This window comes from Anaerocolumna xylanovorans DSM 12503 (assembly GCF_900143645.1).
In the GTDB taxonomy this organism is placed as follows: Bacteria; Bacillota; Clostridia; order Lachnospirales; family Lachnospiraceae; genus Anaerocolumna; species Anaerocolumna xylanovorans.
This window is the reverse complement of sequence record NZ_FRFD01000011.1, coordinates 1-57671: the sequence shown is the minus strand read 5'-3', so window position 1 is coordinate 57671 and position 57671 is coordinate 1. Positions and strand designations below refer to the sequence as shown.

Sequence of the window (57671 nt, the reverse complement as noted above, 5' to 3'; positions counted from 1 at the left end):
GAGAAAAAATCGGCAAGATATAGAAACAGCCGCGAATATTGGTTATCTCGAATAGAGGATATAGCAGATGCACCACATGTTATAGAAGGAAATAATTTGAATGTAAAAAATGTCCGCTTTGAACGCTTTGAACACTTTATTGATGCCGATAACTGGAACAGAATAAAAAGTAAATTAAATCAACAAAAAATAACGCCAACAATTGGCACCTTGTCTGCCTATTGCGCAGTAATGGGATACTGGTCGAATCAGAAAAAGTTTACAATTAATACACCGGTATCAAGTATGTTCAGACGTAAGAAAGAAGCCAGTTTGATTATAGGCGACTTTACAGAAGCAATGCTTATCCAGGCAGAGAAGTATGAGCTTAATAAGAATTTTTCGGATTATATGAAAGAGGTGGAACATTCTTTTCGTGCATCCTACAAACATAATACATTTGATGGGATAGAGGTCATGAATGCCATTAGGAACCGAAAGGCAGAAAAAGTTATTATGCCCGTGGTTTTCACCAGTATGCTTTTTAAGGAAGACAGTTTTTCTAATATGGAGAGGGTTGGAGATATTACCTATGGTATCAGCCAGACCCCACAGGTCTATTTGGACTGCCAGCTCATGGAAAGAAGAGGCAGTTTAAGCATAACATGGGATTATGTTGAGGCGTTGTTTGATAAAGAAAAATTGAATTATATGTTTAAGCAGTTTGTTGACATAATTTTAAAGCTGCAAGAGGATGAAATAGATTTAGAAGATATTTTAACGATTCCTAAGAAGCAGAAGATAGAGCTCGAAAAGTACAATAGTACGGAAGTAGAAAGACCGGCAATGAATCTTGGCTGTTTATTTGAAAGAAGTTTCCATAAATATAGTAATCTTATGGCTGTCAAGGATGATGAAAAAGAGCTTACCTATGCTCAATTGGATCAGTGGTCCGGTGCAATAGCTGCATTTCTTAATGAAAAAGGTATTCATACCAACGACAGGGTCGGTATCCTATGCCATAGATGCGTTGAAACAGTTGTGAATATGCTGGGAGTTATGAAAAGCGGTGCGGCATATGTTCCCATTGATCCTAATTATCCGGAAGATAGGAGGAACTTTATTTATAGTAACAGTTCGTGTATTTTATTATTGGATAGGGAGATGGCCATATCATGTAAAAATGGTAGAACTGCAAAAGCCAGTTTTGCAGCGCCGGAAGATGTTGCTTATGTGATATATACATCAGGAAGTACCGGAACACCGAAAGGAGTTATCATTTCCAATGATGCAGTATGCAATACGGTATTAAATATTAATTCACGTTTTTCGATAGACAGTGAGGATAGATTGCTTGGTTTGGCATCTTTTGGATTTGATTTATCAGTTTATGATGTTTTGGGAGCGTTGTCCTCCGGAGCTAAGCTGATAATCTCGGAAAATCCCCAAAATATCAAAGTAATAAGGCGTAATCTGGCAGAAAATAATATTACATTTTGGAATTCAGTACCTGCAATCATGGAATTATTTGTTGATTCCGTTGAGGAAGATTATGTTAACAGGAACTTGAGATTGGCTCTCTTAAGCGGAGATTGGATTCCAATAAACCTGATTGATAAAGTACGAAAGCATTTTCCGTCTGCGAGAATAGTCAGCCTTGGTGGTGCTACGGAAGGATCTATCTGGTCCATCTATTATGACATTGATTGCTGTGTTGACGGGATGAGAAGCATACCTTATGGTTACCCGATGGAAAATCAGAAGATGTATATCTTAGATGAAGCTATGAAACAATTACCATATGAAGTTGAAGGTGAAATATACATTGGAGGACGTGGTGTTGCGTGTGGGTATGAAAATGATAAGGAAAGAACAGACGATACCTTTATCAAACATCCTGAATTTGGCTGCTTGTATAAAACCGGGGATTATGGCAGGATGATTTCGAAGGGGTATATGGAATTTTGCGGACGAAAGGATAATCAGGTAAAGATCAGGGGATACCGGATTGAACTGGCGGAAATAGATAAGGCTATATCAGATATTGACGGAATAAAATGTGCGGTAACAGATGTCTATAATAATGGAACAGGCGGGAAGTCGTTGGTTACTTATCTGGTTACAGAGGATGAGCGGGAAGGTGGCAGCCGGATAACCGGAGAAATAGATAGGATTGCCAGGGAGGAATGCAGCCGCCTGGATTCAGTCTATGATTTTAGATACATTGAAGAAATAAATGCCAGCCTTGAAGAAGCCTGTACGGCCAGCATGATAAAAACATTATCAGACTTACATGCGTGGGATGATGTGAGCGGCAGCACGAATGTCAGGAAAATCATGAAAGATAATAATATCCCGGAAAAGTTTGAAAAGCTTTTAACAGAGTGGATGAATGAGTTGACAGAGGATGGTTATTTCGAAAAAGCGGCAGACCAATACCAGTTGATAAAGGAAATAGCAGATAATGCGGAACAGCTGTGGAATGCAGAGGTTTTCCAAGGGGCGGCCGGTGCGGTGGATATTTTAAATAAGTTCATAAAGGAAAGCTGTGACAATCATTTGAAACTGCTGTCAGGAGAGGTTAATGCATTATCCCTGTTTTTCCCAAAAGGAGAAACCTACATTGCTGAAAGCATGTACCAGAACAATCCTGTATCGAAGTATATCAACACGGTTACCCAGAGGACTTTACTTCATTATGTCAGCGGATTTGACCAGAAAAGGAAAATAAAAATACTTGAGATAGGAGCAGGAATAGGAGGAACAACCGCGGAGATATTCGAAGAACTAGGAAACTATAACGTTGAATATACGTTTACGGACGTTACAGATTTGTTTCTTACAAATGCACGGAAATTATATGGCGGATTTGACTATATAAAGTATTCCATGCTTGATATTAATTCAGATTTTCAAATCCAGGGTTATGAATACGGATATTACGATATTGTCATAGCTGCAAATGTGTTACATGATGCGGTGAATCTGGATAAGACCATTGGTTACATCAGTAATATTCTGGATAAAGAGGGACTTTTATTTTTGGTTGAAGCAACCAGGAATTTAAGATCACAAATGTCCAGTGTCGGATTTATTGAAGGATTTTCAAGCTATGAAGATGAAAGGAAGAAAACGAACAAGCCTTTGCTGGATAAAGAGGGCTGGAATAGAGTTTTAAGTGCGAATGGCATGAAAAATGTGAGGGCCTATCCTGTATCCGAAAAAATAGAGGATTCCATATGGCAGAGCCTGATTATTTCACAGAATGGATATGGCAGGATCAATGTAAGACCGGACTTCATCCGGAATACAATTGCCGGAAAACTGCCCGAGCATATGATTCCTGTAAGATATTTAAGAATTAATGAGATTCCGCTTTCCAACAATGGTAAAGTTAACAAAAAGCTGTTGTTAAAAATAGATGACAACAAGATTTATCATATTCATGAACAGCCTAAAAATGATATGGAAAAGATGCTGGTGGAAATATGGAGAGAGGTTCTTAATAAAAATGAAATAGGCGTTAAGGATGATTTCTTTGAATTGGGGGGAGATTCATTAAAAGCGATTAGTATTATAGCAAAAACAGAAAACCAGGGATATGAGTTGAAAATAGCAGATTTGTATAATAACAGGACTATTGAAAAAATAGAAAATGTTATAATAAAAGTAAGTAACAGTGACAGATATGAGACAGAAGATTTCGAAAATGAGATTTTGTTGGAATCTGATGAAATGGAAATGATCTTGCAGGCCCAAAACAAATAATGAAATAGTGAAGCTTATTCTGTAATTTGACATAAAAAATTAAAGTGTTATAATAAACTGATAATCAGTGAAGAGAGGATGGGAATAGATGGACAGGCATTTATATGCTGATTGCTGCGATGAAACACTTGTGCATGAAGGGGTTATTGAAGAGGTAAAAAGTAAATATCCCAACGAAGAAAAATTATACGATTTAGCTGAATTATTTAAAGCATTTGGGGACACAACAAGAATAAGGATTCTATATGCTCTTTTTGAAGCTAATATGTGCGTATGCGATATTTCCGAAGTGCTGGATATGAAACAGTCCGCTATATCACATCAACTGCGTGTTTTAAAACAAGCCAATTTGGTAAAAAGCCAAAGGGATGGAAAAAGTATTATATATTCACTAGCGGATGAACATGTAAAAACTATGGTGGAACAGGGTATGTCACATATATCAGAAGGAAAATATATATAATAATTGGTGAAGCATGACATCGGTGGATGCAAACTTGCTTTGAAAGATATGCATGATAAAATCAATGAAGAGGTGTGTTATACTAATAGATATTCTACACTACAATTAATAAAAAATAGTATTTAATTAAGAAACGGTATATCCTGAAAGTTTGAATAATCAGACTTTAGGATATGCCGTTTTTTAGAAGGATAAAGTGATTACATGAGATGATTTGTAAAGGGGACATGTGCTATTTCAATTGTAATCAGGTCAAACAAGACCATAACAGAATCTTTGTTTTCGAATAATGGCGAATAATTCAGGCTTATAACGAAAATAATACAATTAAAACATCAAAAGGCAGAAATAAATTGAAAAATTAACAATCAAATTTGTAAATATGCAGATATATAATACAGATATTGAAATATAAGCTAGTTTAATAATTATTATGCAGGAGCAATATAAGCCAAATGAAACTAAAAGACATATATAAGAGAATAAAAGTAACGATATTGAATTCTTATTATTCATATTATTATTATAATATAGAATTAAATAAGAAATTAATATTAGTGGAGTCTAAAAGTGGCGGCGATCTGGCAGGAAATATGTTCCATATATTATTGGAATTATCAAAACCGGAATACGAAGATTATAATGTGTATCTATCTGTATTAGAAAGCAAATTTGTATCAATACAAAATCAATTAGATAAATATAGTATTAAGAATGTAAAAATGATTCGTACCAATTCATATAATTATTATAAGTATTTAGCAATGGCTAAATACTTATTTACTGATACTGCTTTTAACAGATCTTATGTGAAAAAAGAAGGACAAATTATTACCAATACATGGCATGGAACACCTCTTAAGAAAATGGGACGTGATGTTGATGATAGAGCCTATGCAATAGGTAACGTTCAAAGAAATCTTTTATTTGCAGATTATTTGATCTATCCAAACGACTATATGAAAGAAAAGATGATAGATGCGTACATGCTAAAAAATCTATATGATGGCACTATCTTAAATGAGGGCTATCCTAGGAATTCAGTATTTTTTCATAAAGAAATCGGAGAAGACATTAAGAGAGAACTTGGGTTAGAAGATAAACAAGTGTTCATCTATATGCCAACATGGCGTGGAACGCTGGTAAAAAAGAATACAGAACATTTATTAGCAGTAACTGAATATCAGTTAAGGCCACTTGATAAGGAATTAAAGGACAATCAGGTATTGTATGTGAAATTACATCCATTTGTAAGTAAAGATGTAGATTATTCAAAATATGAACATATTAAACCTTATCCGGACCAATATGATACCTATGAATTTATGAATATGTGTGATTGTTTAATTACGGATTATTCAAGTGTATTTTATGATTTTGCTAACACCAGGAAAAAAATCATATTGTTTGCTTATGATGAAACAGAGTATCTTAGGGAACGCGGGCTTTATGTTCCTCTAAATAGTCTGCCATTTCCTGTGGTTAAATCTGTGAAAGATTTAGTATATGAATTAAATTCACCAAAGAACTACGATGACACACAATTCTTAAATGAATGTTGTACCTATGATAGTCCGGGAGCTGCAGGGCGAATTTGTAAACATGTAATCAAAGGAGAAAAAGAATGCAGGGAAGAGAAGCTTCCTAAGAATGGCAAAGATATTGTTATTATCTTTGATTCCGCATTAGCAAAGAATGGCTTAACAACTTCCCTTTTAAATCTTTTTAATAATATTGATTTAAAGAAAAGAAATTACATTGTTACCTTTAATGAACAGGCACTTAGAAAAGCACCATTACGAGTTGCACAGATTCCGGAAGAAGTTGATATCTATCCAATGAGTAGTGGTGAAAGCTTTACGTTATTAGAAGCAATAGCATATATTCTTTATTTTAAACTGAATAAAGAAAATGGATTTACAGAGAAATATTTAGAGCGGCTTTATAAAAGAGAATGGAAGAAACAGTTTGGAGTTGTACATTTTGATTATGCGATACAGTTTGCAGGATATGAGAAGAAGGTAATCAATTTATTCCAGAGATTTGAGGGACACAAATCTATCTATGTTCATAGTGATATGGTTGCTGAGATGAAAACAAGAGACAACCAGCATTATTTGACCTTAAAAAATGCGTACCAAAAATATGATAAAGTAGCAGTTATTACAAGGGATATTGTACCTCCAACCTTAGAAATAAGCGGGAGAGAAGATAATATTGTAGTAGTAAGCAACTGTCATGCACATAAGGAAGTTATCTGTAAGTCAAAGGAACCATTAGCTTTTGATGCTGATACTAAATGTAATATCACAGAACAGGAATTGAAAGAAATATTAGCAACTGATAAAAAGAAATTCATTACCATTGGACGATTCTCTCCGGAAAAAGGCCATATGATGCTTATGAAAGCTTTTGAAAAATTTAGTGCAAAATACAGGGATGTATATTTGATCATTATTGGCGGCCATGGTGTTCTTTACAACCAGACTTTGGAATATGCGAATAATTCAGAAGAAAATATTATAATAATTAAATCTATAAAGAATCCAATGCCAGTTTTAAAGCAATGTAATTTTTTTATCCTATCTTCTTATTATGAAGGCTTAGGATTGACTTTATTAGAAGCAGACGCACTTGGTATTCCAACGATGTCAACCGATATTCCGGGACCACAAGGTTTTGTGAGGGATCATGGCGGATATCTGGTAGAAGCCAGTGAAGATGGTTTGGAGAAAGGGATGATTGCTTTCATGAAGGGTGTAGTGAAGGCAATGAATGTGGATTATGATAAGTATAATAGAAAAGCAGTTGAACAATTTGACTCACTATTCAAATAGATTGAAAAGCATAATTCACACGTCATATCGGCAGAATGGAGTTTACTATGAAAATTGGAATTATTACGTTTAACAGTGCTCATAATTATGGTGCTGTTTTACAAGCATGGGCTCTTCAGGAATATTTAAAAAGTGAAGGTCATCAAGTAAAAATAATTAATTATAGATTGCCGGCAACAGATAATTTGTACAAATTATACCAGCCAAGAAACCCATTTAAACATGAAAAATTAAACGAAGCAGTTCATGCCTTACAATATTTAAAGAAGATGAAGACAGAACCCAATAGGACCAGAAAATACCGTGAATTTGAGAGATTTATTAATCGTACTTTAAATACAACGAAACCTATTTCTAAATTAGCTGAATTAAAAAAAATCAATTTTGACTACGATATTATGATTGCCGGAAGTGACCAGATTTGGAATGGAGGGTTAACGAGAGGGATTAATCCTGCATATTTATTAGCATTTGGTAAAGATGAAACAAAACGCATTTCCTATGCTGCAAGTATAGGCAGAGACGAAATACCAGAAGTAGAGCATACTTTATTCGCAAGATATTTACGTGATTTTGATTATATCTCTGTGAGAGAAGAAAAGGCTAAAGAAGCAATATCGAAATTAACGGATAAGGAAGTTACTGTAGTACTGGATCCTACCTTACTTTTAGAGAGGGAAATGTACGATAAATTAAAGAAAGACCCGAAAGTAAAGCAGGATTATATCTATGTTCATAATGTACACATTAAGAAAGTAGACAAAAGATTGAATGCAATGGCGGAAGAAATGTCTAAAAGAACGGGACTTCCTATCGTGCATAATCGTGAAGACTATGACTTTACCAATGAATTGAAGAAATTTACAAATGGCAGCCCGGAAGAGTTCGTTGGATATATCGCTAATGCAAAATATGTTATTGCCAATTCATTCCATGGAACAGTATTTTCAATTATTTATCAAAGAGATTTTATTACCGTACCTCATTTCCAGAATCCCGAGAGGATGAGACATCTTCTTGGTTCTCTGGGTATAGTAAATCATATGATTGCAACCCCGGATGAATTACCGGAAGATTTGGCTGAATTAAATATTGATTATGATGCAGTGGAAAAAGCAAGACTTACACTTAGAGGAGAGTCGGTTGGTTTCCTTAAAAACGCAATTGAAGGGCCAAAAACATCGAATAGGCCAATAACTGAGAATGATAAATATTTTGATACAAAGGATATATATTCCTGCTTTGGTTGTAATACATGCAGGGATATCTGTCCTACTTCTGCCATAACTATGATAGAAGATAAAGAAGGTTTCAAATATCCGGTCATAGATGAAGAGAAGTGTATTCATTGTAACATGTGCAGAAAAGTATGTCCTTATGGTAAATACAAGCATAAAGAAGAAACAGTTAATATATTCCCTAAAGTGTATGCAGCAATGCATAAAAGTGATGAGGTACTTGAGCAAAGTGCCAGTGGCGGCATGTTCACAGCAATGTATAAAAATATTATTGCTCGTGGCGGTAAAGCAGTTGGTGTGAAATATACGGATAACATGGAAGTCATTTATGATATCGCTGAAACTGAGGAAGAATGTCAAGCATTTCGTGGTTCTAAATATGTTTTTGCGGATAGCAGTGAGGTAAAACCACGGGTAAAAGAATTACTCAGAGAGGGAGTCCCTGTTTTATACTCCGGGAATCCCTGTCAGATAGCAGGGCTTAAAAACTATCTTCGTAAAGATTATGACAATTTATATACTGTTGAAATTATATGCCATGCAGCTGCATCTCCTAAAGTTTTTCGATTGTATAATGAATATTTGGAAAATCTATATCATTCAAAAATTATCGATTTTGAATTTAGGAATAAAATTCGCGGATGGAGTAAACCGTATCTATGTGTAAAATTTGAATCTGGAGAAGTGCTTTTAGAACAATCTTCAAGAAATAATTTCAGAAGAGCATTTTCTGATGATAATATCCAAAGACCTTGCTGTTATACTTGCGAATTTGCCAGTCCAAAGTTGGGAGTGGGAGATATCACCATAGGAGATTACTGGGGGATTGCGAAACAACATCCGGAGATGGCTGATGAGAAAGGTGTTTCAATCATTAAAATTAATAATGAACACGGATTAATGTTCTTTGAAGAGTTCAGGGATCAGTTTAATCTCACCGAATCAACTTATGAGAAAGCATATGCAGCTAATCATAATAAGCCTATCCCTTTAACTATAAAACGTAACCAATTAATGTCGCAGATAGATGATGTTGAAATTAATAAATTATTACAAAATTTCAATCGTCTAAAGAAAAACCTAAAATAATTTATAGAGTTAAGATATGGAAAAAGCGGCCTGACCAGGGCCGCTTTTTCTGAAAATCCATAAAACCCCTGTAATATGTTGGCAGTATATAATCTGTTGTGTTATAATATAGCAAATCCTACGGAAAAACTGACGATTCCTGGAAAGCTGTAGTTTAACTGCTTTAGGAGGAGTGAGTCAGCGGATGGAACAACCATAGAGGTATTCAAGGCTATAGAGGTAATGATGGAGAAGCAGGTTGGTATGCTAAAGGAAAATACAGTTTAAGGGAGAGATAATATGGATGTAAGAAATCTTAACTTAGTTAATAGAGATACGAGAGTAATTCCTAATTATAGTGTAAGCAAAAAAGAGGCTTCGATACGTCTTTATTTTAACAGAGAAGGTAAGGTACTTATTATCGGGCGGATAGATAATAACTATATCCATTGGGCCTCCTTTACCAATACGGATGACAAGGAGCTAAATGCAGCAATTTTTAAATATATTGCAGACGAATCCATTGGATTTGAGATGGTGTCCAGTGAAAGAGCAATTCTGGAGTTTATTAAGGTTCCTTATGATGCATTGGATATCTGGTACCGGACAGAGCTTTATCGGAAGCGAGAGGAGGGTGCGGGGTGGGAGACACCTTTCGGCCATAATTACGGAAAGAACGCGATTGAGCTTACCGCCAGTTCTTTTGCCTATGATGTCTCCAAACATTTAGATGTTTTGCTTAGGAGATGCCGCTTCAGAGAAGCTAACGGGTTATATGAATCAGTTTTAGATTACTGTTTGTGCGAATTGTCAAAGGATGGAGGGAATGTCTTCTACTATGAATGCGTTGTGGATTTAATTTCGATGCTGCAGCAGGAGCAGTATCTTATTTTGTCTGATCAGGAACAGATTAGAGAAAAATATTTTCGCTTCCGTAAAGAGGTGAGCAGATTGTATAATCAATGCCAGGCTGCAAGCCGCTAGTAAATTTTCAAAAAGGAGGAGATAAACTATGTTAACAAACCGAGACAGGATACTGGGCGGCCTATGGGGATTATTGATTGGTGATGCTTTAGGGGTTCCATATGAATTCAATGGACCGGAAAACTTGCCGGGCTTAGAACAGATAGAATATCAACCACCTATTAGCTTTGTGAGATCACATTCTGGCGTATTGCCGGGTACATGGTCAGACGATGGAGCACAAGCACTATGCCTTCTGGACTCCTTACTTTCATGTGGAAAAATGGACATAAATGATTTTGCATCAAGACTTCTGCAATGGTATAATTGCGGATTATGGGCCGTAGATAACAAAGTTTTTGATGTAGGGAATCAAACAGCCAGAGCGTTAATTGCATACAGTAATGGGAAACCGCCATATGAATCCGGCAATATAATTCCTGACGGCAAAGGAAATGGTTCTCTCATGAGAGTTCTACCCCTCGCCCTATGGCATAAAGGTACAGATGAAGAGCTTGTTAATGATGCGCATTTGCAATCACTTGTTACTCATGGACATATTTGCAATCAGGTTTGTTGTGCCCTATATTGTCTATGGGCTAGAAGGCTTCTGGAAGGGCATTCCATAAGTGAGGCCTATAGTTCGGCAGTTTTAGGACTAAGGAAAATTTATAGCGAGGATTCAAAATTTTACTATGAACTTGAATGGAGTATTCGTCCTGATGAAGCACCCATAGGAAAAGGCGGAGGCTTTGTAGTAGATAGCTTGAGAAGCGCGAGAATGGTTTTGGCATCGGATAATTATGAACAAGCTGTAAAATCAGCCATAGCTTTGGGTGACGATACAGATACAACAGCTGCCATTGCTGGTGGACTGGCAGGTATATACTTTGGGTTTGATAACATTCCAAATAGATGGTATTCGGAGCTTCGGGGTAAGGAAATGGTGTATACGTTAATTGATAAGCTCTTCTAAATTAGCGTATGAGGAGGTAGTAGTCAGAGCTTTGACAGGGTACCCAACAAAACATATACTTTGGGAGGTCTGGATGGATATACGGGTTCTAAGATATTTTTTAGCAGTTGCCAAAGAAGGGAATATAACAAAAGCCGCTGAAAATTTGCATATTACACAACCAACACTTAGCAGGCAGATGATAGAACTTGAGGAAGAAATGGGTACAAGTCTTTTTATTCGGGGGAAGAGACAGATCACATTAACAAATAATGGAATCCTGTTTCAGCAGCGTGCAAAAGAGATTGTATCATTGATTGATAAAACAGAACGTGATATGTCAGAACAAAATGATTTAGTAGGGGGTGTCATTTCTATCGGGTGTGTAGAATCAATAGCTTCCCAGGCCCTTCCAAAAGTATTGGCAGAGTTTGTCAAGGTACATCCAATGGTTAAATATGAATTATACAGTGCAGATGGTGACGATATCCGTGAGAAAATAGACCGTGATGATATTGACATGGGCATTTTATTAGAACCAATTGAAGCGGCAAAGTATGATTATATTAGACTCCCTTTTTATGAACAATGGGGAATAGTGATGAAGAAGAGTGATCCATTGGCAAAGAAAAAAGCAATCAGTGTTGAGAATATTTTAGAAGTACCTCTAATAGTTCCAAGGAGAACGATTGTGCAAGATGAAATTGCAAAATGGCTTGGGGTAACAAATGATAAACTTAACATCGTTGCGTCTCATAACTTACTCACAAATGCATTACTGTTAGTTCAAAATGATATGGGATATGCTATTTGCGTAAGGGGTGCTTACTCAATTCGCGAAACGGATAATATATGTTTTGTTCCTTTTGAACCGGGAAAAACAACAGGACATGTTTTAGCATGGAAGAAGAATCAAATTTTCAATTCAGCCACATCATTGTTCATTCAGTTTCTTAAAGACATATATTAGGTACCAACTTGATAAACTGCTCTTTTAACTTAAAAAAATAATCTTATTATAGAGTCTCGTACATTAGGAAAATAGAAATATTTTTAATGTACGAGTTTTTTTGTTTGATTAACAATACATAATAGGCATGGTAAATAATTTAAAATAGGTATTAGACATTTTAAAAGGATGAATTTAATATAAAGATAGATGATAAAGGAAGTGAACAAATAAAAGAAAGATTTCCAGATGGATATAAATTGGTTGTGTAAAATGTTTCAGATTAAAAAAATAAATCCCAATATCAGGGGAGGGGTAGATATGATAAGTCCAAAAGAGAAACCACTATTTAGTAATAAAGAATTATGGAATTTAATGATACCGCTTGTAATAGAAATGGCATTGACACTGCTAGTGGGTATGATGGATTCCATTATGGTATCAAGTGCAGGGGAAGCGGCTGTATCGGGGGTATCCCTGGTGGATACGCTAATGCAGCTTCTAATATATGTATTTGCGGCGCTGGCAACCGGAGGAGCAGTAGTAGCTGGACAATATCTTGGAAATCAAAAAGTTGACAGGGCTCGGGATGCCGCAGGACAACTGATTTGGTTCAGCGGTCTGCTGTCTGTCCTTATTGCAGCGGCAGTATTAATAAGCAAAGATATGCTGTTACAAGTCCTATTTGGGAAGATATCAATAGAGGTGCATGATAATGCAGATACCTATTTGATGATTGTTGCGTGTTCCATTCCTGCAATTGCCATATATGAAGCAGGCGCAGCAATTTTTCGTACCATGGGCAATTCAGGAATTACGATGAGAATTTCTCTAATCATGAATGTGCTGCATACAATTGGTAATGCTACTCTTATTTATGGGTTTTCTATGGGTACGAAAGGTGCGGCAATCTCAACACTGATTTCCAGAACGTTTGCAGCGGTAATGATAACCCTATTACTTTTAAATAAGAATCAGCAGCTGCATATAGAGAAAACATTCAGATACCGGTTTGACAGAGGGCTAGTCAAAAAAATTTTAGGTATAGGTGTACCAAATGGAATTGAAAACGGAATGTTTCAATTGGGAAAGATAATGCTGTTAAGTCTTGTGGCTGCTTTTGGAACAACCGCAATAACAGCAAATGCGGTTGCACAAACGATAGCCTCTATTCAGGTGATACCGGGTTCTGCTATTCAACTTGGCATTGTAACGGTAATATCAAGATGTGTTGGCGCAAAGAATTATAAGCAGGCGAAGTACTATAATCGAAAGCTCTTAATATCCACTTATGTAGCACTTGTGGTATTTGATACTCTTATTTTGGGGGCAATTTCTCCTATATTATCCCTTTATCATTTATCAGCAGATACTGTGAAGCTGACTAAGCAGTTAGTGCTTTGCCATACGATAGGGGCAATCGTTATTTGGCCGCTTACCTTTGATTTGCCATCATCGATGCGTGCAGCAGGAGATGTTAAATTCGCGATGATAATATCGGTTATTTCCATGTGGGTTTTTCGGATAGGCAGCGGATATTTATTTGCAAAATTCTTAAGCATGGGAGTTTTGGGGATATGGATCGCAATGACGGTAGACTGGGCATTTCGTGCAGTAGTGTTTTCCATACGCTGGCTGAGTGGAAAGTGGAAAGATAAGAGTATTATCTAAATCATTAATGGATTATTAATGAAGTTATGTAAAATTGAAACAGATGGTTATAATAGTGATACCATATGAAGCACTGGAGCAATAAAGATTAGGGCATTTATAAAATAACTTTGCGTATGGAAAAAGAACATATGTTGACATTATAAATCGTAAATGTAATAATGTATTATTATGTTTTGGAGGGTATTACTAATCAATGTAAATAGAGATAATCTATTTGGAGTGCCATTGTATGCAATCATGGTTCTTGAAAATGGAATGGGTATAGATTGACAGATAAAATTTAATCTGTAAAGGAGATGAAACAGTATGAACCCAATAATCGAAGTTAAAGATTTTACGAAAAGATACGGCGATTTCACTGCTGTAAATAATATATCTTTTAGCGTGGAGGAAGGGACCATTTTTGCCTTTCTGGGACCGAATGGAGCGGGAAAGAGTACAACGATAAATACATTATGTACGATTTTTGAAAAGACATCAGGGACACTTTTCATCGATGGAAAAGATGTTACGGATCAAAAAAGTGAAGTTAGGTCGGCAATAGGGGTTGTATTTCAGGATTCAACACTGGATGCAAAAATGACCATCGAAGAAAATCTAAAGATGCATTGCGTTTTTTATAACATACCTAAAAAAGAAGTAGAAGAACGGATACAGTTTGTTTTGAAATTAGTAGATTTGTTAGGAGAAAGAAAGAAACTGGTCGGTGCTTTATCCGGAGGAATGAAAAGGCGTGTAGAAATCGCCCGCGGGTTAATTCACTATCCCAAAGTGTTATTTCTTGATGAACCCACAACCGGACTTGATCCCCAAACAAGGGCCCATATATGGGAGTATATCATAAAGCTTCAGAAAGAGAGAAATATTACAATCTTTCTTACGACACATTATATGGAAGAAGCAGAAATATGCAATAAAATAGCAATTATCGATGGTGGCATTATCGTGGCTCATGATACGCCCTATGCTTTGAAAAAAATGTACACAAAGGATAAAGCATATATCACTACAAAAAATGAAACAGAGCTTGAACAACTGTTGGTACAATATGACCTTGAGTATGTAAAAAAGGATGGCTATTATAAGGTGGAAGCTGAAAATCTGGATCATCTGTTACAGGTTCTTAGTATTCATAAAGAAGATATTACAAATATTGAGATTAAAAAAGGTACATTTAATGATGTCTTTTTGGAGATAACAGGCAGAAAGATCAGGGAGGAGGATTAATATGAATACGGTAGCTGCATTGTGGAAAAGAGGACTAAAAGCTTTTATCAGAAATAAAACAGGATTAATTTTTTCTTTAATATTTCCATTTTTCTTTGTTTATGTGTTTGGCGCTATTTTTAAAAATGACTTTATTGAAAATCCGATTGCGTATATGCTGTCCGGTGTCATTATAACTACGGTGTTTGAAAGCTCGCTTAATTTAGCTTCTTCAACTGTTGACGATATGGTAAGCGGATTTATGAAAGAGGTTTTGGTTTCTCCGGCGAAAAGGATTGCAGTTGCAATGGGGCAGATATTATCGGCGGCTACTGTTTCTACCTTACAGGGAATCTTAATTTTAGTGATAGGATTATTTATTGGTATTAAGTTTACTCATTGGACCACACCGTTATATATCCTGATATCAATGCTTAGCATTGGGATTGTTTTTTCAGGTGTTGGGTTATTTATGGCAACAAAGGTTCGCAACGGGCAAACATTTCAGATAGTTAAGACGGCAGTAACCATGCCCCTGACTTTCCTTTCCGGTGCCTACATTCCCTTATCAATGCTGCCTGGTACCCTTAGATATGTTGCATATATTAATCCAATGACTTATGCTACCGCATTTTTTCGTATGATTGTTTTAGAAAAAACAAATTTATCAACGGCTGAACTTGTGAAGGAGGGAGTAGCAATTGATATTAATGGATTTATAGTCACTCCGGTTATGTCTTTTGCTATTATTTTAATCATTGGTCTGGTGTTTTTATTGTTATCAACGAGTTCATTCGTAAAAACAGATTTTTCCCGTTTGAACAGAAGTGCGACAGATGGCAATGCTTTGTGGGGGTAATTATTAAAAAGTAAATAATAAAGTTTCTAGGGGGGCAGCTGTGAACACAATTATATTCAGGTGATGTTACTTTGATTTTATTTATTTGGCGCAATACCTTTAATCAGCAATTCTGTCCAATGGGCTGTATAAGGGAGAATCTTCTGGTAGATGTGCGGGCTGGAGATACCTTCAACAAGGGCTTGAAAATAAATCAAAAGAAATTCATCTGAATATTTTAAATCAACCTTGCCTTCTTTACGCCCACGATGGAATAAATCCAGCATGATGCTATAGCTTTCTTGGGTGTATTGCTGCATCATCAAAGATAAGCCGTCATCTCCCTTTTTGGTATAAAAGTCCATCAAATCTAAATAAAACCGTTTGTTGACTTTGTCCAGATAATGGATTTTATTCTGACTTATGGCAATGAGGGTTTCTTCGAAAGGGATGTTTTCAGCCATAATTTCTCGGGCTGTTTCTCCTATTTTATCTAAAAAATATTTAAAAACCTCATAGATAAGATTTTCTTTACTTCCAAAATACTTAAAAATCGACGTTTTACCAACATTGGCATTTTTAGCAATCTCATCCATTGTTAAATTTTCTATACCGGCATCTGTATTCATCAAATTAAAAGTTGCCTTTAAAACTTGATCTTTCTTCTCCTGTGTCCGCTTTTCATAACCATTCATTCATAATTCCCGCTTTCTATCTATCATGACTAAAAAATATTTACAGGAAGATTTAGTTCATATCTTTCTTTTCTATATTATATAATAATAGTTCTGAATTATCAAATGAATAATAGTTTTAAATGTTGTTTTTTTAATTGACTAGACTGATGAAAAGTTATATAATCGAACCTGTAAATGAACTTTGGTTTAAAACAAAGTAAAAAAAGCAATGATATGAACTTTATATTCATTTATAGTTCAAATTTATTGCTCGGAAATTTTAAACTTTGCCTTAAACTGGAAAGCACATTATAAAACTATTTTAAAATATTTTTTTGAAGGAGTTTCAGTGTTATGGCAGAAATTGTTAAAGTACAAGGATTGCAAAAGAAATTCGGTAAATTTAAAGCATTGCATGACGTGACATTCACGGTAAATGCAGGGGAAGTTGTCGGTTTTATTGGACCAAATGGTGCGGGTAAGTCAACAACGATTCGTACTTTGTTGGGGATTATCAATCGCGATGCCGGGGATGTGAAAATTTTCGGCAAGGATGTTTGGAAGGATAGCCTTGAGATTCATAAGCGAATTTCTTATGTTCCGGGGGATGTGTCTCTTTGGGGCAGCTTAACAGGCGGCGAAATTATTGATTTATTTATTAAACTGCATGGTGGCGGAGATAAGGAAAAACGTGACTATTTGATTAAACGTTTTGAGTTGGATCCCAAGAAGAAGTCAAAAGGCTATTCCAAAGGAAACCGTCAAAAAGTTGGCTTGATTGCGGCGTTGTCAGTTGACTCCGATCTGTATATTTTTGATGAGCCGACTTCTGGTCTTGACCCTTTGATGGAAGCCGTCTTCCAGGATGAAGTTGAAAAAATTAAACATGCAGGGAAAGCAATCTTGCTATCTTCCCATATTTTGAGTGAAGTCGAACGTTTGGCAGATAAAGTGGCTATTATTCGTCAGGGAAAAGTAGTTGAGACTGGAACATTGGATGAATTGCGTCACTTAACGCGTTCTACAGTTACGTTGGTAACAGAAGGTGATGTGGCTAAGATGGCATCTGTTAACGGTGTTCATGATTTCAAGCAAACAGGCAATCAAGCTACATTCTCTGCGGATAATGAATATATCAATGATATTTTGTCCGAAGCGGCAAAATTGAGTGTTAAGAAGTTTGAGTCTGTGCCGCCAACCCTTGAAGACTTGTTCATGCGTCATTATGAAGTCTAAGAGTTGGAAAGGAGAGTAGGAAAAGGGATGCATTTTTCCTACATAAATATGTGCTGACGCCCATATTTGCGGCGCGTTGGCAGCATGGAGGTTAGTATGAAAGAAAAATTTGCACGTTGGGATGCACTATTTGTGCAGTATATGAAACGTGATTGGAAAAAAATTATCATTTGGGTTCTAGGTCTGGGCTTGTTTTCAGGTGCTTATGTCCCGGCTTTTGAAGAAATTGCCAAGGGGAAAGGTTTGCTGGGGATGTATGAAACCATGCAAAATCCTGCCATGATTTCAATGGTTGGTCCAACACCGGTCAACACCGCAGCTGACTATACTTTGGGTGCAATGTACGCCAATGAAATGTTGTTGTTCTGTGGCTTGTTTGCCATGATTATGGCTGCTTTGCATGTTGTGAGCCATACTCGTAAGGAAGAAGACCATGGTCTTACGGAATTGGTACGCTCCTTTCAGGTAGGGCGTCAGGCCAATTCTCTTGCTGTGGTTACCGAAACAATTCTCATCAATATTTTATTGGCGGTTTTTACTGGCGGGGTTATGGCTAGCTTCGGTGCAGATACGATTTCTGCCGGGGGATCATTCTTATTTGGTGCATCAATCGGGATGGCGGGTATCCTGGGAGCTGTGATTGCATTAGTTATGGCGCAGATTATGCCAACTTCATCCGGTGCCACTGGTTCATCTCTTGGAATTATAGGTTTACTCTATATTGTTCGTGCTGGTACAGATGTGTCAAATGTTGATTTATCAATGATCAATCCTATGGGTTGGACTTATCTGACTTATCCATTTACTGAAAATAATTGGGTACCCCTGATTTGGGCTACAGCCTTTTGTATCATTGCAGTGATTGTTGCTTTTGCCCTTGAGGGCGGTCGTGATATGGGAGCCGGTTATTTACCTGAAAGAGAAGGGCGGGAGGCAGCGAAAAAATCATTGCTGTCTGTACCCGGTTTGTTTATCAAGCTTAACAAAGGCGTAATGATCAGCTGGTTGATTGCTTTTGTAATCATGGGAGCCGCTTATGGTTCGATTTATGGAGATATGCAGACCTTCATTGGAAGCAATGAAATGATGAGTCAGATGTTTACGCTGGCAGGTGTTTCAATTGAAGAATCATTTACCGGAACCATTATGATGGTAATGATTGGATTGGTTTCTATTTTACCAATTGCTATCGTTAATAAACTTTTCTCGGAAGAAGTGCGGCTGCATTTGAGCCAGCTTTATTCTACAAAAGTGACTCGGGCCAAACTCTATTGGACCAGTGTCATTTTGGCAATCGTTGCTGGCGTAATAGGAATTTTGCTGGCTTCATGCGGACTTGGCGGTACAGCAATTTCTGCAATGGGTGACAGCTCATCTATGGATATAGGAGATTTTGTAGCCGCGGGCTATAACTTCCTGCCTTCTGTGCTGTTCTTTACCGGACTTGCAGCTTTGGCTTTAGGCTGGGCACCAAAACTAGGTAAAGTTATTTATGCATATCTTGGCTATTCTTTTGCTTTAAACTACTTTGGCGGAATCTTAGATTTGCCGGAATGGTTTTCTAAAACAGCCGTTCAAAGCTGGGTTCCACGGATGCCGGTAGATGAATTTGATGAAGCAGTCTTTAGTGCTATGACAGTGATTAGTATTGCTTTGATGGTATTTGGCTATTTTGGATATCGCAAACGGGATATGGTTGAAGGAGCATAATTGAGTAATAAGGCGTGAGGACGATGGTTCTCACGTCTTTTTTAATTCAATAGTAATAAAGAGATTGACAAGATATATGAATTCGCATATAATTGAACATGTTCAGTAATTGTTCAATTTTCACTTCCTATTTGGGTGGTTTCGCAGGTAAACTTGCGAAATGCATGGGAGCTAGTGTGAAATAAAAAGCATTTCACACCCTGATTTGAGGCAGTAAATCATCTGCAAGCAGACGATTTATGCCATGGGAGCTAGTGTGAAATAAAAAGCATTTCACATCCTGATTGGTGGCAGTGCCACATCTGCAAGAAGATGCGGCATGCCATGGGAGCTAGTGTGAATTATTGAAAAGCATAATTCACACACAAATTTGTGTCTGCGACCCAAAGTTTGCAGGTACAGGAAAGACATGGCTATTATAATGGGAACTAAGAAAGATGAAACAAAGAAAAAAATAATGGAAGTGACGATTAATTTACTTGACACGGTTGAAAATCCAAACGATATTACCGTTCGGAAGATAGCGGAAGCTGCCGGAATAGGAGTCGGACTAATCAACTACCATTATGAGTCAAGAGATAATCTGATCAAAGAAGCTGTATCCATGAAGATGGAATCTTTGGCAGAAATAATGGAAAAACTGGATGGAGATTTGAGTAATCCAATAAAATATCTTAAAGAAATGCTTGTGATGATGTCTGACACTGCCGTGAAAAATCCCAGACTTAATAAATTTTCAGTGGAGTATGATTTATTAAAAGGCGATTTCAGAATTTGTCTTTATTTACTTCCGATTTTGCGGAAAATATATAATGATAGCAAATCAGAAACGGATTTAAGACTGATTGCATTTCAAATAATAGTAGCGATGCAAAGCGTATATTTAAGGCAGGAAGTGTTTCATATGTTGACCGGCATCGATATTGGAATAAAAAAAGAGAGGGATAATCTGATAAATTCAATTGTGGATAACCTGATAAGCTAAATGGGAGGTGTGAAGGTTGAAAATACTTGCAATAATCGGTAGTCCAAGAACAAATGGAAATACATATAGGGCTGTAAATCAAATCGAAAGAGAATTGAATAAAAAAAATGAAGAAATTGAATTTGAGTATGTCCAATTGAACAGGATCAGTCTTGAGCTTTGTAAGGGCTGTTATGTATGCATTGCAAAAGGGGAAGACAAGTGTCCGTTAAAGGACGACAGAGAAAGCCTGGAAATTAAAATGAAGCAGGCTGATGCAGTTATATTTGCATCGCCGGTATATACATACAATGTATCATGGATAATGAAGAACTTTCTGGACCGCTTTGCTTACCGCTGCCATCGACCGGAATTTCATGGGAAGAAAGCAATGGTGGTAGTAACAACAGGAGCGGTAGGCATCCGTTTTGTTACCTTGATTTTGTCTTTTATGCTTGGCGCAATGGGATTTATAACTTGTGCAAAAGCAGGAATAACCTTTGCTCCGCCTCATGAAACAGACGAGAAGAAATCGAAAAAGGAAACGAATAAATTAATAAGGCAGACTGAGGTGTTCTATAAAAATTTAATTGATGCAAAGCCTGTAAAACCATCCTTTGTAAAGCTTTTAACATTTAAAATGCAGCAAAAAGCATTTTCGAAAGCACCTCAAAACTTAGCTGATTTTAAATACTGGAGGGACAAAGGCTGGCTGGAGAAAACAGAAGATTATTACTATAAAGTACCTGTAAGAAAAGTTAATAAAATAATTGTATCTCTTATTTCTAAATTAAAAGTTTAAGAAGTTTGATTTCAGAAAATTAAATATCTGCAAAGCAGTTGTATAGGGATAATTGAATATGTTAAGCGCAGATGAGGTGCGAAAGTAATTTTATGTACTAATTTAATAGGAATAAATCGGAGGGATAAAGAAAGGATGAATCATTCAAACTTATATCAGAAAATCTATGAGATTGTAGCAGATATCCCAGAGGGACGGGTTGCTACTTACGGGCAGATTGCCTGGATGGCTGGGAGACCCAATGCACCCCGTGTGGTTGGTTATGCAATGAGCAGAGTTCCTGCCGGACTAAACCTCCCCTGCCATCGGGTAGTTAACAAATCAGGGAAACTGGCGCCTTATCAAGTCTTCGGAGGAGAGCAGTTTCAGCGCGCCCTGCTTGAGAAGGAGGGAGTCACCTTTCTGGAAAACGGCTGCATTGATTTAAAAAAATGCCAATGGAGTATTTATGTACCGGAAGAGGATATGGAGTAAACCTATGAAGCAACTTTAAGTACGGGAGAATGAGACTATTGGAATAGAGGTATCTTTCCCATCAAAACCTTCGGCTTAGGATGCAGATTGTGCATCACTTAGAGTTATTTCGATTCGAAACATGTTTGCGTCATATGTAATATCAAGATCACCACCATATGAAGCAATAATATCCTTAACATTGGATAGTCCGATTCCCATGTGTGACTCTTTTGTGGATAAAAAGTTATTATCTGACTTGTTTATGATGTAATTATGGGTGTTTTCGATGCTGATAAGGATATAATTTTCCTTCGTCCTGGTTTTTAGCTTAATATAATTGTTGTCAACAGAAAAACAAGCCTCTATGGCATTGTCAATAATATTAGAAAATAGGATAGTTATATCTAAATTATCCATAAAGTCTAAATTGATATCTTCCATATCCAGATCAAAGCTAATTTTTTGGGCTTCAGCAATGGCAAGCCGGTCAGATATAATGATATTTAAAATTTGATTGCTGCACCAAAATTTTTGCTTGAGCATTTCTATCTGATTATACAAACTGTCAATATAGTTAGTGCTGATCTCTGCATTTTGTTTTAGCAATTCTTCAACGACGGACAGGTGTCTTCTAATGTCATGATAAATTCTCCGTGATGTGAGATATTTTTCTTCTATCGTGTTAAAAGATTTTATCGTTGTATCTATCTGATGCTTTGCCAGCTGCAGATTTATTTCTAAGGCAGCCTGTTTAGATACCAATTGATACAAGTATAATATACTATAGTCCAAAATGGAAAAGCCAATTATGATTATAAAGAAAACCACCCCTGATTTTTCAGATTGGATAAGTTTTAATATATAGGCGACTACAAAAATTTCAAAAAAAGCTGCGAAAACAAAGATAAGGAATTGCTTCGTTTTTATACTATTCAGAGTATATTTCTTTATACATGATATTATATATTTATGTGATACAATTGCCAGCAAACTGTAAATGATACTTGTGATAAAGTATTCATAAGACGCATGAAGTGTCTGACCGACATTGATAAATGTTATTGCAGAATAAATTGTTATAACAAATATATCTAAAAAAATTAAGTATAATAAGATGAGACAATTATTGAGAATATACTGTTTGGGCTTGTAATCGTAAAACAAGATGGATAGAAGGAATAATTCTGCTAATGTGAGTATAAAATTTGCAAAAGGTATAGTATCAAAAATATTTACTAAGATACTCAGTACGGCACAAGTTAATATGACTATTTTAACAACCGATAAATGGAATGTTTTTTTAACAATATATAAGGAATTCAGATATTTATAAAATATATAAGCTGTAGTGAGTGAGGATATGACTATTCCCAGGATATGTATAACAAATTCCATATTTTCACCATTATTCCTTCTAATCTTCTTGATGTAAGAATTTAAAGTAATCTCTTTTGAATTGGGCAGCTTTCTTCTGTGCAAGCGGGATATGTCCGCTATTCTTTAGTTCAATTTCAAATCCCTTGATAAACCTGATCTGATTTAGATTGATAAGAAAAGATTTATGGCAATATGCAAAATCATACATCTTTAATTTGTAATAGAGTTGTCTTAAGCAGAGAGTGGATGTATATATTTCAGAAGAGGTATGAATTTGTGTTTTGCGCTCTATATATTCTATATAGAGTATATTGTCCGGATCTATATTAAGAAGGCCGCTGGATAGCTTAATGGAAATTTCATTTCTATTATTATACACTATTACAGCATCATGAAGTAGTTTGTTAAACTTTTCTTTATCAATTGGTTTGGTTATATATCCAAATGCATGAACCTCGAATGCGTGGTTATGATAATCATCAAAATTTGTTACAAATACGATTTTGCAATCCTTATTATGTTTTCTTATTTCTTTCGCTAAATTCACGCCATTTATGGGGACCATATGAATATCTATAAAGGCTATATCAAAATCGAGCCTGTTTTTTAAAAGGACATAACCGTTATTATAGGTTTCAATATTATATTCTATATAATGATTCTCGCAAAAATCAGCAATCAATCTTTTAATTTGCTCTGTAAATTCTTCCTCATCATCACAAGAAATAAATTTCATCATTTGGCTACCCCATAAATTCTTTAGTATATATATCCAAATTCTACCTTCTATTTTAATATAAATATTTACTAAAATAAATGTTTATTTTCCTAATTGAAAAATAAAGTCCCATAACAGAGAGAAAAGTCGTTTATAACTATCTGGTTACCGGTAAACAAAAATTGGCAAATAGTACATCTTATTTGGTGTTTAGTCATTAACTATTGATTTACATTGGGCAATCGCCTAAAATATGGGGGAAAAATTGAAAGCGAATATCAAAATCAAAAAGAGAAAGGAAATAAAAACAATGAATCAGAAAAAGGTAAGTAATATAATGAAAAAATTATTTATTAAGGCAGCATACAAAGAAGCAGAGAAAAACGTAAACTCTGCATGCGTTTTTGTTCATTATCAGCCGGAAATGCCAGAGTCAGCAAAAAAACTTTTAAAAAAATAAAAGGTAGTTAAATTATGTTCCGGAAATGGCTTAATGATTTCAATGAAATAGAAGAAGACAGGGAAATTTATGAGTATGGTTTTCATTTATTAAAAATAAAATTTTTACATATATTCGTGTTTAGTATAGTGGCTCTGTTTATCGGTAATATAGTTCCAACGCTTATGTTTATTACTGTCTATTCCATGTTAAGGAAATATGCGGGGGGATATCATGCAAAGAGCTCAAAAATGTGTCTGCTAATAACGGTTATTATAACTTTACTGCTGGGAATATGGATTAAGTGCAGTGTGTATATAGGTACTTACGGGTTTCGACACTATATATTATTGTCTATGATATCACTTGCTGTATGTTTGGCAGGTCCCCAGCAGTGTCCAAGCAAGGCCTTAACGGCTAAGCAGATTGCCAGGTTTCGGTATAAATTAGTGCTGCTGTGCACGGCCATAAATGTGTCTGTAATAATTTCCGGAGAGTATTTTAACGGCGCATTTAATTATGTACAAACAATTGAGTTTGCATATTTAATGTTATTAATAATGCAAGTATACCAGAAACATGATAACCGGCTGGCTTCTATTAATAAAATACGTTATTAGGATACTGAAATAGAGAGTTATAAAATGAAAACCTATGAAAACGAGAGAAATAGAGTGCTTCATAAGATTATGTGAGGAGAAAAAATATGTTTTTAACAATAAAGAATGTAAGCAAGAGCTATGGCAAAGATGCCAGTTATACAAAAGTATTGGACGGAGTTGATATTTCTATTGCCAGTGGTGAAAGGTGCATTATTCTTGGACCGTCCGGATCCGGGAAGTCTACGTTATTGAACGTCATTGGTGGCTTGGATGAAGTGGAAAGCGGAGAAATCATCATTGATGATGTTGATATAACTAAGCTCAATGACAAAAAGCTCGTTGAGTATAGACGCGAGTATCTTGGTTTTATATTTCAGTTTTATAATTTAGTACCAAACCTCACTGTCAGGGAAAATATAATGGTTTGTGAAAACCTTGCAAAAAAACCTCTTGATATACGGGAACTGATAAAAATTCTTGGCTTAGAAGAACATCAATATAAATTTCCCAGTCAGCTATCCGGCGGACAGCAGCAAAGATGTGCAATTGCCCGTGCAATAATTAAGAATCCTAAGATTTTGTTATGTGATGAGCCAACGGGTGCATTGGATTCAAAAACAGCAAAAGATATACTGATCCTGCTGGAAAACATAAATAAAAATTACGGAACGACAATAATAATGGTAACCCACAATACACCAATAAAAGATATGATGGACCGGGTCATTCATATCAAAAACGGGAAAATAAGTAATGAATATGTTAATAAAGCTGTTCTACCGGCTGTCGAAATAGACCTATAGGAGGAATGGAATGATTATTAATAAACGAATCAAAAGAGATTTACGAAATAATATTTTTCGCTATTTGTCAATCTTCATTCTCATTTTTTTAGGTCTGTTCATTGTTATTAACATTGCATCTTCTTCAGAAACCGTAATCGTGAGAGTGAATGAATATGGATTAGATAATAAGGTTGAAGATGGTCAATTCATTTTAAGGTATCCTCTCGATGAAAAAAATTTAGAGACAATACGGGCTTTAGGGGTTTCAATTGAAGAGCAGTTTTATATGGATTTTACGGATACGGATGAGAGAACAGTCAGAGTATATAAAGCAAGGAAAGAAATTAATCAGGAACAAGCTGATATAGGGAGTCCGGCAGCCAATCAAAACGATGTGATGTTAGAAAAGCTTTTTGCTAAGAATCACGATTATGAATTGGGAAAAACGATTACTATAAACGGAATTGACTTGAATATCAGCGGTATTGGTACTTCGCCGGATTATGATGATCCACTGCAGGAACTTAGCGATATAGGCTCCAATACTTCAAAGTTTGGAACGGCTTTTGTCACAGAGCATATGTATAAAATATTGGCGGAAAGAAGAAAAGAATCATCTCCGCCGGAGGTTTATCAGTATAGTTTTCGGCTTAATGAGAAGATGAGTTTTAACGATTTTCGTGAGTATGTGAAAAATCTGAAAGTTATCAACAATTATGGAGAGTTTTCTGCTAATGATATTATGCTGATCTTTTTGAGTTCTGATAACAATCCGAGAATTGCGGCATCGGCAATAGACTGTGAGACTTCCAGTACAACTTGTATGGTTATAGCAATCCTGGTAGTACTGATATGCAATTATATGATATCGGTATTCATTATAAATAATATAGAGGCTGAAATGCCAATGATAGGTACCCTTTATGCATTGGGTATTAAAAAAGGTGAATTGTTAAGGCATTATTTGTGCTTGCCTCTGGCTATTACATTCATAGGATGTGTAATGGGAACTGCCATGGGGATTTTCTCAATGGGGTTAGGGATTCAGCCGGTAGATGTAGCTTCAAGGTATTCGATTCCCGATATGAAGAATTATTATCCTTTAAAATTTATAGTATTTGGAATACTTGTACCTCCAATAATAGCTTTCCTGACCAATATATTTGCAATAAATAAGAAATTGAAGAGAAAGCCATTACAACTGATGCGCCGCGAGCAAAAGGAAATGAAAACCAGCAGACTAAAGCTGAAAAAATTTAGTTTTATTAATGGCTTTCGCATAAGGCAGTTTATCAAGGAATTGAGGGTAAGCGGTGCCGTGTTTGTTGGAATCTTTCTTACCATATTCCTGCTTATGATGGGAATAGATACTTATGTAATGCTGAACAATCTTATATCCCAAAATGAAGAGGATATTCGATTTAATTACATGTATAGTATCCGTGAACCGCTAAAAGAGGAAATTCCTTCTGCAGATATTGGATATATGAAGACTTTTCAGAAAGAATTTGATGGGTATACGTTCAATATTACGATGCTGGGTATTTCAGAGGATAATAAATATTTTGATATGGAAGTGCCAAAAGAAGAAAACTCGATAATAATGAGTTCCTCCGCAGCGCTTAAATTTGGTATAAAAGAAGGCGATAAATTTATAATTTATGATGAGAATGCAGAAAAAGAATACGAATTTACAGTATCCGAGATCGTGCAATATTCTGCCGGGTTATATCTATTTGCTGACATTGATTTAATGCGAAAAATGTATGAAAAAGAAGATGGTTATTACAATACTATATTTTCAGCGGATGAACTGGATATTGCTACAGATAATATAGCAGCTACAACGACAAAAGAATCTATGGTTAATGTTTCGAAAGATTTTATGAATCAGTTTATGGGAATGATTGTTATGATTGCTGTGTTGTGTATTGTCTTTTTTGTAGTAGTGATGTATTTGATGGTTAAAGTGATGATTGATAGAAGTGGATTTGGTATTTCATTAATGAAAGTATTTGGCTATCGGAATGGGGAAATTAAGAAGCTGTATTTAGACGGAAACTTCTTTACCGTGCTGGTATCGACAATACTGTCAGTACCTATTTGTAAATATTTAATGGATATGATTATGCCATCGTTTGTTAAGAATGTTGCAACAGGTTTTGATTTGAGTTTTTCTATTTTACACTATGCAATAATCTTTCTCTTTGTTTTTGCTGTATACTTTGGCGTTAATACAGTGATACTCCGACGCTTAGGTAAGATTTCACCTGCGGAAGTACTAAAAAATAGAGAGTAACTATTTGCGAAACATAAGAAAAGGATGTGTACGAATGAAGGGGAACTGGGACAAAGAAAAAATTGAAAAATTAATAATGAGGTTTTTACCAAACATAGAAAACATACCGGAGGATAAGAACCTAATAGAATTAGGCCTCAATTCTTTGCAAATAATGCGAATCATTAATCAAATCAGAAAAAGTGGTGCATCCGTTAACTTTCCACAGTTAATAAATGCGCCTACTATTCAAGGCTGGAATGACATTTTGGAAAAAGCATCACGAACGGTATCGAAAAATACAGCTGTCAGAGAAAATCATATGAAAGCAGAGAAGCCTAAGGCTCCATTGACGGATGTACAATATTCGTATTGGATTGGACGTGATGATAATCAACCTATGGGTGGTGTGGGATGCCATGCATACATAGAAATAGACGGAAGAAATGTAGACGTTGAACAATTACAGAAGGCTTGGAAACATTTATTTACGATTCATCCTATGCTAAGGGCAAGATTCACCGATGACGGCAGGCAGGAAATAATGGAACTGCCATATGATGATCAGCTGGCGGTATATGATTTGAGGGAGAAAAGTGATACATGCAAAGAGGAAGAGCTGCTCAAGATAAGAGGGGAATTATCCCATCGAAAGATGAAGACGGAGTTAGGACAGGTAGCCGGTTTGGCAATTGCCTTACTATCCGGTGAAAATAGTAAAATATATTTTGATATTGATTTACTTATTTGTGATGTCCAAAGCTTTCAAATTATTTTGAGGGATCTTTCAACCGTATATGTTAATAAGGAAAAGCCGCCGGTTAATCCTTTATGGCTGTTTACAAAATATATAAATACACTTGATACCAAAGATTCAATTGAGTGGATGAGAGCAAAGAAATATTGGCAGAACCGATTGGATACCTTACCTCTAAGACCGGAGCTGCCGTTGTTAAAATATCCGGAAGATATAAGATACCCTAAATATATAAGGCGCAGCAAATTCTGTGAAGCAGAAATATGGAAAAGAATAAAAGAAATAGCAGCTGAATTAGCAGTGACACCTGCTATGATTCTACTCACGGTGTATGCGGAAGTGCTTGACTATTGGAGCAGTAATTCGGAGTTTTTGATAAATATCCCGCTGTTTGACAGAAATACTCAGATTGACGGGATTGAAGACGTTGTTGCGGACTTTACGAATTTATTGCTATTAGCGGTAAATTGCAAAGAAAAACATACCTTTATAGATTTGCTGAAATCCATAAAGAATCAGTTTTATGAAGATATGGAATATACAGCATACAGCGGAGTCCAAGTACAGCGTGACTTAGCGTCATTATACGCAGGAGAAAGAGATTTTGCACCGATAGTTTTTGCCTGCAACTTAGGAACAGAGCTGTTGAGTGAAGAGTTTAGAGAGAACCTCGGTGATTTTTCATTTATGATATCTCAAACTCCGCAGGTGTGGATAGATTTCCAAATATTCGAAATAGACGGCCAATTGATGCTGGCATGGGATTCTGTTGATGAAATGTTTCCTGATGGCCTGGTAGAATCAATGTTTACAATATATTGTCAAAGACTGGTAGATTTAGCAAAAGATGCAAATACACGGAATACTCAATTTGATTTATTACCCCAGGGGCAGCAGGAAAAAAGATCATTAGATAAATTGGTTGCTTCCAGCGACAATGTATATATGCTTTATCAAGGATTTTTAGAGTCATGCGAAAGGGATGGAGATAAAGTCGCTTTAAGTGAAGCTGATACAGGAAAAAAACTTACCTACCGGCAATTATATGATAGAAGCATGAAGGTTGCTGCTTTATTGCTGGAAAAAGGAGTAAAAAGGGAAGAGCTCGTTTGTGTAATGCTTCCAAGGGGAGCAGACCAGATTTCTGCGATTTATGGAATATTGTTTGCCGGAGCAGCTTATGTGCCGATAAGCGTTGAGCAGCCGGAGGAAAGAATTAAAAAAATAATTAATAAAGTAAATGCAAAGTTTATGATTTCCAATCATGATATAGAATCAACCATTGAGTTTTGGGATGTGGATTTCTTGGATATTGCGGAAATTGATACGAGAAATCCCCTGGCAACAGTTATTGAAGTGAATACAGAGAGTACAGCTTATGTCATTATGACATCGGGTTCCACGGGAGAGCCCAAAGGTGTCGAAGTGAGCCATGCCAGTGCATGGAATACGATTAGGGATGTTAATGCAAGGTACCGGATAGATGCTTCGGCCAGTTTGCTGGGAATATCAGGAGTCGATTTTGATTTGTCAGTGTATGATAATTTCGGAATACTGGGAGCTGGAGGCACTTTGCATTTATTATCCGAGAATACCAGTAAGGATGCGAATTTCTGGTTAAAAACTATTCTTGAAAATAATATAACGGTGTGGAATAGTGTACCGATTTTATTAAAAATGCTGCTTATTGAAATGGATACCGCACAATCCATAGATGTACCGTTGCAAATTATTATGTTATCAGGGGATTGGATAGAAAGAGAACTTCCGATAATGCTAAACAATAAAATTCCCAACTGTGAATTATATGCAATGGGCGGTGCAACAGAAGGTGCTATCTGGTCAAATTATTATAAAGTAGATTTTCCGATTCCAAAGGAATGGAAGAATATACCCTATGGACGGCCGCTATCCCATCAAACTTACAGGGTGGTAGACAGTAAAGGCAGAGATTGCCCTGATTGGGTAATGGGTGAATTGTGGATTGGAGGAGAAGGTGTAGCGAAGGGATATCGTGGAGACATAGAATTAACTGCTCAAAAATTTTTATATGAATATGGACAAAAGTGGTATAAGACCGGAGACTTAGGAAGGTTTTGGCCTGACCGGACCATTGAAATAATGGGAAGAAAAGATTTTCAGGTAAAAATCAAAGGTCATAGAATTGAGCTGGGTGAGATTGAGAGCGTACTGAAGGAGCATCCTGAAATTAAAGATGCGCTTGCTGTTGCAAAAACATATGAAAATGGCGAGAAGTATCTTGCGGCATATTTTGTTTTACACAATCCGGATAAATCCTGGCAGGAGGAAGAGATTAGAAACTTCTTAAGAGGAAAATTAGCTTCTTATATGGTGCCAGGCTCTTTCGTACCGATGGTTAAAATACCATTAACTAAAAATGGAAAAGTAGATCGCAAGTCATTACCGGACCCGGTTATTGCTAAAAAGGAGAATCAATTAGCTGCTTATGAGGGAGAGGTCGAAGAAAAATTAGCAAATATATGGAAACAAATATTAGCTGTTGACTTTGTAGAAAGAGAAGCAGATTATTTTGAGCTTGGCGGTAATTCATTAGTTGCAACAGAAATGATTAAGTTGATCAAGGAAACCTTTGCGGTTCGGGTACCCATAAGGGACATATTCGACTATCCTGCATTGAGTGAGTTAGCCGGACGGATTGAGGAGTTACAATAATGAAGGAGGGTGGGATGGTGGAAGCAGGAACGATTATCTTTTGGTCCTATAGCGTGCAATGGAAGTACGATAAAAAAAACTTGATTATTTCTGGTTTAAATTATGATTTGTATTTAAGCTTGTTTCCTGGATTTTATATTTATACAGTTGATGGGATTAGATACGACCAGCTTCTAAGAAGTTTTGAAGAAGACGAAAGGGACCTGGCTGAAGAACTAATCAAAAAGTTAATGGAAAAGAATGTTTTGGTTACGAATGTTATGGGTATTCATGAACTTTTTGATCCGCAGCAAAAATATTTTATGCCACATAATAACTACGATGAAGAAATGATGTTTGATGCCTCAAAAGTAGAAGATTTTAAGAGACAAGCCCAACAGAGAAATGATAAGCGGGAGGAGAATGAGATTGCGCTGCCTGCATATGATTGGGATGCTGAAAAGAGCAGGAGAGAATCAATAAGGTCATTTTCAAACAATTGTATCAGCAGTAAGGATTTTGCATATGTTTTGAACGGTTTAAGGCAAAAGAAAATACCTGATAACAAAAGGAGATATTGCTATCCAAGTGCCGGCGGATTATATCCGATCGATTGCTATTTGTATGTGAAGGAAAATATAGTGGAGGGAATCGGTGGCGGTTTATATTTTTACTCACCGGCCAATCATAGCTTAAGGCTGCTCGATAAAATTCTTATACCCAAAACAATTCATTATTTGAATAACAGGGAAATATATAGTTCTTCTGCCTTTTCAATTTATTTTGTATACAATCCCTGCTTTTCAATGCCTAAGTATGGCGGCATGGGTTATTACTATGCGATTTTAGATACCGGTATTATGATGCAGCTTTTAACGATGCAGGCATTGGAAAGAAATATTGGAAGCTGCATTATTGGAGATCTTAATAGCAAGAAACTAAAGGAATATATGAAATTGGCCAGCGGTCAAATATACCTTGGCTGTATGGAAATGGGATACTATGAATCAAAGTAATTATCTTTACTAAGGAGAATGAGTTTTGAGTGAATTAGATTACGTAGATAAATTATTTGAAGTTGGCGAATTGCCGCCTTTAAGTGTAGTACCTAAAAAAATGCATGCTTGGACTTTAAGGAGTAATAGGTTAGGGGAACCGTTAGAGGCATTTCGTGAGGAAATTGTTCCGGTGCCTGAACTTAGAAAAGGGGAGCTGCTAATTGCCAATATATGTGCCGGCATAAATTATAACGGTGTATGGGCTGCAAAGGGTCAACCCAAAAATGTAGTTGATTCAAATGGGGATTATGGTGATGAAAAAGAGGAATTCCATATTTGTGGATCAGAGGTTAGCGGAATAGTTTATGCAGTGGGAGAAGGAGTATCCGAGTTTAAGGTAGGGGACTCCATTTGCGCTGGCGGTCCTCAGTATGATAGGGACTGCCCACTGATAAGAGAAGGGATTGACCCGTGCTTTAGCCCTTCCTACCGTATCTGGGGTTATGAAGGAAATTGGGGGGCATTTGCACAATTTAGCAGAGTACAGGAGAATCAGTGTGTTGCTAAGCCAAAGTTTATGAGTTGGGCAGAGGCTGCTACGAGTACCGCGACAGGAGTTACAGTTTATCGAATGCTTCATAGATGGAAAGAAAATGAAGTGAAAAAAGGAGATGTTGTACTTATATGGGGAGGTTACGGCGGAATTGGTACAGCAGCTATTCCTTTAGTAAAAGCAGCAGGTGCTATTCCAATAGCGGTTGTTTCGGATGATGAAAAAGGCAAAAAGTGTATGGAGCTGGGGGCGAAAGGTTATATTAACAGGAAAAAATATTCCCATTGGGGAAGCATTAATGGCCTGACCAGTAAAGAATATAGAAGATGGATTATACAAGCGAATAAGTTTAAAAAAGAACTATGGAGTATTGTCGGGGAGAATAAGTCTCCGGCTATAGTAATAGAACACCCTGGTGCAGATACGCTGCCCACATCAATATTTGTTTGTGAGACCGGCGGGATGGTTGTTATTTGTGGAGCAACATCATCATACATAGGAAGCCTGGATTTGAGATTTTTGTGGCTTAACCAAAAGCGTTTGCAGGGATGCCATGCAGGAACCAAAGAGGATTATCAGGGATATATACGGACATTAACCCAAGAAGGAATTAAGCCTGTGGTGAGTAAAGTTTTTGAATGGAAGGAACTGCCGGAAGCGCATCAATACCTACTGGAGCAGAAGAATTTTGGCGGGAAATTTGCTGTTCAGATAGGGAGGATATAAAGTATGACAGAAGAAAATTTATATCAAGATACAGATATTGCAGTCATAGGTTATTCCTGCCGTTTTCCAAAAGCGAATACGGCAGATGAATTTTGGGAAAATCTTAAAAATGGCCGGGATTGTATTACCAGAAGCAGTGATAAAACAGATAAGAAGGAAATTATCAATGCGTTTGGCAAGTTAGATAATATTTATGATTTTGACGCAAACTTTTTCGGAATATCTGAAAACACCGCAGCAATGATGGATCCGCAGCAAAGAATGTTATTAACAATTTGCTATGAAGCGCTTGAAAATAGTGGACATAGAATTGATGAAAACAAGAGAATAGGGCTATTGGCTGGAGCATCGGACTTCTTCTATGTGTGGAAAAGTATATTCGCAAGTGATAACCCGGAAGAAGAAAAATTTTTGAGGTTTCCATTTCTTGATGGAACGTTAACCTCTAAAATCTCGTATTATCTAAACCTGACTGGTCCGAGCATCCCTATAAAAGCTGCATGCTCCACGGGGCTAACAGCAATACACATGGCTGTTCAAAGCTTATTAAGCTATGAATGTGATATAGCGATTGCCGGAGGAGTAAGTATTAATGAAAAGCAGGATTCCTATCAGAGAGCGGAAGGCACCTTATCAGCATCGGGAAAAACTTCTCCTTTTGATCAATCAGCAGATGGATTCGTGCCAGCCAATGGTGCTGGAGTTGTTGTATTGCGGCGCTTGGAAGACAGCATAGAAGAAAGAGATTCCATAAAGGCTGTCATAAAAGGGTCTGCCATAAATAATGATGGGAAAGAAAAGGCAGGTTATACAGCACCTAGCGTAGAGGGGGAAAGGAGAGCGTTAGAAGAGGCACTTGCAGTAGCCGGTGTTAATCCGGAAGAAGTAGATTATATTGAGACCCATGGAACAGCAACATCAATGGGAGATATGATTGAAATAGAAGCTATAAGAAGCGTCTATGGAAATAGAAAAAAACAAAATATATGTAAGCTGGGAGCTGTCAAAGCGAATATAGGGCATACAAATTATGCAGCAGGTATGGCAGGCTTTTTGAAAACGGTATTAATGCTTGAGCATAAAAAACTTGTGCCAACCATAAACCATGTTGTTCCTAATTCGGAGTTGAATTTTAACAATGAGTTTATAGTAAATACAGAGTACCGGGACTGGAAGGGTGACAGATTGACTGCGGGGGTGAGCTCCTTTGGGATAGGCGGTGCTAATTGCCATGTCATTGTTCAAGAATATACCGGCCATAGTAATGTGCAGGATGTTGATGGTGACAGTATTGCAGTTATTCCGATATCCGCAAGATCAACGAAAGAAATTAATAAAAAGAAAGCGCAGCTTCTTGCATATTGTGAAAAAAAAGATTGTCTTAGCTTACAGGATATAGCTTATACTCTGCAAACCGGGAGAGAACCCTTTGAGTGCAGAACTGCTATTGTTTGCAGCTCTTTTGAGGAATTTACGAGCAAATTATTAAAGAATTCGCCAATAGATGAAATCAGAATGGATTCAAAGAGAAAGCCTATGTTTATGTTTGGCGGAAATAATAAATATAGTTGGAAGCAAGTAAAGTGTTTGTCTAAGCTGCATCCTGTAATAGAGAAGGGGTTATATGAGTGCTTTGCGCTTTTATCAGAGATAACAGAAGTTGACTATGAAAAATCTTTTGAACAAGGAAATGAAACAGAATTAATGTCTACGGTATTAGTTTTCTGCGTTCAATATGCTTTGGGTAATTTTTTAAAGCAGCTTGGTGTAATGCCGGAATACGTGTTCGGCTATAGCTCAGGTGAATTCTTAGCAGCATATTTTGCTGGTATTTTCTCACTATCCGATGCATTGAGAGTTTATATTGCCCGTAATAGGCTTTTTGAGTCTCTTGAACCGGGATTAATGATTAGTGTAATGGCAGATGAGAAAGAGATAGCGGGATATTTAAGAAATTCCTGTGAGATTTCTGCATTTAATGCGCCGAATAGAATTATGGTGTCAGGTATAAAAAGTGATATAGATGTGCTGAAAAAAGAGTTAGCTGAAAAAAATATTTATTATACGGATTTATCGGTTGAGAGAGCCGGTCATTGTGCCCTGGTAAAGCCAATCTTAGGCGAGCTTAAAAAAGTGTTAGAACGTATTGACTTTCATAAACCGAAGATAAGATTTCTTTCTTCTGCAAAAGGAAGGTTGGTTGAGGAAAAGGAAATATGTACAATTGATTACTGGATTGAACAAACCTGTTTGCCTGTGAGTTTTCGTCAAGCTGTAAAATCCCTTGGTAATTCCCCTGATTTATTCGCTGTTGAGATTAGCATAGGGCAGCAATTAAGCAATTTTTTTAATAAGTCCTATGGAGAATCCCAAAAGCAAAGGGCAATAAATTTAGTATCAGAAGAAAGGGAGAGTCTTGAAAAATCTCTCTATATTGGTTTAGGGAACATATGGAGCCGTGGATGTGATATTAACTGGCAGGCACTGTATAAAACCACACCGGGGCGGGTTGCTTTACCAAGTTATCCATTTGAGTATAAAAAATACCAATTATTATCAAGCAGTGTAAACAGCCCAAAGCAATTAAAGCCTGCTGTTAAGGAAATAGCCTTGTTGGATGGGCTGTCTCTGGGAATGAAGGAACTAAGAAAGTATTTGGAAGGCCAATATGATATGGTTTATTTGGTTCAGCAAAGGAGGCCTTTGAACCTGGATATTGACCTCGCAAGTCTGGTGCCGGGATTTAAAGAAATAGAAAAAGAAATTCTATCAATAACAGACCCATCTCTGTTTTGGGAGCAAAATGAATTAGAGAGTGTTTATGATCAATTATGCGTATGTTTGGCAGCTGATTATTTTAAGGAATATGAAATTTTCCTGAAAGAAGGCGAACGTATTAGCTATGACCAGATAATAAGCATTATAAGGCCGGTAGACACTTATAAAAATCTTTTGGATTTGTTATTGGGTTTTTTATGTAAGGCCCAATACATTAACATGGCTGATACCGGGGATAAAATTATTCATGTTGAAAAATCCATAAATGGCATCTGTAACTTGAAAGAGGAAGTAAAAAGTAAAATAGATAGTTATCCTGCTTTCACGAAACATATGAATTTACTAAAACACTGCGGCGAGCACTACAAAAAGGTCATTAATGGCGAGATAACAGGAAAAGAAGTTCTTTACCCGGAAGGTTCCTTTACAATGATAAGAGAAGTGTACGATGAAACACCGACATATCAGGCGGCGGGAGTATATGCTAATATACTGGCTGGTGCAATCAACAGTATTGCTGAAGCTTCGGCTAAAAAGCTGCGGATACTGGAGGTTGGAGCCGGTACAGGGACGATTACCTGGCCGATCCTGCAGAAGTTGGAAGGATTCGATGTTGAATATTGGTTCACAGACATTGGTCTGCCATTTATATTAGAAGCCGGGAAGATATCCGAAAAATCAGGTTATAAGAATGTAAAATTCAAAAAGCTGGATATATCGCTAGATTTAAAAAGCCAGGAAATACCTGTTCATTATTTTGACTTGGTAGTATCCTGTGCTGTCATTCAATCTACAACAGATATGGAAGCAGCATTTGGGAATTTGTCAGAAGCTTTGGTGAATGGAGGAATTCAATGCCTTCTTCAGCCGGTGAGGACACATCCGGTACGTGAAGCCATTGGAGGATTAACACCTGATTGGTGGAATTATAAACAAGACAAGCTTAGAGCCGGAAGTGTTGTAAACATTTCTATCAGTGAATGGGAGACTCTGTTTAGAAGGAATGGTTACACCAATTTATGTATTCTGGAGGGTACAGATAGCATGGTACCAAGTGGTGCCGTATTTATGGGACAACTTTATGGTAATGCGGATTGTTATGATACAAATGACCAGTCCCATGATGAAAATGAAAGGATTGTATATGTAAAGGATTATTCGAAGGAATGCCTGGATCCTTTGATGGAAGAATACAGGGAAAAAGGAATTGAAACCGTACTGCCCAGTGATATGACATTAGAAGCTAATTCGGAGGGAGCGAAAGAGAAGCTTTTAGTTTTTAGAAATTCAACGGATAAAAAATTGGCGAATCTTATCTATGAAATTCTGGGGATAAATGTTAGGGATATGACGCAATCAATTTATGAATTTGATATCGATTCATTGGCATTATTAATGCTCTGCTCAAAAATCAAGGCAGAATTCTCAATAGAATTTAATCCAAGAGATATGTTTGAATGCAGTTGTTTAGAAGAGGTTGCAGATGTAATTGACAGAAAAAGCAAGGAGTCTATGAGGTGAGTATATGATACATAAAATAGAAGCTTTTCTGCATATAAGTTTAAAAGCAATAAAGGAAACAGCGCGTTTTATCACGGGGAGTTCTAAACCCAGAGATAAATACGAAATGGAAATGTTAATAATTGCACATGCTTTGGAAAAAGGCATGGTTAATAAGGATCCAAGGCTGGGATATGGTGTTGAAAAAGCCATCCGGTTAATCGAACTGATGGGACAATATTTAAACCGCTATGGAAGAAGAAAGTATGCAATTGAAGAAAGTATTGCTGTATTGGATGCTTATATTGAATTTTCAAATGCAAAAAAGGTCAATATAGAAAAAGTAGTCTCCGGCAGGAGGAAGCTATATCAAAAATATAAGATTATTCCGAATACATCGGAGTATAAGGGGGGAGCAAAGACTTACACCAGGCAGGAGCTTTTAGACACAGGGGTCATTGAGCCGGAAAAATTCTTCGAACGCAGACGAAGTGTGAGAAACTTTTCAGGAGAAAAGGTTTCCGATAAGATAATCCAAAGAGCTGCAGAACTTGCCGCGAATGCTCCCTCTGCTTGTAACAGGCAGCCTTCCAAAATACGATATTCAGAAACAAGAATAGTAAACGACGAAATCGGCAGTTATATTGCTGGAAATGCGGGCTTTAAAGAAAATATCTCCACTTATTTAGTTGTTTCGGCGAAAGTGAGCGGCTATCAGAATAATGAGATGTTTGCCTGGTATATTGATGGGGGGATTTTTACAGCCTATGTTATGCAGGCATTTTTCTCCTTAGGTATCGGAAGCTGTATCTTCCAGTGGGAACAATTTTGTAAAAACGAAAATAAAATCAAGAGATTATTAGATATTCAATCAGATGAATGCATCATTGCTATTATTGCAATAGGGCAATATGAAGAAACCGTCAAATGTGTGTGTGCGCAAAGAAAAAGTATAAGAGAAATTCTTATAAAAATAAACAATAAAGGAGAATGAATATGTTAGACAGATTAATTGAATTATTAAAATCGGAAATACAGGTAAGAGATGTGGAAATTAATGAAGGTACTTCTTTAAAAGATGATTTGGGGTTGGATTCATTAGATATGATGAGCCTGGTAGCTGAAGTAGAAGATGATTTTAAGGTCGAAATAGACGAGACAGAATTACCGGGAATACATACGGTTGGAGATATCATTTCTAAGCTTGAGGAGAAACTTAATCCGGCAGGACTTTAAAAGTGAAGTATAACGATTACATTTTAGAATACGATGACGGGACCCAGGGATATAAGATTGTAAGTTACTGTGGAAAAGAAGAATTCCTGGATCTGGAAGAGGTTTTCTCTGATATAAATGTCACAGTAGTTGGGGAATATGCGTTTTCATCCGTAAAAGAAAAAGAGGTTCATAAGGAAAAGATTATGGTGGCGGATAATGAGAATTTATCTTGTATAAGAAAAGTCATTTTTCCGCCGACCATAAAGATTATCCGTTTCTGTGCATTTTACGAGTGCAGGTATTTGAAAGAAATTGTTCTAAATGAAAAGATATGCGAGATACAGCCAAGTGCATTTTCAGGCTGCATCTCATTAAAAAAGGTTGACTTGCCGGAGGGATTAAGAGTGATACACCGGGGCGTATTTCGCAATTGTACAAGCTTGAACGGGATTAGGCTGCCCGATGGCATTGAGCTGATAGATTTTTCTGCTTTTGAGATGTGTACTGGGATAGAGAAAATAATATTTCCCAATAAGTTAAGAAAAATCGCGATACGTGCATTCTGGGGATGTGCTAATTTGAGGAAAGCGGAGCTGAATATGTCAGTGGAGCAAATAGGAAATGGGGCGTTTGCCCATTCCGGAATTGAAAGCATAAGACTGCCATCTGCAATAGAAAATGTCCCGGCTTCCTGTTTTATGAATTGCCAATCATTGACCGAGGTGATTTTTAATGACAATTTAATATCTATTGGGCAATCAGCATTTGAGAATTGTATTTCTATGGAAGAAGTCGCTTTGCCGGCATATTTAAAGTCTATATCTAATTATGCGTTTAGGAATTGCATCAGCCTAAGAACGGTAAGATTCGGAAAGTGCATGCCTGTAATCGGGAAGGATGTATGGATAAATACAAGTTATAAACAAGTTTAAAGTAAGGGGGATGTGAAGATGCATAATAAATGGATTGCACACTCCAGAGTTGAGGACAGTTCCGTAATCCGATTGTTTTGTTTTCATTATGCAGGCGGGAGTGCTGTATATTTTAGCAAATGGAAGGAATATCTAAATCCAACAATAGATGTATGTGCAGTTCAGCTCCCTATGAGAGAACATAGGATAAACGAGTCAATGCCTGGCAGTATACAAGAAATTGCACATCTATTTGTGAGGGATACCACTGAATTATTCGATAAGCCATTTATCCTGTTCGGCCATAGTATGGGAGCTATTATCGCTTATGAAGTGGCAAGGAAGTTAGAAAAGCTCTATGGCAAAAAAGCACAGAAGTTAATCGTATCCGGATGTGCGGCACCAAGCTGTCCAGACCATATCAGCAGCAAAAAGGATGTTATGAAAATGTCTGTGGAGGAGTTATGTCTGCTGTTAAGGGATTATGGGCAGATAAGTGCCCAGCTGATGGAGAATCAAGATTTTCTTGATTATTATATTCCAATAATCCGAAACGATTTTCACCTTTGCCAGCAATATAGTTTGGGGGAAGTTCATAGTGTAGATTCGCCGATAATTGCGTTAACGGGCGATAATGATCCGTTTATAAAAGAAAAAGAAGATATCAATGAATGGATGAACTTCACAAACAAAGGATTTGAATCTTTAAGTTTTCCTGGTCAGCATTTTTTCATTGACGATAATGCTGAGAAGATTTTGAAAATTATTAGTAGTGAAACGATTAAAGAGCACAGGAAGAAGGGATTGGATGAACTCATTCACAAAAGAGAAATCATTTCCGTTGACTGATTTGCAGTCATCATACTTTATCGGAAGACAGCAGGAAGTCGAGCTTGGAGGAAATCCAACGCACGCTTATTCAGAATTGATGTGTGTAAATTATAATCATGAAAGATTTGAAAGAGCGGTAGAAAAGCTTATATTGAGTCATGAAATGTTGAGATGCAGGTTTGCAGACGGCATGCAGCAAATTATGGATGATTGTAAAATAACAGTTCCCTATAATGATATATCTAACATGGGGGAAGATGAAAAAGCATATTATCTTGAAGCAAAAAGAAATGAAATTTTTCGTAAAGAGTATGATTTAGTCCATCCTCCGCTGGTTTATTTTGAAACGACAAGAATCAGTCAAAAGGAAGCAATAATCCATTTTTCACATGACGGTATCATTGTCGACGGGTGGAGTCATGAAATAATAATTAAAGATTTAGATTTCTTTTATTGTGAGGAAAATGCGCATCCGTATCAATTCCAATATCAGTTTGAAAATTATTGCCAGTATTTAAGCAGTTTAAAAGGAAGTGAAGATTATGAAAGAGATAAGGCTTATTGGAGGGAAAAGATAAAAGACATGCCGGGGCCGCCTGAAATACCACAGAAAAAGAATGCAGGCAAAGAAAAGGCGGTAGAGACGGAACAGATTGTAAGAGTCTTTTCCAAGGATAAATATCATAAGATATGCAGCCAATCGGTGAAGATGAGAATTTCAACTTTTGCCGTAATGATTACTGCATATGCAAAAGCAATTTCACGGTATAGTAACAGGCAGGAGTTTATTTTGAATGTCCCAGTATCGAATAGGCCGCCGCTGCATGCAGACATTAAGAAGTTAGTTGGAGAATTTTCGGATTTTATATTATTCCACTATACGGATAAAGAAAATGAAACCTTTCTTGAAACAGCGAAAAGAGTGCAGTACCAGTTGTTTGAAGCAATCGAACACGGGAGCATTTCCGGAGTTGAGGTTACAGGGGAGTATAGAAAGGTACATGGGGGAAGTTTAGTGGCCCCGGTTGTATTCACAAGTACCTTGGATATACCCTTTGAAAGAGAAAAAGAACTTGTTAAGAGATATTCCAAAACACATACCAGTCAGGTCTGGATTGATACGATAATCATGCATTGCCAGGACAATATCTTGTATACAATGGATTGCGTTGAGGGTATGTTTGATGAAATAATTTTGCAGAGTATAGCGGATTGTTTTATAAGTACCCTTGAGATGTTAGCAGAATATGGTCTTGATACAGAAAACTCCACCCCGCTTTCTCCAAAAGAAAGTAATCTAATAAACAGTATAAATGATACACAGAAGGATGAATTACTCGCTGATTCGTATCGAGGGATCAATTATTACCTGCTAAACTCCATAGAAAAGAACTTGAATGAGACAGCTGTTGAATATTGCTGCGGTACGTTAACCTATGGAGAACTGAAAGGTTTGTCACAAGCCGTACTATGCCATTTGAATAGCAGAAAAAATATTTCAGGAAACCGAAGGATTGGCCTGATGCTCACAAAAAGCTATTGGCAAGTGGTATGTGAATTAGCCTGCGTACTTGGCAGTTATGTGTTTATGCCAATTGAGACAGACATGCCGGTTGAAAGCATAAAATATTGTTTGGAAAATGCCGGTATTTCTCTTCTGGTTACAGACATGTATAAGCCTGAACGATATGAAGGACTGGAGGAAATTGTAGACTGGGTTAGAATTGATCAAATTGATTTATCAGATCAAAAGGCTGGAAATATGGCGCTAAAGTTAAGTGCTGATGAAGAATTTTGTATTATTAATACTTCTGGCACTACCGGCTATCCTAAAAGCGTAGTGCTTAAAGAGGCGGGACTGTTAAATTGTTTAATACACACTATTAATCAATATAGCGTAGATAGCAGGGATAAAACACTTGCAATTACCAATTACTGTCACGATATGTCCTTGTTTGATATATTTGGGATGCTGATATCCGGCGGAACGATTGTAATACCGGATGATAAAAAGGTGAGAGAGCCTGAACATTGGCTCGAACTGATGAAGAAATATCATGTTACCATTTGGAATTCAGTTCCTGCTTTTATAGAAATGCTTCTTGAAGATAAGAAAATTATGAAAGATGCAGCGAACAGTGCATTGCGTCTTATATTCCTTGGCGGTGATTGGGTTCGTGCTAAGACAATTAAAGAGTTGAACGCAATATTTGCAAGTGCCCGGAAAATAAGTGTTGGGGGGCCGTCTGAAACGACTTTATGGAACATTTCACATGAAGTGACGGAGGAAGATATTGAGGAAAAAATCATTCCATATGGTAAGCCGTTTCCGAATACACGGTACTATATATTGAATGCGTGTATGGAGATTTGTCCTCCTGGTATCGAAGGAGAAATGTTTATTGAGGGGATTGGTGTTGCCAAGGAGTATGCCGGATTGCCGGAAGAAACCAATAAAAGCTTTGTCACCATGAATGGAAGGCGATTATATAAGTCTGGTGACCGTGGGTATTATTCAGACAGGGGGATAATTTTTACAGGCCGTGCAGACTACCAATGTAAGGTAAATGGCAAGAGGATTGAGCTGATGGGGATTGAGCATATTTTAAATGCCTATGATGCCGTGAATACGTGTGTTGCAGTATTAAACAAATCAAAACGTATTATTGCCTATTATACAAGTAATAGAGAAATCTCCAGACAAGAGTTTATGGAATATCTTGAGAAATATATACCTTACTACATGTATCCATCCGGTTTTATTCGTTTGGACGAGCTTCCGATAACAGGAAATGGAAAAATCGATCGTAGTGAGTTAGGAAAGAAAGAGTTACCAGAGGATAATAAACAAAACACAGGAACAGAAAATTCTATTGTGAATGAGCTTACAAATATTTGTACACAAATTTTAGGTACATCCGTTACTCTGACAGAAAGCTTTTTTGCTTTGGGTGGAAATTCAATTTCTGCAATTCGGCTGATTAGCAGAATAAGAAACACCTTTGGAGTGTCTTTAAAAGTCTTTGAAATATTGAATAATCCCTTTATAAAGGACTGGGCTGACATTATTGCTGAAAGGCTGCCGCAGGAAAAGCCGGACATAGATGTGCAGGATTTATACAGATATAAAACAGAGGGTTACAGATTGACTCTCACCCAGCAAGAAATATGGACTTATGAAATGATGCATCATGATTCCAGATATACTCTTTCTGCTTACATGGATTTTGATTATATCCTCGATCATAGAGCCTTGGAGCATGCGCTGCAGAAAGTGGTTTCAGAAGAAGAAGTCATGGGCTTGCAATTCTACCAGGGCGAAGATGGCTTGCCATATCAGAAAGTAAACAAAGATAGTGCACAGGCAATTCTTCAGATTTTGCGGGTGTCAGGCCACGATAAAGCGGTTGAGTATAGAAAGATGTTTACGGATGACTATTTCGATATTAGTGGAGAACAGCTCTTTAGAGTTTGTTTAATTGAAATCGGAAAAAACCACTGCTCTCTTGTTCTTACCATGCATCACATCATAGCAGATGAGCAAGCTTTTCTTATTCTGTTTAACAGAATATTAGAGGCCTATAATGGCGGAGATGATGTTGCTAAAAGTACTTCTTATTTTTTATATATTAAGAAAAAATTTGAGCAGAAAAAAGAGCAATGCATAGTAGCGGCAGAGGATATAAGAAGGTATAAAGAGTTAAGTCTGCCTGGCCCTAAAAGCAAGGAAAAGTTCGCTGCGGCAGAATTTCGATTTGACCAGAGTGATATTGACCGCATGATGAAGGTATGCAATAACTGTGAAACCTCTTTGTTTAATGGTATGCTTACAGCTTTTATACTTACACTTTACATGCTCACGGACGAAAGGAATATATATGTTTCTGTTCCTGCTTCCGATAGATCGCTGGGAGATTACGAGAATACCGTTGGATTATTTATTAGTAAGATATTTATAAAAAACAGTATAAACAGGGACTTTTCATTCAGGGAGATGCTTGGAGAAGTTAAAGAGAGTGTATTGAATGCCTTTGATCAAATTTCTGAGGCATATATCGAAAATGTGCGTAAGGAAAAGTTACATGTACTGTTAGATCAAATACATAAGGGAATTACATTTAATATGATAGATTCACAGAATCAGACACCATACGGAAGTTTAAGATATGTGACAGAAAAACAGGCGGTAAATGCTAACAATCTTCATGTTTTCATTAACAAAGTAGATCAGGAATACATCTGTAATATGTATTCTGGCAATTATTATGCATCCACAGAATCGTTAAACAGATTAAGAGATGCCTATATTGCATCAATAAAGTGTTTTATAAACGAAGGAAATAAAAAAATCACTCAATTGATGAATCAACAGCCTCAATTTCCGGACATTTCAGTAGAAATGGAAAGATGGCAGGGAGAGATAGCGGATATTAGAGAAGAAAATATTGCACAGCAATTTATAGAAAGTGTGAACGCTTATCCGGATGCTATTGCAGTAACCGGTAGATTCGGCACTTTAAGTTACAAAGAATTGCATGAGCAAGTTCTCTTTTTTGCTGAATTTCTAAAGGATAAGGATGTGCAGCCAGGGCAAAGGGTTGCTTTATTTTGCCAGCATACGCCTATTACATTTGCAGCTATATACGGGATCTTATATATAGGAGCAACGTATGTACCGGTAGACTGCAATTGTCCGGTGCAGAGAGCGGAATATATATTAAGCGACAGCGAGGCTGAATTTCTATTGACAACAGTGCCGCTCTCATACAAAGTAAGTATTCCTGTGTATACGGTTACAAAGGAAGAGATGTGCCTTGTCAAAAAAATACCGCCTTTATACGAAAAAGCGGATCAGCTGGCATATATTATCTATACTTCCGGGACAACGGGAAGACCGAAGGGAGTGCCAATCCATCAAAAGCATCTTTCAAATGTATGCAAATGGTATGGGGATACCTTTAAAATAGACTATGGATCCAGGAAAATTTTATTGAGTAACTTTGGGTTTGACGGGTCAATTAAGACGATTTTTACGCCGATTCTTAGAGGCGGAACGGTCATTACAGCTGTAGATAACCTATACGAAGTCGATACGATTGTAGGGATTATCAGAGATTTTAAGGTCACTCATTTAGCGTGCGTTCCAAGCATGTTAACAGAAATATTAAAAGAGTCAAAAAAGAATGGGTATGAGGAATTAGAATCTGTAAGGTATATGCTTAGCGGAGGGGAAAAGTTCCAGACCAAAGAGATCCTTGCATGGAGGGAGAATCCCGATTTCCACTGTGAGATTGTCAACATGTATGGCCCAGCTGAGTGCAGTGCTATATCTACTTGGCATATTGTATCCCGGGATGAGTTGGTAAGCGGTGAAATTCCAATAGGTAAACCGGTATATAACAGGAGAATTTACATTCTCAATGAGAAAAATGAATTGTGTAAGCCAATGGAAAATGGTCATATATGGTTATCGGGATATGGTATATTTTCTGGTTATACAAAGTGTTCCAAGGAGGAATCTGGTTTGCTTGAGGATCCATTTTGCCCGGGGTGCTATATGTACGACAGCGGTGATATAGGACGGTGGTCAGAGAATGGTGATTTAATATTTGTTGGAAGAGCTGATAATCAGATTAAAATCAGTGGGCAGCGTATTGAAATGGAGGAAGTGGAACAAGTTTTATTGTCAGATACCAGAATTAGAAATTGTGCTATGAAGATACAAAAAGCGGAGGATAAGCTTCGAACAGCCATTTTTTACACTACCTATACCGAAAGTCCAATACCTGCTGATGAACTGAAAGATCATATGAAGAACTATTTAGTTGAAGGGGTTATTCCGCAGCAGTTTATTCAAGTAAAAGAGTTACCTTTGAACAGCAGCGGAAAAGTTGATAGAAAACAGCTTGTCATACCAGAAAACTTAGGAAATGAAGAGGTCTCCATTCAAGATGTTTCAGAGCTGCAGGAAAAAATAATTTCTGCTTGGAAAGAAACTCTGCAGGTGGATTATGTGCCCATTGATGTCGGGTTCTTTGAACTGGGGGGATATTCCTTGTTGTTTTACCGCCTGCAAAGGGAACTAAAAAACAAGTTAGGCATTGCTATTACAATACCGGATATACTGGCTCATCCAACCGTTAAATCGTTAGAGGATTATTTAATCCAGAAATATGCAGGTGAAAATAAATTAGAAAAAACAGAGTTCATTAATGAAAGGGAAAGACAAAAACGCTTACAAAGAAAAGTAAGAAATGATAAAAGGCAAAGGAGATAAAAATGTATCAGGAATACAAAGAAGGAACATATGTCATTGAACATGAGGATGCCGATATTTGGGTTGCAAAAAATCTGAAACAGGATCAAGTTAATTATTATTATGGCGGCACCAGAACAGTCCCCCATAATTATAGTAAGGATCAAGCGTACGAAGTGATATCGTATTTAAGAAATTATGAAAGCGGTTTGAAAAATCTGCTTATTAATGAAGCCATTCAAAATGGTGTTTTTGAAAAGGACAAGGAGCGTCTGCCGATTGGTTTTTCAAATAGTATAGTAGGCGGAGGCCGCTGTATTATACAGCCTAAAACAAAAGAAATAGAATCAATCATATTGGATACTATGCATCCACGGCATAAAGAGGTCATTGACTCTTTGTTTAAAACGCTAGGCGATTTTCTCGAAAATCAGGATGGGGTAATTAAGCTCACCCCTGATTTTGGGAAATTTGCCGGATTGGCCGACATGTTATACCAATATACCGATAATGTGTTAGGAATAAGGTGTGAAGACGGTGGGTGCGGCGGAAAGGCATCGTATACCTCTACAGGTATAATAGCGGCTATTGAAGCAATGGGATATGGTAAAGATTATGCAGGGCCGGTTACTTTAATTGGTTCCAACGGCGCATGCGGAATCGGGGTGCTTGCTTACCTGATGGAAAAAGGTTACAAAGATATCGCAGTAGCCGACCTGTTTTATGATGATAACCCTGAATTGACCAAAGAGCTTGGGGGAAAAGGTGTGAAAATATTACCTGGTATAAAAGGAAAATTTACGGATGAGTGTTTATGCAGAGGTGGTTTGATAGTTGCTACAACAACCGGTGGGGAGCTGTTGAATTCAAATCTAAGCGTAATAAAAGATGGAACAGTTCTGCTTTTGGCCCATAACGAAGCCATTCCCGTGACACAGGAAGCTTTAGACACAGTAGAAGAAATTTTAAATAAGAAAAATATATGTATCATACCTGGACAACTTTTAACCTTTGGTGGCGCTTTAACATCTCGCCTGGAATGGTTTTTTAGGGCCAATCGTAAGGAAAAAGAACTATTTAATAAAGAACAGGCTCATGATAGTGTACGAAAAGTCACTAATTTTTGTTTTAAGGTTCATGTTGAGGGAAAAGAAAGAACCAATCTATTTAGAAGGCTATTTAGTATGGTCGACTGATAATCTGGGATATCAGGCAAGATTTCACGTAATGTTTGAGAGGAGAGAAGGATGGCCGGCAAAGTGTATGGTATAGACTATAATTTAATTATGGATTGGCAGTTTAAGACATATGGGGACAAGCTTAGGGAGTGGAGTGAACTTTATCCCAAGAAAGTGGCTATAATTGATGAGAATGAAGAGCTAACCTACTATCAGCTGAAGGAAAGAGTGTTTTCGACTGCAATCCACTTGCTGAAATTAGGAATTTGTAAGGGGGATAGAATCATCTTGCAGCTGCCAAATTGCAATGAATTTGTGGTGGCCGCCTTTGCGCTGTTTGAGATTGGTGCGATACCGATAATGTTACTGCCTGCTCACAGAGAGCATGAAATAGGCAAGATTATTGAATTGGCGCAGCCTGTCGCATATATTACATACAATAACTTTTTGAGCTTCAATTATGGTGATATGGCGAGAAAGCTGCAGCAAGGCACGGAGATTAAGTTCATTATTGATAATATTGATTCTGTGAGTAAGAGGTATTCTCATGAAGAGCTAAGTAAATTTCTATATGAAAAACCGGTTTTTTCGGACACCGCAATGCTGCTCCTGTCAGGAGGAACTACAGGGATACCTAAATTAATTCCGCGGACACATGGAGACTATATATATACAAATTATAAGCTTGCAAAGAGGTGCCAGTTAAGCGAAGACAGCGTGTATTTAGCTGTTTTACCGGCACCGCATAATTTTCCATGGGGCAACCCGGGAATACTTGGAACATTAAGTGTTGGCGGAACGGTTATTATGTCACAGTATGCAAGTCCGGATATAGCCTTTCTGTTAATTGAAAAATATTCGGTTACATTTACTTCTTTAGTTCCGGCTTTATTGAGCATGTACTTAGAAGTAATTGAATGGGATGATACTTATGATATATCGTCATTGCAGTTTGTTATGGTTGGCGGTTCTTTTCTTGAAAAAGGAATCGCAGGCAAGGTTTACTCACTTCTGGGATGCAAACTTGTAAATATATATGGGCTTGCAGAAGGACTCAATACTTGTACTTCATTAACAGATACAAAAGAAGTTGTCATCTCCACACAGGGAAAACCTATTTCAGAGTTTGATGAAATAAGGATTATTGATGAAGAGGGGAATGAAGTACCAAATGGTGAATATGGCGAACTGATTACACGGGGTCCTTACACTTTGCAGGGCTACTATAAATTACCGGAAATCAATAAGGAACGTTTTACCGAAGAGGGATTTTTTTGTACGGGAGATAAGGCAAGGATAAGTAAAGACGGAAATATTCAGGTAATTGGCAGGGTCAGAGAGCAGATTAACAGGGCCGGAGAGAAAATAATACCATCTGAAATTGAGGAATATATCTGTGAGCATCAGGATATTAGAGAATGCGTAGTTGTAGGGCTGCCGGATAATATTTTGGGGACCAGGACCTGCGCATGTGTAATAACAGATAATAATGATCTCACCCATGATGAAATCAGGGGATTTCTGGAGAGTAAAGGCGTAACTAAATATAAGATTCCGGATCAATTGGAAATAATGGATTTTTGGCCGCTTACAGCTGTCAATAAAATTGATAAGGATCAAATTGTTAAAGATTTGATGAAAAGGGTATAGCGATTCTTTATGGCACCATGCAAATAGAAACAGGCGAAGGAGAGAGAATGAAAAAAGTAGTAGTAGTGACAGGAGCGCTTGGGGGAATTGGGAAAGCTACTGTTAAGGTCTTTTTGGAAGCGGGATATCATGTTGTTGCATTAGATAAGAAAGAACCGGAGCCTGAAAGAGAGGATAAAGGGGTGTCTTACTTGCAGCTGGACATAACCAATCGTAAAAAGGTCGAGAAAACAATTGAATACATTGAAGAAAAGATAGGTGAGATTTATAAACTGATTCATGTATCCGGTATATTTTTGAGCAAAGCAATAACGCATCTGAAACCGGATGAATGGATGAGTATATTTGATGTGAATTGTAATGGTACCTTTTATATTACTCAGTCTGTTTCAAAGAAAATGATTGAAAGAAGAGAGGGTACTATAGTAATTGTAAGTTCAAATGCTTCAAAGTTTCCGAGAAAAAACATGGCTGCTTATGCTGCTTCAAAAGCGGCAACATCAATGTATGCTAAGTGCCTGGCACTGGAACTTTCTGAATTTGATATTCGGTGTAATATCATTTCTCCAGGCTCTACGGAAACGGATATGCAAAAACAACTATGGGGTGGAAGTGATACGGTTCCCGAAAGCATCATTATGGGCGATCTTGAAGCCTATCGGCTGGGAATTCCCTTAAAGAAGATAGCACAGCCGGCAGATATAGCGGAGGTTATTTACTTTATTGCATCGGAAAAAGCCAATCATATAACGATGGAAGAAATTACTGTTGATGGTGGAGCAACCATGGGAGTGTAATTATGATTAAATACAAGACATTTATCGAAGATCTTAATTGTGAGAAACCGTATTTTTATTTCTCAACTCCACAGTATGAGTTACTGGCGGACGGCTTAATGTATGAAATGAATTTCAGCGACTTTACGGCTCTTAGAAAAAAAGTCAATCATTATCTGCATAGTGACGGGCTGAGAGGAAAAGTGCTGGTAGGAGCAATACCCTTTGACTCAAATTTACCGGGAAGCGTTTTTTTAACATCAAATTGGAAAATAGACTGCTTAGGCTATAATAACCGGAAAATTGATGAGTGGCAGCAAAATATAATTCAACCCATACAGCTAAGAGAAGTGCCTGAATGCGAAGAGTATACGGAAGCTGTCCGTATGGCAGTTAAGGATATTAATGAGAAAGTATACAAAAAAATAGTACTGGCTCGTGGTTTGGAAATTATTTATCAAGAAGATATAGAGGTTTCTCATATTTTAAAAAGAATATATTCCTCTAACCAATCCGGATATACATACGCTACAAACATATATGGAGATTATACATTAGCTGGAGCAAGCCCTGAGATGCTTATATCAAAAAGAGACAGGTATATTTCTTCTAATCCATTGGCCGGTTCAAGGCCAAGAGGGAAGAACTGCGAAGAAGATGAGCGTTATGCAGAGGAGCTGTGTAAATCAGAGAAAGATTTATGTGAGCATTCGATAGTCGTTGAATATATATCCAGCAAGTTTAAAGAAATATGTAAAGAGTTACACTTTTCGCAAAAGCCTTCGTTACTTAAAACCAAGCAAATGTGGCATTTATCAACAATAATATCGGGGACATTGCTTGCAGACACAAATGTGATTGACTTAGCAACTTTAATTCATCCTACGCCAGCTATTTGCGGAGTTCCCGTCGATAAGACGCGAAATAGGATTAAAGAACTGGAAGGCTTTAACCGTAACCTATATACAGGAATAATTGGTTGGTGTGATGAAAATGGAGATGGTGATTGGGCTATAATTTTGCGTGGTTCGGAAATTTACAGAAATAGAGTGAACATATTTGCAGGAGCAGGAATCGTAAAAGATTCAAATCCAGCAGAAGAGCTGGCGGAGACGAATGCTAAATTATCGACCATGTTGTTCAACTTGGGAATAATAAAAAAATAATGGAGTTTATAATGGGAATCGGAAATATTAAAGACTATAATATGCCAATTTTAGATAATGATATGGTTAATAAGGCAAACTGGGCTATTGAGCCGCAGAATGCAATCTTATTGATTCATGACATGCAGCAATATTTTATTGAACCTTATGGGAGGGAAAGCCTGGTAATAAATACTATCATTGCAAATATTAAGAAGATTAAATTATGGTGTAAAAAATGTGGAATACCGGTAGTATACTCAGCGCAGCCGGCAGGGCAGACGGCCGAACAAAGAGGGCTTTTGCTGGAAAGGTGGGGAATGGGTATTCCTGCTAATATGGGCAAAGAAAACATTGTTCCCGAACTCTCTCCTCAAAAAGAGGATATAGTGATTCAAAAGCGGAGATATAATGCATTTGAAAAAACGAACCTGGAAACCTTAATTCGGGAAAACGAAAAGAATCAATTAATTATATGTGGTGTATATGGGCATATTGGGTGCTTGGCAACTGCCTTATGTGCATACACAAAAGACATAAAGCCCATTGTAGTTTCTGATGGTGTTGCCGATTTTTCATATGAAAAACATGTAGCTGCCCTGCAGCATATAGGTGATGTGTGCGGCCTTGTTGTAGATACCAATAGGTTAATAGGGGTGATGGATGGAGGAGATGTGGATGAAACTTAGTATTAATGAAATTAAAAAAATTCTCCCTCATCGTCACCCGTTTTTGCTTATTGATACCATCGAAGAATTAGAGGAAGGGAAAACTGCGATAGGAAAGAAGTGTGTTTCATATAATGAACCGTTTTTTGCAGGTCATTACCCAGATGAGCCGGTAATGCCAGGCGTATTAATCATAGAAGCTATGGCACAGGTGGGAGCAGTTGTTTTGCTAAGCAGCGATAAATATAAAGGGAAACAAATATATTTTGGAAGTATTGATAAGGCAAGATTTAGGAAGAAAGTTATTCCTGGGGATGTTCTCTATCTGGAAGTGGAAATTATTAAAGATAAGGGGAAATTCTGTATTGGAAAAGGGACGGCGTTGGTTGACCAAGAAATAGTGGCATCTGCAGAAATAATGGTAGTGCTGGGTACTTAATAGAAAATGCGAAAGCTTGGGATGATGGACATAATCAAGAAATTATCATGATTTTCCGATAGTTTCTTGACATGTCCAAAAAGTGTTTTATAATACAAACAAGGGTCTATTTTCCTTAGAATTTATTGAAATGGAGCTTTTGATATAGCAGCGTATCTTCTTCATAAGGCGTTTTTTCCTCTGCAGGATAGCCAATAGCAATCATACATTCAACACTGTATTGCACAGGTATTTCCAGCACTTTTCTAATATAGTCCTCTGCTTTCTCTTGCTCCGTATGGAATCTTTCTCTAACTTGAATCCAACATGAACCCAGGCCTAAATCCTGTGCAGTCAATTGAATAATAGTTGATGATATGGAAGCGTCCTCAATCCATACGTCACTTGCTTCCTTATCAGCTATTACTACAATTGCTAAAGGAGCATCGGCTAAAAACTTTGGGCCAGGTTCTCTGCACAGCGAGAGTTGCTGAAGCAGTTCTGTATCTGTGACAGCAATAAACTGCCAAGGTCTTATTGACCGTGATGATGGGGATAATAGAGCACTTTTAAGAATTACATCTATTTTCTCCTTTTCTACTTCCTTATTTTGAAACTTTCTAATACTTCTTCTGGATTTTAAAATGTCAAACAACATGAATTATTCCTCCCTAGATTTCATAAGTTTATTGTTCTTTACTTTCGCCAGACCGTCCGGAACCAGGGGAATCACGAGATTACATCACTACGCCTCTAAAATTTTAAAACATTCTATCTTTCGAACATCATATTGTATTATTTGAGCAGTGTCAACATTTTTTATGTGTGTTTTGAGAAGCAAATGATTTTTGCATTGTTTTAATAACTATTTATAAGGATTCTTTATAAATTGCCAGGACATCCTTGCTTGTCAGGGGATAGAAAGCATTTTCGAGTCCAACGGCTGCCTTTTCAGCCATCACATCCAGATATTTATCAGTTACTCCGACCTCTCTCAAAGTGGCGGGAAGGTCAAGAGATGCAAAGAATTCTTTTGATTTTTCAATGGCTTTGCTTGCAATTTCAAAAGAATCAAGGCTCGGATCAATATCCCAAACATTCACACCGAAATCGACGAATTTTCCTACAGTCTTATCGTTAAGGATGTGCTTCATCCAATGGGGAATGATAATCGCCAGACCGACGCCATGGGTGATATCGTGGTATGCGCTTAGTTGGTGCTCCATCGGATGAGCGGAACTTGCTACACTGTTTCCTCTCCAGGTGATGCCGTCAATGGCAAGGCTTGATGCCCACATAAGGTTTGCACGGGCTTCATAATTTTCTGGCTCATTATATGCGATAGGACCATAATGGATACAGGTTTTCAGAAGGCTCTCAGAGAGGCGGTCCTGAATATAAGTGCCTTTTGCATTGTGAAAATAACGTTCCATGATGTGGGACATAATGTCGGCGGTCCCGGAAGACGTTTGATTTTTCGGTACGGTGAAAGTATATTCGGGGTCCAGGATGGAAACTTTAGGGTAGAATAGGGGGCTGAAGGTGCCCATCTTGTCGTTTGTGCTCATGTCGGAAATGACTGCATAGCGATTCATTTCAGAACCGGTCGCTGCAATTGTTAGAATAACGATCATGGGAAGCGTGTCTTTGATCAGACTGCCGTCTTTGACCAGGTCCCAGGCGTCGCCGTTGTATTTTACACCGGCCGATACCACCTTGGAGCAGTCAATAGTGCTCCCGCCGCCCACAGCCAGGACAACATCCACATCATTCTGCCGGCACAGCTGTATACCTTTGCGCACGGTATCGATTCTCGGATTGGGCTCCACGCCGGCAAGTTCAAAGCTCTCGATGCCGTTCTGCTCAAATATAGTCCGGATGGTTTGATAAAGCCCTGTGCGCTTAATACTCTCTCCGCCGTAAACCAGCAGTACCTTCCGGCCAAATTTCAGGATTGACTCGGCCAAATGCCCGATCTGCCCTTTGCCGAAATAAACTTCGGTTGGAATTTGATAAGTAAAGTTGTTCATTTTGATACCTCCATCGTTTTTAGGCATTTTGCATTATGATAATAGCATATCAGTACGAAACATGTTTTTCTATTTAGGCCAAATGTACTTGACAATTCGGCTCAAATGCTTCCCTTCTCTCTTTTATTGTGATATATATTATAAATAAGCGATATCTCTAAAGGGAGGAAAAGGAATGGGTGAAAGAATTCTAAGAGTTCCCCAGGGGCTGGCGTCACCGGCAAATGATCAGCGTATTCTGAATTTGAATGGATTTTCAGTTATAAAATCTTATACATTCACGCAGGAGCGAAAAGGTACCTTATTCTTGGAAGACCACCTCCTGCTGTTTGTACAGCATGGAATTTATTCCGTCAGCTATGGCGGTGAAATTTATACGGTTCATAAAAATGAGATGGTATTGCTGAAAAAAGCCATTTCCATTCAATATCAAAAAACGGAAGATCCAAATGATCCATGCTTGTTGGAATACAAAATGTTCTTTTTGAAAGATGATCTTCTAAGGGAGTTTTTCAAAATGGCAAATATAAAGCCTAAGGGGCCGGAAGCACCCGTTCCGATTTCGGTGAAGCCGGTAAACGAGCTTCTTGCAAAATATGTGGAATCCGTGGAGCCCTATTTCAAAAAGCCGGAAGAAGTTGATGGAAACCTGATTAAAATCAAACTGCTGGAGCTTTTATATGACCTTGCCGCCACAGATGAAAATCTGATGCAGCAATTGATGCAGCTTAAGCAGCAGGCGCGCTCGGATATTCCCAAAATAGTTGAAGAAAATATTCTGAATCCGGTTTCCCTGAATGACTTGGCCTATTTGTCCGGCAGAAGCCTCTCAAGCTTTAAAAGAGATTTTCAAGCCATATACAACATGTCTCCCTATCATTGGCTCCGGGAGAGAAGGCTGGAACGGGCAAAGGAACTCCTGATGAATACTTCCATATCGGTTACGGACATCTGTTTTATGACAGGGTTTGAAAACACTGCGCATTTTTCGAGAGCCTTTAAAGAGCGCTATGGAAGTTCCCCGGTTTCATACAAGCAATAGTATAGTTTGCATTTTATAGATGGCACAGAGTACATTTGAAATCATAGAAAATAAATAGAGAAATAAGACGTCCGTCATAAGTCCATGAGAAAGAAGGTGATTAGCAAAGTGACAGAGGTAAAAGAGACAATCTATATTGCAGATGATGATGCGAACATTCGGGAAGGTATCAAGATTTTTCTCGAAAGCGAGGGGTATCGGGTCACCGTATTTAAAAATGGTGATTTGCTTTTTGAGCAGTTTAAAAGTGCCCCTTGCGATTTAGTCATATTAGATGTTATGATGCCAGGCTCTGATGGCTTTTTGATTTGTGCGGAATTAAGAAAAATAAGCACTGTTCCCATTATCATGCTGACAGCACGGGATACTGAGCTGGATTATGCGACAGGAATAAACCTTGGCAGTGACGATTATTTTACCAAGCCTTTTTCTACAATGTCCCTCGTAATGAGAGTAAAGGCTATATTCCGGCGAATCCAATACGAACGGAATAGCGTTTTATCTCAAAGCAACTTTGTAAAGCTATCGTTTGGAAATATTACAATCGATGAAAAACAAAAACTGCCTCGATAGATAGCGAGGAAATTTCATTGACCCCAAACGAATATAATCTTCTCGCCTATTTAATCCAGAACCAGGACAGGGCTGTTTCCCGCGACGAGCTTTTAGACCATGTATGGGGCTTCCATACTGAAATCCAAACGCGCGCTGCAGATGATACGGTGCTCCGGCTTAGAAAAAAGATATCCCTCGGCGACGTTGTGATTGATTCGGTATGGGGATTCGGCTTTCGGTTAAGGATGCGTGATGAGAATGAATAAAAACGTAAGTAAAAACAGAAGTTTCAGAGGAAGAATTTTTTGCATGATACTTTGTTACCTGATATGTCCAAGCAGCCTAAAAATAGGACGGGAACAAAAGCAGAAGTCTTTACGATAAACGAGCAATATGAGCTTCTGAATTTTCATGAGAATGAAGATGGCAGCAATACGCAAAAGGCGGCTCAAATCACGGCCTACTTAAAAGAAAATCAAATGGATTTAGAGAATATTACAAATTCCCGTTAAATGAAAAAGTAAATTCATGATTCACGCAATCCGGGGGTGCGGACGTTTTCTTGGACTTAACTTGCCAGTCCCAGACTACGTCTGTACCCCCTTTAGTCCTGCAAAGTAGAATTTACTTTAACATTTAACAATTACCTTTTCATTTTACGGAATATTTTTAAATGGTTGAGTGAAAAGGTAACTTCATGATTTCCTGCACACTTTGATTTTGCAGGACTAAAATCACGTTTCACCAGTTTACGAGTTGCTAAAATTGGACTATAATGCATATATAGATGTGGGTTTCCATAAGTGTAAGCATGGCAAACAGGCATCTGAAAATAAGTGCAGAACTAAGTTCCACATGCCAAAAAGTGCAGAGGTAAATTCTTGTCATGGATTCCATGGTAAAATTACAGCTTTATTTTTTAAGCAACGTGGGTCTCAAACAAACCTCGTCGGGAGGTATTTCTTTTAGACCAAGTAGTTTGTGCAGTTTATTATTGAGAAGCATAAGAGACAGCTTAAATGGATT

43 protein-coding genes (1 of these 43 running past the window's edge) are annotated in these 57671 nt (G+C 37.3%); 38 read left to right on the top strand and 5 right to left on the bottom strand.

Annotated features, from left to right (window positions below; genetic code table 11):
* From BUF11_RS18020 to BUF11_RS17975, 10 genes are all read left to right on the top strand, one after another.
* Positions 1-3747, top strand: the 3' portion of a protein-coding gene (locus BUF11_RS18020) for a non-ribosomal peptide synthetase (RefSeq protein WP_073590261.1). The gene continues 531 nt to the left of window position 1, outside the view; the window shows 3747 of its 4278 coding nt (coding positions 532-4278); the start codon falls outside the window, past its left edge; the stop codon is at positions 3745-3747.
* An 88-nt stretch (positions 3748-3835) separates the two neighbouring features.
* Entirely contained in the window at positions 3836-4210 is a 375-nt protein-coding gene (locus BUF11_RS18015; protein WP_073590260.1) for an ArsR/SmtB family transcription factor, read from the top strand.
* Between the two features lie 455 nt (positions 4211-4665).
* Entirely contained in the window at positions 4666-7047 is a 2382-nt protein-coding gene (locus BUF11_RS18010) for a CDP-glycerol glycerophosphotransferase family protein (RefSeq protein WP_073590259.1), read from the top strand.
* Between the two features lie 47 nt (positions 7048-7094).
* Positions 7095-9374 carry a polysaccharide pyruvyl transferase family protein gene (locus BUF11_RS18005; protein ID WP_073590258.1) on the top strand — a complete coding sequence of 760 codons (2280 nt, stop codon included), beginning with the start codon at positions 7095-7097 and terminating at the stop codon, positions 9372-9374.
* A gap of 279 nt (positions 9375-9653) precedes the next feature.
* Positions 9654-10337: a hypothetical protein gene (locus BUF11_RS18000; protein ID WP_073590257.1), complete on the top strand. Its 684-nt coding sequence runs from the start codon at positions 9654-9656 to the stop codon at positions 10335-10337.
* A 28-nt stretch (positions 10338-10365) separates the two neighbouring features.
* Positions 10366-11292: an ADP-ribosylglycohydrolase family protein gene (locus BUF11_RS17995; protein WP_073590256.1), complete on the top strand. Its 927-nt coding sequence runs from the start codon at positions 10366-10368 to the stop codon at positions 11290-11292.
* Positions 11293-11365: 73 nt separating this feature from the next.
* The gene (locus tag BUF11_RS17990) at positions 11366-12241 is read left to right on the top strand and encodes a LysR family transcriptional regulator (RefSeq protein WP_073590255.1); all 876 of its coding nucleotides are present in this window, start codon (positions 11366-11368) and stop codon (positions 12239-12241) included.
* Positions 12242-12541: 300 nt separating this feature from the next.
* Positions 12542-13891 carry an MATE family efflux transporter gene (locus BUF11_RS17985; RefSeq protein ID WP_073590432.1) on the top strand — a complete coding sequence of 450 codons (1350 nt, stop codon included), beginning with the start codon at positions 12542-12544 and terminating at the stop codon, positions 13889-13891.
* 309 nt (positions 13892-14200) lie between these two features.
* On the top strand, positions 14201-15121 hold the full coding sequence (locus tag BUF11_RS17980) for an ABC transporter ATP-binding protein (protein ID WP_073590254.1): 921 nt from the start codon (positions 14201-14203) through the stop codon (positions 15119-15121).
* Position 15122: 1 nt separating this feature from the next.
* Complete coding sequence (locus BUF11_RS17975) at positions 15123-15959, top strand: ABC transporter permease (RefSeq protein ID WP_073590253.1); 837 nt, start codon at positions 15123-15125, stop codon at positions 15957-15959.
* Between the two features lie 77 nt (positions 15960-16036).
* On the opposite strand, the gene BUF11_RS17970 is transcribed toward BUF11_RS17975, so the two are convergent.
* Positions 16037-16633 (bottom strand): TetR/AcrR family transcriptional regulator, encoded by a 597-nt coding sequence (locus tag BUF11_RS17970; protein WP_073590252.1) that lies wholly within the window; start codon positions 16631-16633, stop codon positions 16037-16039.
* Between the two features lie 336 nt (positions 16634-16969).
* Between BUF11_RS17970 and BUF11_RS17965 the strand changes: the two genes are divergently transcribed.
* From BUF11_RS17965 to BUF11_RS17945, 5 genes are all read left to right on the top strand, one after another.
* Complete coding sequence (locus tag BUF11_RS17965; RefSeq protein ID WP_073590251.1) at positions 16970-17851, top strand: ABC transporter ATP-binding protein; 882 nt, start codon at positions 16970-16972, stop codon at positions 17849-17851.
* Between the two features lie 96 nt (positions 17852-17947).
* Positions 17948-19561, top strand: coding sequence for an ABC transporter permease (locus tag BUF11_RS17960; RefSeq protein WP_073590250.1), 1614 nt, complete (start codon positions 17948-17950; stop codon positions 19559-19561).
* 409 nt (positions 19562-19970) lie between these two features.
* Positions 19971-20546 (top strand): TetR/AcrR family transcriptional regulator, encoded by a 576-nt coding sequence (locus tag BUF11_RS17955; protein ID WP_073590249.1) that lies wholly within the window; start codon positions 19971-19973, stop codon positions 20544-20546.
* A gap of 16 nt (positions 20547-20562) precedes the next feature.
* Positions 20563-21327 carry a flavodoxin family protein gene (locus tag BUF11_RS17950; RefSeq protein ID WP_073590248.1) on the top strand — a complete coding sequence of 255 codons (765 nt, stop codon included), beginning with the start codon at positions 20563-20565 and terminating at the stop codon, positions 21325-21327.
* A 135-nt stretch (positions 21328-21462) separates the two neighbouring features.
* Positions 21463-21801, top strand: a complete 339-nt coding sequence (locus tag BUF11_RS17945; RefSeq protein ID WP_073590247.1) for an MGMT family protein — start codon at positions 21463-21465, stop codon at positions 21799-21801.
* 75 nt (positions 21802-21876) lie between these two features.
* Here the strand turns inward: BUF11_RS17945 and BUF11_RS24475 are convergent, their stop codons facing one another.
* The gene (locus BUF11_RS24475) at positions 21877-22575 is read right to left on the bottom strand and encodes an ATP-binding protein (protein ID WP_175562095.1); all 699 of its coding nucleotides are present in this window, start codon (positions 22573-22575) and stop codon (positions 21877-21879) included.
* A gap of 622 nt (positions 22576-23197) precedes the next feature.
* On the bottom strand, positions 23198-23899 hold the full coding sequence (locus tag BUF11_RS17935; RefSeq protein WP_073590245.1) for a LytR/AlgR family response regulator transcription factor: 702 nt from the start codon (positions 23897-23899) through the stop codon (positions 23198-23200).
* Positions 23900-24143: 244 nt separating this feature from the next.
* On the opposite strand from BUF11_RS17935, the gene BUF11_RS17930 reads away from it, so the two are divergent.
* The 19 genes from BUF11_RS17930 to fabZ all read left to right on the top strand — a co-directional run bounded on the left by BUF11_RS17930 (position 24144) and on the right by fabZ (position 53039).
* Positions 24144-24338 (top strand): cyclic lactone autoinducer peptide, encoded by a 195-nt coding sequence (locus tag BUF11_RS17930; RefSeq protein ID WP_242952406.1) that lies wholly within the window; start codon positions 24144-24146, stop codon positions 24336-24338.
* 14 nt (positions 24339-24352) lie between these two features.
* Positions 24353-24937 carry an accessory gene regulator B family protein gene (locus tag BUF11_RS17925; RefSeq protein ID WP_073590244.1) on the top strand — a complete coding sequence of 195 codons (585 nt, stop codon included), beginning with the start codon at positions 24353-24355 and terminating at the stop codon, positions 24935-24937.
* 86 nt (positions 24938-25023) lie between these two features.
* Positions 25024-25722, top strand: coding sequence for an ABC transporter ATP-binding protein (locus BUF11_RS17920; RefSeq protein WP_073590243.1), 699 nt, complete (start codon positions 25024-25026; stop codon positions 25720-25722).
* Positions 25723-25732: 10 nt separating this feature from the next.
* Entirely contained in the window at positions 25733-28003 is a 2271-nt protein-coding gene (locus BUF11_RS17915; RefSeq protein WP_073590242.1) for an ABC transporter permease, read from the top strand.
* Positions 28004-28037: 34 nt separating this feature from the next.
* Positions 28038-31433 carry a non-ribosomal peptide synthetase gene (locus tag BUF11_RS17910; RefSeq protein ID WP_073590241.1) on the top strand — a complete coding sequence of 1132 codons (3396 nt, stop codon included), beginning with the start codon at positions 28038-28040 and terminating at the stop codon, positions 31431-31433.
* A complete protein-coding gene (locus BUF11_RS17905) occupies positions 31433-32428 on the top strand; it encodes a SagB/ThcOx family dehydrogenase (protein ID WP_073590240.1) in 996 nt (331 codons plus the stop codon). Before BUF11_RS17910 ends, BUF11_RS17905 begins: the two co-directional genes overlap by 1 nt.
* Positions 32429-32453: 25 nt before the next feature.
* The gene (gene ccrA, locus BUF11_RS17900; RefSeq protein WP_073590239.1) at positions 32454-33689 is read left to right on the top strand and encodes a crotonyl-CoA carboxylase/reductase; all 1236 of its coding nucleotides are present in this window, start codon (positions 32454-32456) and stop codon (positions 33687-33689) included.
* 3 nt (positions 33690-33692) lie between these two features.
* A complete protein-coding gene (locus BUF11_RS17895) occupies positions 33693-37988 on the top strand; it encodes a type I polyketide synthase (protein WP_073590238.1) in 4296 nt (1431 codons plus the stop codon).
* Between the two features lie 4 nt (positions 37989-37992).
* Entirely contained in the window at positions 37993-38961 is a 969-nt protein-coding gene (locus BUF11_RS17890; protein ID WP_073590237.1) for a nitroreductase family protein, read from the top strand.
* A gap of 2 nt (positions 38962-38963) precedes the next feature.
* Positions 38964-39203 carry an acyl carrier protein gene (locus BUF11_RS17885; RefSeq protein WP_073590236.1) on the top strand — a complete coding sequence of 80 codons (240 nt, stop codon included), beginning with the start codon at positions 38964-38966 and terminating at the stop codon, positions 39201-39203.
* Positions 39204-39205: 2 nt separating this feature from the next.
* Entirely contained in the window at positions 39206-40117 is a 912-nt protein-coding gene (locus BUF11_RS17880) for a leucine-rich repeat domain-containing protein (RefSeq protein WP_073590235.1), read from the top strand.
* Positions 40118-40135: 18 nt separating this feature from the next.
* Positions 40136-40945: a thioesterase II family protein gene (locus tag BUF11_RS17875; protein ID WP_073590234.1), complete on the top strand. Its 810-nt coding sequence runs from the start codon at positions 40136-40138 to the stop codon at positions 40943-40945.
* Entirely contained in the window at positions 40905-47204 is a 6300-nt protein-coding gene (locus BUF11_RS17870; RefSeq protein WP_073590233.1) for an AMP-binding protein, read from the top strand. The genes BUF11_RS17875 and BUF11_RS17870 overlap by 41 nt, the downstream gene beginning before the upstream one ends.
* Before the next feature lie 2 nt (positions 47205-47206).
* Positions 47207-48379, top strand: coding sequence for a hypothetical protein (locus BUF11_RS17865; protein ID WP_073590232.1), 1173 nt, complete (start codon positions 47207-47209; stop codon positions 48377-48379).
* A 51-nt stretch (positions 48380-48430) separates the two neighbouring features.
* The gene (locus tag BUF11_RS17860; protein ID WP_073590231.1) at positions 48431-50011 is read left to right on the top strand and encodes a (2,3-dihydroxybenzoyl)adenylate synthase; all 1581 of its coding nucleotides are present in this window, start codon (positions 48431-48433) and stop codon (positions 50009-50011) included.
* Positions 50012-50058: 47 nt separating this feature from the next.
* Positions 50059-50808, top strand: a complete 750-nt coding sequence (locus BUF11_RS17855) for an SDR family NAD(P)-dependent oxidoreductase (RefSeq protein WP_139243451.1) — start codon at positions 50059-50061, stop codon at positions 50806-50808.
* Between the two features lie 2 nt (positions 50809-50810).
* Positions 50811-51953: an isochorismate synthase gene (locus BUF11_RS17850; RefSeq protein ID WP_073590229.1), complete on the top strand. Its 1143-nt coding sequence runs from the start codon at positions 50811-50813 to the stop codon at positions 51951-51953.
* 11 nt (positions 51954-51964) lie between these two features.
* Positions 51965-52621, top strand: coding sequence for an isochorismatase family protein (locus BUF11_RS17845; RefSeq protein WP_073590228.1), 657 nt, complete (start codon positions 51965-51967; stop codon positions 52619-52621).
* Positions 52611-53039, top strand: a complete 429-nt coding sequence (gene fabZ / locus BUF11_RS17840; RefSeq protein WP_073590227.1) for a 3-hydroxyacyl-ACP dehydratase FabZ — start codon at positions 52611-52613, stop codon at positions 53037-53039. The genes BUF11_RS17845 and fabZ overlap by 11 nt, the downstream gene beginning before the upstream one ends.
* A 115-nt stretch (positions 53040-53154) precedes the next feature.
* Here the strand turns inward: fabZ and BUF11_RS17835 are convergent, their stop codons facing one another.
* Positions 53155-53676, bottom strand: a complete 522-nt coding sequence (locus BUF11_RS17835; protein WP_073590226.1) for a nitroreductase family protein — start codon at positions 53674-53676, stop codon at positions 53155-53157.
* A gap of 211 nt (positions 53677-53887) precedes the next feature.
* Positions 53888-55048: an iron-containing alcohol dehydrogenase gene (locus BUF11_RS17830; protein ID WP_073590225.1), complete on the bottom strand. Its 1161-nt coding sequence runs from the start codon at positions 55046-55048 to the stop codon at positions 53888-53890.
* A 175-nt stretch (positions 55049-55223) separates the two neighbouring features.
* On the opposite strand from BUF11_RS17830, the gene BUF11_RS17825 reads away from it, so the two are divergent.
* The 4 genes from BUF11_RS17825 to BUF11_RS17815 all read left to right on the top strand — a co-directional run bounded on the left by BUF11_RS17825 (position 55224) and on the right by BUF11_RS17815 (position 57157).
* On the top strand, positions 55224-56090 hold the full coding sequence (locus BUF11_RS17825) for a helix-turn-helix domain-containing protein (RefSeq protein WP_073590224.1): 867 nt from the start codon (positions 55224-55226) through the stop codon (positions 56088-56090).
* A 96-nt stretch (positions 56091-56186) separates the two neighbouring features.
* Complete coding sequence (locus tag BUF11_RS24800; protein ID WP_242952405.1) at positions 56187-56663, top strand: response regulator transcription factor; 477 nt, start codon at positions 56187-56189, stop codon at positions 56661-56663.
* 17 nt (positions 56664-56680) lie between these two features.
* Complete coding sequence (locus BUF11_RS24795; RefSeq protein ID WP_242952404.1) at positions 56681-56911, top strand: winged helix-turn-helix domain-containing protein; 231 nt, start codon at positions 56681-56683, stop codon at positions 56909-56911.
* A 39-nt stretch (positions 56912-56950) separates the two neighbouring features.
* A complete protein-coding gene (locus BUF11_RS17815; protein WP_073590223.1) occupies positions 56951-57157 on the top strand; it encodes a hypothetical protein in 207 nt (68 codons plus the stop codon).
* Positions 57158-57671: the final 514 nt, after the last annotated feature.

Bases quoted from the DNA above. Each gene is read 5' to 3' on its own strand.
- BUF11_RS18015 (WP_073590260.1), top strand. From the start codon at position 3,836: ATGGACAGGCATTTATATGCTGATTGCTGCGATGAAACACTTGTGCAT.
- BUF11_RS18010 (WP_073590259.1), top strand. From the start codon at position 4,666: ATGAAACTAAAAGACATATATAAGAGAATAAAAGTAACGATATTGAAT.
- BUF11_RS18005 (WP_073590258.1), top strand. From the start codon at position 7,095: ATGAAAATTGGAATTATTACGTTTAACAGTGCTCATAATTATGGTGCT.
- BUF11_RS18000 (WP_073590257.1), top strand. From the start codon at position 9,654: ATGGATGTAAGAAATCTTAACTTAGTTAATAGAGATACGAGAGTAATT.
- BUF11_RS17995 (WP_073590256.1), top strand. From the start codon at position 10,366: ATGTTAACAAACCGAGACAGGATACTGGGCGGCCTATGGGGATTATTG.
- BUF11_RS17990 (WP_073590255.1), top strand. From the start codon at position 11,366: ATGGATATACGGGTTCTAAGATATTTTTTAGCAGTTGCCAAAGAAGGG.
- BUF11_RS17985 (WP_073590432.1), top strand. From the start codon at position 12,542: ATGATAAGTCCAAAAGAGAAACCACTATTTAGTAATAAAGAATTATGG.
- BUF11_RS17980 (WP_073590254.1), top strand. From the start codon at position 14,201: ATGAACCCAATAATCGAAGTTAAAGATTTTACGAAAAGATACGGCGAT.
- BUF11_RS17975 (WP_073590253.1), top strand. From the start codon at position 15,123: ATGAATACGGTAGCTGCATTGTGGAAAAGAGGACTAAAAGCTTTTATC.
- BUF11_RS17970 (WP_073590252.1), bottom strand. From the start codon at position 16,633: ATGAATGGTTATGAAAAGCGGACACAGGAGAAGAAAGATCAAGTTTTA.
- BUF11_RS17965 (WP_073590251.1), top strand. From the start codon at position 16,970: ATGGCAGAAATTGTTAAAGTACAAGGATTGCAAAAGAAATTCGGTAAA.
- BUF11_RS17960 (WP_073590250.1), top strand. From the start codon at position 17,948: ATGAAAGAAAAATTTGCACGTTGGGATGCACTATTTGTGCAGTATATG.
- BUF11_RS17955 (WP_073590249.1), top strand. From the start codon at position 19,971: ATGGCTATTATAATGGGAACTAAGAAAGATGAAACAAAGAAAAAAATA.
- BUF11_RS17945 (WP_073590247.1), top strand. From the start codon at position 21,463: ATGAATCATTCAAACTTATATCAGAAAATCTATGAGATTGTAGCAGAT.
- BUF11_RS17935 (WP_073590245.1), bottom strand. From the start codon at position 23,899: ATGATGAAATTTATTTCTTGTGATGATGAGGAAGAATTTACAGAGCAA.
- BUF11_RS17925 (WP_073590244.1), top strand. From the start codon at position 24,353: ATGTTCCGGAAATGGCTTAATGATTTCAATGAAATAGAAGAAGACAGG.
- BUF11_RS17920 (WP_073590243.1), top strand. From the start codon at position 25,024: ATGTTTTTAACAATAAAGAATGTAAGCAAGAGCTATGGCAAAGATGCC.
- BUF11_RS17915 (WP_073590242.1), top strand. From the start codon at position 25,733: ATGATTATTAATAAACGAATCAAAAGAGATTTACGAAATAATATTTTT.
- BUF11_RS17910 (WP_073590241.1), top strand. From the start codon at position 28,038: ATGAAGGGGAACTGGGACAAAGAAAAAATTGAAAAATTAATAATGAGG.
- BUF11_RS17905 (WP_073590240.1), top strand. From the start codon at position 31,433: ATGAAGGAGGGTGGGATGGTGGAAGCAGGAACGATTATCTTTTGGTCC.
- BUF11_RS17895 (WP_073590238.1), top strand. From the start codon at position 33,693: ATGACAGAAGAAAATTTATATCAAGATACAGATATTGCAGTCATAGGT.
- BUF11_RS17890 (WP_073590237.1), top strand. From the start codon at position 37,993: ATGATACATAAAATAGAAGCTTTTCTGCATATAAGTTTAAAAGCAATA.
- BUF11_RS17885 (WP_073590236.1), top strand. From the start codon at position 38,964: ATGTTAGACAGATTAATTGAATTATTAAAATCGGAAATACAGGTAAGA.
- BUF11_RS17875 (WP_073590234.1), top strand. From the start codon at position 40,136: ATGCATAATAAATGGATTGCACACTCCAGAGTTGAGGACAGTTCCGTA.
- BUF11_RS17870 (WP_073590233.1), top strand. From the start codon at position 40,905: ATGAACTCATTCACAAAAGAGAAATCATTTCCGTTGACTGATTTGCAG.
- BUF11_RS17865 (WP_073590232.1), top strand. From the start codon at position 47,207: ATGTATCAGGAATACAAAGAAGGAACATATGTCATTGAACATGAGGAT.
- BUF11_RS17860 (WP_073590231.1), top strand. From the start codon at position 48,431: ATGGCCGGCAAAGTGTATGGTATAGACTATAATTTAATTATGGATTGG.
- BUF11_RS17855 (WP_139243451.1), top strand. From the start codon at position 50,059: ATGAAAAAAGTAGTAGTAGTGACAGGAGCGCTTGGGGGAATTGGGAAA.
- BUF11_RS17850 (WP_073590229.1), top strand. From the start codon at position 50,811: ATGATTAAATACAAGACATTTATCGAAGATCTTAATTGTGAGAAACCG.
- BUF11_RS17845 (WP_073590228.1), top strand. From the start codon at position 51,965: ATGGGAATCGGAAATATTAAAGACTATAATATGCCAATTTTAGATAAT.
- fabZ (WP_073590227.1), top strand. From the start codon at position 52,611: ATGAAACTTAGTATTAATGAAATTAAAAAAATTCTCCCTCATCGTCAC.
- BUF11_RS17835 (WP_073590226.1), bottom strand. From the start codon at position 53,676: ATGTTGTTTGACATTTTAAAATCCAGAAGAAGTATTAGAAAGTTTCAA.
- BUF11_RS17830 (WP_073590225.1), bottom strand. From the start codon at position 55,048: ATGAACAACTTTACTTATCAAATTCCAACCGAAGTTTATTTCGGCAAA.
- BUF11_RS17825 (WP_073590224.1), top strand. From the start codon at position 55,224: ATGGGTGAAAGAATTCTAAGAGTTCCCCAGGGGCTGGCGTCACCGGCA.